47 protein-coding genes and 2 tRNA genes (2 of these 49 only partly in view) are annotated in these 57,671 nt (G+C 68.3%); 28 read left to right on the forward strand and 21 right to left on the reverse strand.

Annotated features, from left to right (window positions below; genetic code table 11):
• A protein-coding gene (locus R2707_16565; protein ID MEZ5246712.1) for a D-2-hydroxyacid dehydrogenase crosses the window boundary here: on the forward strand, positions 1–246 show its final stretch. It extends 783 nt beyond the left edge of the window; the window shows 246 of its 1,029 coding nt (coding positions 784–1,029); its start codon lies off the left edge, out of view; its stop codon occupies positions 244–246.
• A gap of 9 nt (positions 247–255) precedes the next feature.
• Here R2707_16565 and R2707_16570 read toward each other — a convergent pair whose 3' ends face one another.
• From R2707_16570 to R2707_16585, 4 genes are read right to left on the reverse strand one after another with little or no spacing between them, the layout of a single operon-like run.
• On the reverse strand, positions 256–1,005 hold the full coding sequence (locus tag R2707_16570; GenBank protein MEZ5246713.1) for a hypothetical protein: 750 nt from the start codon (positions 1,003–1,005) through the stop codon (positions 256–258).
• Positions 1,002–2,387: a fatty acid--CoA ligase family protein gene (locus R2707_16575; protein MEZ5246714.1), complete on the reverse strand. Its 1,386-nt coding sequence runs from the start codon at positions 2,385–2,387 to the stop codon at positions 1,002–1,004. Before R2707_16575 ends, R2707_16570 begins: the two co-directional genes overlap by 4 nt.
• Entirely contained in the window at positions 2,380–3,192 is an 813-nt protein-coding gene (locus R2707_16580; GenBank protein MEZ5246715.1) for an enoyl-CoA hydratase/isomerase family protein, read from the reverse strand. The genes R2707_16575 and R2707_16580 overlap by 8 nt, the downstream gene beginning before the upstream one ends.
• The gene (locus R2707_16585) at positions 3,189–4,415 is read right to left on the reverse strand and encodes an acyl-CoA dehydrogenase family protein (GenBank protein MEZ5246716.1); all 1,227 of its coding nucleotides are present in this window, start codon (positions 4,413–4,415) and stop codon (positions 3,189–3,191) included. The genes R2707_16580 and R2707_16585 overlap by 4 nt, the downstream gene beginning before the upstream one ends.
• Positions 4,416–4,460: 45 nt before the next feature.
• On the opposite strand from R2707_16585, the gene R2707_16590 reads away from it, so the two are divergent.
• From R2707_16590 to R2707_16615, 6 genes are all read left to right on the forward strand, one after another.
• Complete coding sequence (locus R2707_16590; GenBank protein MEZ5246717.1) at positions 4,461–5,747, forward strand: hypothetical protein; 1,287 nt, start codon at positions 4,461–4,463, stop codon at positions 5,745–5,747.
• Positions 5,744–7,273, forward strand: coding sequence for an AMP-binding protein (locus R2707_16595; GenBank protein ID MEZ5246718.1), 1,530 nt, complete (start codon positions 5,744–5,746; stop codon positions 7,271–7,273). The genes R2707_16590 and R2707_16595 overlap by 4 nt, the downstream gene beginning before the upstream one ends.
• Entirely contained in the window at positions 7,273–7,785 is a 513-nt protein-coding gene (locus tag R2707_16600; protein MEZ5246719.1) for a tRNA (cytidine(34)-2'-O)-methyltransferase, read from the forward strand. Before R2707_16595 ends, R2707_16600 begins: the two co-directional genes overlap by 1 nt.
• Positions 7,786–7,918: 133 nt before the next feature.
• A complete protein-coding gene (locus tag R2707_16605) occupies positions 7,919–8,197 on the forward strand; it encodes a helix-turn-helix transcriptional regulator (GenBank protein MEZ5246720.1) in 279 nt (92 codons plus the stop codon).
• A complete protein-coding gene (locus tag R2707_16610; protein MEZ5246721.1) occupies positions 8,194–9,507 on the forward strand; it encodes a type II toxin-antitoxin system HipA family toxin in 1,314 nt (437 codons plus the stop codon). Before R2707_16605 ends, R2707_16610 begins: the two co-directional genes overlap by 4 nt.
• Positions 9,508–9,564: 57 nt before the next feature.
• Positions 9,565–9,972 (forward strand): hypothetical protein, encoded by a 408-nt coding sequence (locus tag R2707_16615; protein ID MEZ5246722.1) that lies wholly within the window; start codon positions 9,565–9,567, stop codon positions 9,970–9,972.
• Here R2707_16615 and R2707_16620 read toward each other — a convergent pair whose 3' ends face one another.
• Positions 9,973–13,236, reverse strand: coding sequence for a CmcI family methyltransferase (locus R2707_16620; GenBank protein MEZ5246723.1), 3,264 nt, complete (start codon positions 13,234–13,236; stop codon positions 9,973–9,975).
• A gap of 108 nt (positions 13,237–13,344) precedes the next feature.
• On the opposite strand from R2707_16620, the gene R2707_16625 reads away from it, so the two are divergent.
• The 3 genes from R2707_16625 to R2707_16635 are packed head-to-tail and all read left to right on the forward strand — an operon-like array spanning position 13,345 to position 15,562.
• Positions 13,345–13,794: a hypothetical protein gene (locus R2707_16625; protein MEZ5246724.1), complete on the forward strand. Its 450-nt coding sequence runs from the start codon at positions 13,345–13,347 to the stop codon at positions 13,792–13,794.
• On the forward strand, positions 13,791–14,579 hold the full coding sequence (locus R2707_16630; GenBank protein ID MEZ5246725.1) for an ABC transporter ATP-binding protein: 789 nt from the start codon (positions 13,791–13,793) through the stop codon (positions 14,577–14,579). The genes R2707_16625 and R2707_16630 overlap by 4 nt, the downstream gene beginning before the upstream one ends.
• 5 nt (positions 14,580–14,584) lie before the next feature.
• Positions 14,585–15,562, forward strand: a complete 978-nt coding sequence (locus tag R2707_16635) for an ABC transporter permease (protein MEZ5246726.1) — start codon at positions 14,585–14,587, stop codon at positions 15,560–15,562.
• A gap of 7 nt (positions 15,563–15,569) precedes the next feature.
• Here R2707_16635 and R2707_16640 read toward each other — a convergent pair whose 3' ends face one another.
• The 5 genes from R2707_16640 to R2707_16660 form a co-directional block, all read right to left on the reverse strand.
• Positions 15,570–16,151, reverse strand: a complete 582-nt coding sequence (locus R2707_16640) for a sulfotransferase (GenBank protein ID MEZ5246727.1) — start codon at positions 16,149–16,151, stop codon at positions 15,570–15,572.
• The gene (locus tag R2707_16645; GenBank protein MEZ5246728.1) at positions 16,144–17,013 is read right to left on the reverse strand and encodes a sulfotransferase; all 870 of its coding nucleotides are present in this window, start codon (positions 17,011–17,013) and stop codon (positions 16,144–16,146) included. Before R2707_16645 ends, R2707_16640 begins: the two co-directional genes overlap by 8 nt.
• Positions 17,010–20,834 carry a glycosyltransferase gene (locus tag R2707_16650; GenBank protein MEZ5246729.1) on the reverse strand — a complete coding sequence of 1,275 codons (3,825 nt, stop codon included), beginning with the start codon at positions 20,832–20,834 and terminating at the stop codon, positions 17,010–17,012. The genes R2707_16645 and R2707_16650 overlap by 4 nt, the downstream gene beginning before the upstream one ends.
• Entirely contained in the window at positions 20,834–23,818 is a 2,985-nt protein-coding gene (locus R2707_16655) for a sulfotransferase (protein ID MEZ5246730.1), read from the reverse strand. The genes R2707_16650 and R2707_16655 overlap by 1 nt, the downstream gene beginning before the upstream one ends.
• 87 nt (positions 23,819–23,905) lie before the next feature.
• Positions 23,906–24,826, reverse strand: coding sequence for a glycosyltransferase family A protein (locus R2707_16660; protein MEZ5246731.1), 921 nt, complete (start codon positions 24,824–24,826; stop codon positions 23,906–23,908).
• A gap of 58 nt (positions 24,827–24,884) precedes the next feature.
• Between R2707_16660 and R2707_16665 the strand changes: the two genes are divergently transcribed.
• From R2707_16665 to R2707_16680, 4 genes are all read left to right on the forward strand, one after another.
• Positions 24,885–25,586, forward strand: a complete 702-nt coding sequence (locus R2707_16665; protein ID MEZ5246732.1) for a hypothetical protein — start codon at positions 24,885–24,887, stop codon at positions 25,584–25,586.
• Entirely contained in the window at positions 25,583–26,752 is a 1,170-nt protein-coding gene (rffA, locus tag R2707_16670; GenBank protein ID MEZ5246733.1) for a dTDP-4-amino-4,6-dideoxygalactose transaminase, read from the forward strand. The genes R2707_16665 and rffA overlap by 4 nt, the downstream gene beginning before the upstream one ends.
• A gap of 29 nt (positions 26,753–26,781) precedes the next feature.
• Positions 26,782–26,874 (forward strand) — tRNA-Ser (locus R2707_16675).
• A 61-nt stretch (positions 26,875–26,935) separates the two neighbouring features.
• Positions 26,936–27,012: transfer RNA gene (locus R2707_16680), tRNA-Arg, on the forward strand.
• A gap of 60 nt (positions 27,013–27,072) precedes the next feature.
• Here the strand turns inward: R2707_16680 and R2707_16685 are convergent.
• Both R2707_16685 and R2707_16690 read right to left on the reverse strand, forming a co-directional pair.
• A complete protein-coding gene (locus tag R2707_16685) occupies positions 27,073–28,002 on the reverse strand; it encodes a hypothetical protein (protein ID MEZ5246734.1) in 930 nt (309 codons plus the stop codon).
• Positions 28,003–28,008: 6 nt separating this feature from the next.
• The gene (locus R2707_16690; GenBank protein MEZ5246735.1) at positions 28,009–28,695 is read right to left on the reverse strand and encodes a hypothetical protein; all 687 of its coding nucleotides are present in this window, start codon (positions 28,693–28,695) and stop codon (positions 28,009–28,011) included.
• A gap of 108 nt (positions 28,696–28,803) precedes the next feature.
• On the opposite strand from R2707_16690, the gene R2707_16695 reads away from it, so the two are divergent.
• On the forward strand, positions 28,804–29,526 hold the full coding sequence (locus tag R2707_16695; protein MEZ5246736.1) for an FkbM family methyltransferase: 723 nt from the start codon (positions 28,804–28,806) through the stop codon (positions 29,524–29,526).
• Positions 29,527–29,529: 3 nt separating this feature from the next.
• Positions 29,530–30,570, forward strand: coding sequence for a glycosyltransferase family 4 protein (locus tag R2707_16700; protein ID MEZ5246737.1), 1,041 nt, complete (start codon positions 29,530–29,532; stop codon positions 30,568–30,570).
• Here R2707_16700 and R2707_16705 read toward each other — a convergent pair whose 3' ends face one another.
• Together R2707_16705 and R2707_16710 are read right to left on the reverse strand one after the other, a co-directional pair.
• Positions 30,571–31,596: a glycosyltransferase family 4 protein gene (locus tag R2707_16705; GenBank protein ID MEZ5246738.1), complete on the reverse strand. Its 1,026-nt coding sequence runs from the start codon at positions 31,594–31,596 to the stop codon at positions 30,571–30,573.
• On the reverse strand, positions 31,593–32,240 hold the full coding sequence (locus tag R2707_16710; protein ID MEZ5246739.1) for a hypothetical protein: 648 nt from the start codon (positions 32,238–32,240) through the stop codon (positions 31,593–31,595). Before R2707_16710 ends, R2707_16705 begins: the two co-directional genes overlap by 4 nt.
• 167 nt (positions 32,241–32,407) lie before the next feature.
• Between R2707_16710 and R2707_16715 the strand changes: the two genes are divergently transcribed.
• Entirely contained in the window at positions 32,408–35,638 is a 3,231-nt protein-coding gene (locus R2707_16715) for a CmcI family methyltransferase (GenBank protein MEZ5246740.1), read from the forward strand.
• The gene (locus tag R2707_16720) at positions 35,635–36,324 is read left to right on the forward strand and encodes a hypothetical protein (GenBank protein ID MEZ5246741.1); all 690 of its coding nucleotides are present in this window, start codon (positions 35,635–35,637) and stop codon (positions 36,322–36,324) included. Before R2707_16715 ends, R2707_16720 begins: the two co-directional genes overlap by 4 nt.
• A 4-nt stretch (positions 36,325–36,328) precedes the next feature.
• On the opposite strand, the gene R2707_16725 is transcribed toward R2707_16720, so the two are convergent.
• Together R2707_16725 and R2707_16730 are read right to left on the reverse strand one after the other, a co-directional pair.
• A complete protein-coding gene (locus tag R2707_16725) occupies positions 36,329–37,267 on the reverse strand; it encodes a phytanoyl-CoA dioxygenase family protein (GenBank protein ID MEZ5246742.1) in 939 nt (312 codons plus the stop codon).
• The gene (locus R2707_16730) at positions 37,264–38,250 is read right to left on the reverse strand and encodes a phytanoyl-CoA dioxygenase family protein (GenBank protein MEZ5246743.1); all 987 of its coding nucleotides are present in this window, start codon (positions 38,248–38,250) and stop codon (positions 37,264–37,266) included. Before R2707_16730 ends, R2707_16725 begins: the two co-directional genes overlap by 4 nt.
• A gap of 128 nt (positions 38,251–38,378) precedes the next feature.
• Here R2707_16730 and R2707_16735 point away from each other — a divergent pair, with 128 nt between their 5' ends.
• The 5 genes from R2707_16735 to R2707_16755 are packed head-to-tail and all read left to right on the forward strand — an operon-like array spanning position 38,379 to position 43,214.
• On the forward strand, positions 38,379–39,341 hold the full coding sequence (locus R2707_16735) for a 2OG-Fe(II) oxygenase family protein (GenBank protein ID MEZ5246744.1): 963 nt from the start codon (positions 38,379–38,381) through the stop codon (positions 39,339–39,341).
• Positions 39,338–40,816 carry a carboxylesterase family protein gene (locus tag R2707_16740; GenBank protein MEZ5246745.1) on the forward strand — a complete coding sequence of 493 codons (1,479 nt, stop codon included), beginning with the start codon at positions 39,338–39,340 and terminating at the stop codon, positions 40,814–40,816. The genes R2707_16735 and R2707_16740 overlap by 4 nt, the downstream gene beginning before the upstream one ends.
• Entirely contained in the window at positions 40,807–41,580 is a 774-nt protein-coding gene (locus tag R2707_16745; GenBank protein ID MEZ5246746.1) for a hypothetical protein, read from the forward strand. The genes R2707_16740 and R2707_16745 overlap by 10 nt, the downstream gene beginning before the upstream one ends.
• 51 nt (positions 41,581–41,631) lie before the next feature.
• Positions 41,632–42,264, forward strand: a complete 633-nt coding sequence (locus R2707_16750; GenBank protein MEZ5246747.1) for an EthD domain-containing protein — start codon at positions 41,632–41,634, stop codon at positions 42,262–42,264.
• On the forward strand, positions 42,261–43,214 hold the full coding sequence (locus R2707_16755) for an LLM class flavin-dependent oxidoreductase (GenBank protein ID MEZ5246748.1): 954 nt from the start codon (positions 42,261–42,263) through the stop codon (positions 43,212–43,214). The genes R2707_16750 and R2707_16755 overlap by 4 nt, the downstream gene beginning before the upstream one ends.
• A 3-nt stretch (positions 43,215–43,217) precedes the next feature.
• Here R2707_16755 and R2707_16760 read toward each other — a convergent pair whose 3' ends face one another.
• Together R2707_16760 and R2707_16765 are read right to left on the reverse strand one after the other, a co-directional pair.
• Entirely contained in the window at positions 43,218–44,870 is a 1,653-nt protein-coding gene (locus tag R2707_16760) for a glutamine--tRNA ligase/YqeY domain fusion protein (GenBank protein ID MEZ5246749.1), read from the reverse strand.
• Positions 44,867–45,886: a TIGR03617 family F420-dependent LLM class oxidoreductase gene (locus R2707_16765; protein MEZ5246750.1), complete on the reverse strand. Its 1,020-nt coding sequence runs from the start codon at positions 45,884–45,886 to the stop codon at positions 44,867–44,869. The genes R2707_16760 and R2707_16765 overlap by 4 nt, the downstream gene beginning before the upstream one ends.
• 25 nt (positions 45,887–45,911) lie before the next feature.
• Here R2707_16765 and R2707_16770 point away from each other — a divergent pair, with 25 nt between their 5' ends.
• The 5 genes from R2707_16770 to R2707_16790 are packed head-to-tail and all read left to right on the forward strand — an operon-like array spanning position 45,912 to position 49,908.
• Positions 45,912–47,108, forward strand: coding sequence for a CaiB/BaiF CoA-transferase family protein (locus tag R2707_16770; GenBank protein MEZ5246751.1), 1,197 nt, complete (start codon positions 45,912–45,914; stop codon positions 47,106–47,108).
• A 12-nt stretch (positions 47,109–47,120) separates the two neighbouring features.
• Positions 47,121–47,507, forward strand: coding sequence for a VOC family protein (locus tag R2707_16775; GenBank protein MEZ5246752.1), 387 nt, complete (start codon positions 47,121–47,123; stop codon positions 47,505–47,507).
• A 51-nt stretch (positions 47,508–47,558) separates the two neighbouring features.
• The gene (locus R2707_16780; GenBank protein MEZ5246753.1) at positions 47,559–48,224 is read left to right on the forward strand and encodes a DUF2975 domain-containing protein; all 666 of its coding nucleotides are present in this window, start codon (positions 47,559–47,561) and stop codon (positions 48,222–48,224) included.
• Positions 48,224–48,430 carry a helix-turn-helix transcriptional regulator gene (locus R2707_16785; protein MEZ5246754.1) on the forward strand — a complete coding sequence of 69 codons (207 nt, stop codon included), beginning with the start codon at positions 48,224–48,226 and terminating at the stop codon, positions 48,428–48,430. The genes R2707_16780 and R2707_16785 overlap by 1 nt, the downstream gene beginning before the upstream one ends.
• Positions 48,431–48,483: 53 nt before the next feature.
• Entirely contained in the window at positions 48,484–49,908 is a 1,425-nt protein-coding gene (locus R2707_16790; protein MEZ5246755.1) for a fused MFS/spermidine synthase, read from the forward strand.
• 55 nt (positions 49,909–49,963) lie between these two features.
• Here the strand turns inward: R2707_16790 and R2707_16795 are convergent, their stop codons facing one another.
• The 3 genes from R2707_16795 to R2707_16805 all read right to left on the reverse strand — a co-directional run.
• On the reverse strand, positions 49,964–52,468 hold the full coding sequence (locus tag R2707_16795; protein ID MEZ5246756.1) for a hypothetical protein: 2,505 nt from the start codon (positions 52,466–52,468) through the stop codon (positions 49,964–49,966).
• Positions 52,465–52,959, reverse strand: coding sequence for a sigma-70 family RNA polymerase sigma factor (locus tag R2707_16800; GenBank protein MEZ5246757.1), 495 nt, complete (start codon positions 52,957–52,959; stop codon positions 52,465–52,467). The genes R2707_16795 and R2707_16800 overlap by 4 nt, the downstream gene beginning before the upstream one ends.
• 96 nt (positions 52,960–53,055) lie before the next feature.
• Positions 53,056–57,671 carry the 3' portion of an isopeptide-forming domain-containing fimbrial protein gene (locus tag R2707_16805; protein MEZ5246758.1) on the reverse strand. It continues 2,947 nt past the right edge of the window, so the window shows 4,616 of its 7,563 coding nt (coding positions 2,948–7,563); the start codon falls outside the window, past its right edge; the stop codon is at positions 53,056–53,058.

Raw genomic sequence — 57,671 nt, forward strand, 5'->3', positions numbered from 1 at the left:
CTCGTCGACGAAGACGCCCTGGCCGACGCACTCACCACGGGGCACCTGCGCGCCGCAGCGATCGACGTCGCCCGGGTCGAGCCGCTCCCCGCCGATTCGCCACTCTGGCAGGCACCCAACCTCTACCTGTCGGCGCACTGCTCGACCGACCCCACGAAGCTCTTCGAGAACCTCCATCGGCTGTTCGAGGACAATGTCCGCCGTTTCATCGCCGGCGAGCCGTTGCGCAACGAGGTGGCCGGCTGACCCGAACGGTCAGAGTTCCTCCCAATCCACCCGGTCGTCGCGGTTGGGTTGGCGACCGGTGCGCAGCGGGCACAGCGGTGCCGCGGCGAGGAGGATCCGGTGCCAATCGGTGGAGGCCGGACGCACCGCCTCGCGCCAGGAGCGGAGGCCGTCGTCGCTCGACTGCACCGCCTCGGCCGCAGCCCACGCCTCGTAGCCCGGCAGCGCCCAGACCACGATCAACTCGTCGTCGTCGCGCATGGCCGTGGTCCATGCACCGACCATCGTCCAGCCGAACGGTTCGTAGGCCGGCATCGCATGGCTGCGGACGAGTTCCAAGGTGTCGACTGCGGTGCCGGGGCGAACCTTGATGATCTCGTGGGCGCAGACCTCGGCCCGCAGGCCGGAGGTGAGGGTGTCGGTGATCGTCGGCATCCACGGCGCCGGGAGCAGGATCCGATCGAACCCGCCCTTGCGGAACTCCGACGCCTTCTTCCACCACTTGGCGAGCTTCGGGTCCTGGAGGTCGGCGCCCACCGTCTCGCCGCCGAACGAACGGGCCAGCCCGTCGAGTCCCGGTTCCTCCCAGATGTTGCAGACCTGGGGCCACCGTCCGGTACTGCCGACCACACCCCAGACCCCGAAGCAGAGTTGGCCGCGGTCCTCCTGGGCGTTGGGACTCCAGTTGGCGGTCATGTGGTGCATGTAGTCACCCCGATGCACCCCCCGGATGTCGATGAACTCGTGGATGTAGGCCTTCTCGTTGACCGAGGTGTTCATTGCAGTTCCCTTCGCAGGAGCTTCCCGACATCGCTGCGGGGGAGTCGTTCGATTCGTTCGTACCGCACCGGCACCTTGTAGGGCGCGAGATGGGTTCGACACGCCGCTTCGAGGTCGGCATCGGGAGCGTCGCCGACCACGAACGCGACCGGAACCTCCCCGAGGCGGTCATCGGGCATGCCGACGACGGCGGCTTCACGGATGCCGACCACCGAGGCCAGCACCTCCTCGACCTCGTCGGGGAAGACCTTGTTGCCACCGCGATTGATCAGGTCACCGACGCGGCCCTCGATCCACACCCACCCGTCGTCGAGCCGAGCGAGGTCGCCGGTCCGCACGAATCCGTCGGCGCCGAGCCGGTCGCCGAGCGTCGCGACGACACCGTCAGCCGGCGGGGCCGGCGGCTTCACCGACAGCTCGCCGACGCCACGGTCGTCGGGTGCGTCGATCCGGACCTCGACCCCGGGGTGAGGCCGACCGACCGCACCGATCCGCTCGGGGTGGGCCTTGGCGTCGGCCGCCGTCCATCCGATCACCTCACCGAGTTCGGCCTGGCCGTAGCCGTTGAGTACGAACACGCCGAATCGTTCGGTGAAGCGGCGGGCCTGGAACGGCGACAGCGGCGCGGTGATCGAGCGCACATAGCGCAGGGGGCCGAGATCGCTGATCTCCGCATCGTCGTTGAGCATCGCGATCGACGCGGGCGGCAGCACGGTCGAGCGGATCTCGTGGCGGCGCACGAGCGTGGCGAACTCGGTGGTGGTGAAGCGGTCCATGAGCACCAGCGGCGCGCCGGCCCGCAGCCCGAACAGGGCGTTGTAGATCCCGGCGTTGAGCGCCATCGGTACCGGGATCAGGTTGGGCGAGGGGCGTTTCGCCGTGTCTCGCGCAGCCGAGAGCGGGCCCAGCACCCGATCGATGATCTCGAGATAGGCGTCGTGGTGATGCACGATCGCCTTGGGCTCACCCGTCGTGCCGCTGGTGAAGAGCACGAAGGCCGCGCCCGGTTCGTGCACGGCCGACCCCGACCGTCGTTCGACCGCGGTGCCGACGACGACCGCAGCGACACCGGTTCGTTCGAGCAGCGACTCGACGGCCGCGTCGGGCAGCCGGTCGTTGACCGGAACGAAGACGGCACCGTGCCGCCAGATCGCGGTCATGGCGATCACGGTCTCGCATCCGCCCGACCGCACCGCCACCGCCGCACCGACCGGTACCCCGGCGGCGGCCAGCTCGCTCCGCAGACGTTCCACTTCCGCTCGCGCCTCGCCCGCCGTCCACGACCGGGTCGATCCGTGCAGCAGCACCTCGTCGTCGCCGAACGGATGGTCGATCAGCAGCGACGAGAGGTCGACGTGCTCCGCCGACGACGGCTCACCCATCGGCGAGCGGCTGCCACTCCGGGTCACGCTTCTCGGCGAAGGCCCGCGGCCCCTCGTCCTGATCGGGGTGACCCCACATGCCGACGAGATGCTGCGCACCAGCCCGGCAGGCGTCGGTGAGTCCCAACTCGAGTGCGCCCCACAGGGCCTTCTTGGTGGCGGCCATCGCCGCCGGGGAGTTCCTGGCGATCGTCTCACCGATCTCCTGGGCCCGAGCCCGCAGCTGCTCGGGCGGATCGACGATCTCGGAGATCATCCCCAACTCGTAGGCCCGTTCGGCGCCCATGCGTTCGTACTTGCCCATGAAGGCCATCCGCATCACGGCTTCGACCGGCATCTTCTTCATCAGCCCGATCGCCTCGATGGCGACGACCTGCCCGACCGACACGTGGGGGTCGAAGAACTGGGCATCGCTCGCCGCGATCACGATGTCGGCGTCGGCCACCCAGTGGAACCCCCCGCCGCAACAGATGCCGTTGACCGCGGTGATCACGGGCTTCCACACCTCCTGGTGCCACGAGGTGAAGTGGACGTCGAAGTCCTCCATGGACTGGCGGTAGCGCTCCATGCCGATCCCGTCGGAGGCGAGCTCGCCCACGTCGACACCGGTCTGGAAGTCGCGGCCGTTGCCGGTGTGCACGATCACCCGAACCTCGGGGTCGGCGTCGAGCTCACGCCAGGAGACCGCGAACTCGTCACGCATGTCGCCGCTCATGGCGTTGCGCACGTCGGGTCGGTCGTTGACCAGCCAGCCGACGGGGCCGTCACGGAAGACCTCGAGATGATCGAACGACGAGTAGTTCACGAGCGGGGTACTTCCTGCCAGGGGGCGCCGTGCCAGGGGTCGGGCTCGCGGGGAAGCCCGAGCACCTGCTCGCCCAATACGTTCTTGTTGATCTCGGTGGTGCCGCCCTCGATCGAGTTGGCACGACTGCGGATCATGCCGCGGACCTGGTGGGGCATGTCGGGACCCTCCCACGCCATCGACGCGGCGCCAAGGCGATCCACCGCGGCGAGCTGCAACGCCTGGTTGAGCACGGCCTGGTGCACCTTGCCGATCGAGGCGGCCGGGCCCGGGGTACCGCCCGCCTTGACGGTGGCGCGCACCCGCTGGTTGGTCCAGTCGCGGATGCGTTCCTCGGCGTAGAGCCGCATCACACGATCGCGGGCCACCGGATCGAGGTGTCCCGGGGCGGCCAACAGCTCGTCGACGCCTCGCCCGCCGAGACGACCGATGCCACCTGAGCCGGCACCGGCCACCATCTGACGCTCGCTCGAGAGGGTCGCCCCGGCCACCCGCCAGCCGTCGCCGGCCTCGCCGACCCGCTGGAAGTCGGGCACCCGCACCTCGTCGAGCCACACCTCGTTGAAGTCGACCTCGCCACCCATGTGGCGCAGCTCGCGCACCTCGACCCCCGGGACCCGCAGATCGACGAGGAAGTAGGTGATGCCCTTGCGCTTCGGCTGTTCGGGATGGGTGCGGGCGAGACAGATCGCTAAGTCGGAGCGGTGCGCCCAGGTGCTCCACACCTTCTGGCCCGACAGCACCCATTCGTCGCCGTCGCGTTCGGCTCGCATGGACAGCGACGCGAGATCGGAGCCGGCGCCCGGTTCGGAGAAGAGCTGGCACCAGCGCTCCTCGTTTCGGACCATGGGCGGGAGGAAGCGGAGCCGCTGCTCCTCGGTGCCGAAGGCGAACAGGGCCGAGGCCGTGTTGTTCAACCCGAGCGGATTGAGCCGACCCAGGTTGTGCGGGGCGAGGACGGACTCGACGACACGGGCCTGGGCGTTGGTGAGATCGAGGCCGCCGTAGGGCACGGGCCACGTGGCGACGGCCAGACCGGCATCGGCGAACGTCGGATACCAGGCCTCGTAGTCGGCCCGGGGCCGCGCGGCACGCAGCGCGTCGGGGCCTTCGGCTGCGGCGCGGCGCCACGATTCGGGCACGTGCGCCTCGACCCAGTCGGTCACGACGGCCACGATCTCGTCGTCGGTTGCGCTGCGGTCCAGTGTCAGCCGCTCGCTCATCCGGACGTTCTCCCCCATCTCCGTGGCGGGTCTACATTACCGGCCATGACCGAACCGGCGATCACCGACGAAGGGCTGGCCCGTCTGCGAGCCCGCATCGGTGTCGCCCAACCCCATCCGCAACCGCCGTGGTACCGCGACCCGGGGATCGACGCGTTCCGCCATGTCGCCGAGGCGACCGGTGACGACAACCCGCTGTGGTGCGACCCCGACTACGCGACGTCGACCGTGTGGGGCGGCCCGATCGCCTCACCCAACCTCAACGGCGGCGACACCCTCATCGGCGAGAACGAGATCACGTCGCTCGAACCCGACACGAAAGCCCTGCTCAAGGGCGACCCGCTGAAGGGAGCCCACGCGTACTACGCCGGGAGCTTCCGCGAGTGGTGGGCACCGCTTCGGCCCGGCACCCGCGTCACGCGCCGCAACGCGCTGGTCGGTGTCCACGACAAGCCCAGCGAGTTCGCGGAACGGACCGTTCACGAGTGGACGGGCGAAGTGTTCGGTGCCCCCGACCACATGCTGTCGGCCCAGTACCGCCTCATGATCCGCACCGACCGCAAGAAGGTCGAGGCCAAGGGCGACAACACGAAGTACGCCGACACCGAGATCGCGCCCTACGGCGACGAGCAGCTCGCCGAGATCGACGCCGCCTACGCGGGAGAAGTCGACCGCCGACGTGGCGCCGAACCCCGCTGGTTCGAAGACGTCCGGGAGGGCGACGTCGTCACCCCCCTCGTGAAGGGTCCCCTGCGAGTCACCGACATGATCGTCTGGCACACCGGTATGGGCATGGGGCTCTACGGCGTGAAGGCGCTGCGGCTCGCGCATCAGCAGCGTCAGCGGGTCCCGGGCTTCTTCCGACCCGACGACCTCAACATCCCCGATGTCCACCAGCGCGTCCACTGGGATCCGGAATGGGCCAGGCGGGCCGGCAACCCGGCGATCTACGACTACGGGCGCATGCGCGAGACCTGGCTCGTGCACCTGTGCACCGACTGGATGGGCGACGACGCCTGGCTCTGGAAGCTCGACGTCGAGTTCCGCAAGTTCAACTATGTCGGCGACACGCACTGGATGCGGGGCGAGGTCGTCCGTACATACCTGGCCGAGGGTGACCGCCCCGCCGTCGACCTCGAGATCCGGGGCGAGAACCAGCGCGGCGAAGTGACCTGCCCCGGCCACGCAACCATCCTGCTGCCGAGCCGTGAACACGGCCCGGTCCGACTCCCCGAACCACCGGGAGGAGCAACGACGTGCGCGGGCACGCTCGACGCGCTGGTCGAGCGATTCGCGGCCGCGGAGAAACCGGCGAACGAGGACGAGCGATGAACGACCTGCCCCAGACCCTTCCCGGCCTCGTCGAGTACGCCGCCGACCGTTGGCCCGACGCCGTGATGCTCCGCTCCCGCCAGGGCGACACCGCGACGTTCGGTGGGTATCGGGAGCGAGTCGAGCGGATGGCTGCGGGCTTCGCCGACATGGGGATCCGGGCCGGCGACGTCGTCTCGTGGATCCTCCCCACCTGGGTCGACACCGTCGTACTCGCCGGCGCACTGTCACGGCTCGGCGCGGTCCAGAACCCGATCATCGCCATCTATCGCGACCGCGAGGTCGGCTTCTGCTGCCGTCAGAGCGGCGCTCGGCTCCTCGTCACGCCCGGCGAGTTCGGCGGTCACGACTTCGCAGCGATGGGGGCACGCGTGGCGGCCGACATCGACGGCCTCGACCACCTCGTGGTGGCGCCCGGAAGGTTCCCCGCCGGTGACCCCGCGACCCTGCCGCCCGCGGTCGACGACCCCGGCGGAGTGCGCTGGCTGACCTACACCTCCGGGACCACCGCCGATCCGAAGGGCGCCCGCCACACCGACCGCACCGTCGGCGCCTTCCCCCTCGCGATGGGCCGGCGTCTCGACGTGCAGGCGGGCGACCGCTACTCGCTGGTCTTCCCGTTCCCCCACATCGGCGGGATCGGGCTCCTCTACATGGCGCTCCAGACCGGGTGCACCCATCTCATGGACGAGACCGTCGACCCGGTCGCCACCGTCGATTTCCTGGCCGAACACGGCTGCACCCATGCCGGCACGGGCACGCCCTTCTACCTGATGTACCTGGCGGCACAAGAACGCCGGGCCGCAGCCGGCGACGGCGCCCTCTTTCCCGATCTCAAGGTCTGCCCCGGTGGCGGCGCACCGATTCCCCCGGCGATGCACCGCCGGGTGGTCGAGGAGTTGGGCGGTGTCGGCGTGGCGTCGGGATGGGGGCTCACCGAGTCACCCGTCCTCACCAACGGCGACGTGCACGACCCCGACGAGAAGCTCGCCACCACCGAGGGACGGGCGCTGCCCGGTGTCGACCTCATCGCCGTCGACGCCGACGAACGGGTGTGTCCCCCCGGCGTCGAGGGTGAACTCCGGGCGAAGGGGCCGCAGGTGATGCTCGGCTACGTCGACGCCGCGCTCGATGCGGATGCCTTCGATGCCAACGGCTACTTCCGCACCGGCGACCTCGGCGTCATCGACGCCGAGGGCTATGTGACCATCACGGGCCGGCTGAAGGACATCATCATCCGCAACGGCGAGAACATCTCGGCCAAGGAGGTCGAGGACCTCCTCTTCACGTCGCCGGAGGTCGTCGACGTCGCCGTGTTCGGGGTGCCCGACGACCGGACCGGCGAACGCGTCGTCGCGGCCATCGTCGCCGCGGAGGGGACCACCCCGACGGTCGAGTCGATCGGTGGCTTCCTGCGGGCCGCCGGGCTGCGCACCCAGGCCCTCCCCGAGCGCGTCGATCTGCTCCCTGCGCTCCCCCGCAGCCCGGCCGGCAAGGTCCTCAAGCGCGAGCTGCAGCGCGGCTGATGCACGTCGTGCTGGTGCACCCGGAGATCGCGCCCAACACCGGTGCCATCATCCGGCTCTGCGCCAACACCGGCGCCGAACTACACCTCGTGGAACCGCTCGGGTTCGTCCTGAGCGACTCACTGCTGAAGCGGGGCGGACTCGACTACCACGAGCACGCGACGATGCAGGTCCACCCCGACGTCGACACGGCCCTCGCCGGCCTTCCCGGACGCCGGTTCGGATTCTCGTCGAGGGGGGCACGGCGCTACACCGACATCACCTTCGCCCCCGACGACGTCCTCGTCTTCGGCGCCGAGCGAGCCGGGCTGGATGAGCACGCGATGTCGCGGATCCCCGACGACCACCTCCTCTCGATCCCGATGCGACCCGACAACCGGAGCCTGAACCTGGCGAACGCGGTGTCGATCGTGCTCTACGAAGCCTGGCGGCAACACGGTTTCGACGGGGCCGCTCCCCTCGGCGGCACCACCACTGCCGAGCGGCTCCATCTGGACCCATTCGATCGATGAACAAGAACTTGTTGTTCTACGGCCAAATGCGGCTCATATCATCAATTCTTTGTTGAATCTGCCGACCATCGTTTGACAAGTACCGGCAGATCACTAATCTTTTGATCATCCTGAGGATGGGAGCATTCGGACCGTGGTCGAACGTCGGACGTTGGTGGAGTGGGAGGAAGCGATGGGCCGCCAGGTCCGAGACCTCCGCACCCGCGATGGCCTCACCCAGGCCGAACTCGCCCGGCGCGCCAACGTCTCGGTCGGGACCATCCGCAACCTCGAGTCCGGAGCGGGATCGACCCTCTCGACCCTGATCGAGGTGGTGCGTGCGCTCGGACGCACGGAATGGCTCGAAGCCCTCACCCCACCCATCACGGTCTCCCCTCTCGAACTCCTCGACGAACGTCTGCGCCGGCCATGACCACCGATGTGTACACACCGGTCGAGGTCGTCGAGGTTCGGGCCTGGGGCCGCCGAGTCGGGGCCGTCGCTCCTGATCCCGCCGCGGGCGCCTACGTCTTCGAGTACGCCCCCGAGTGGATCTCGGGCCCCGTCGAGCTCGCGCCGCTCCACATGCCCAATCGGCGGGCGCCCTACGCGTTCCCCGATCTCGACGCCGTCACGTGGAAGCGCCTTCCGCCCCTGTTGGCCGATGCCCTCCCCGACGACTTCGGCAACACCCTGGTCGATGCGTGGATGGCCCGTCGAGGTATCGAGCGCGACCGGATCACTCCGCTCGACCGACTCGCCTACACCGGCGAACGGGGCATGGGCGCCCTCACCTTCCATCCCCCGCTCGCCGAGCGTCCCGACGAGCCGACGGCGATCGCACTGGCCGATCTGGTCACCTCCGCTCGCCAGGTCCTCGACGGCGAGTTCCCCGCCGCCGCTCCGGCGGAGGACACGCTGCGGCAGCTGATCCAGGTCGGCTCGTCCGCAGGCGGCGCGCGGGCCAAGGCGGTCGTCGCGTTCAACCCCGAAACAGCCCAGATCCGATCCGGCCAGTTCGACCCGCCACCCGGGTTCGGGCAGTGGCTCGTCAAGCTCGACGGCGTGACGACCGGTCAGGACCGTGGCGTCCGGATTCTCGACGGCGCCGGCTACGGGCGGATCGAGTTCGCCTACCACCTGATGGCGACCGCGGCGGGCATCGCCATGACCGAGTGCCGGTTGCTGCCCGAGGGGCCGCGGGCGCACTTCCTGACCCGGCGGTTCGACCGAACCGACGACGGTGGTCGACTCCACGTCCTGTCGTTGTGCGGCCTGGACCACCTCGACTTCCGCCGTCCCGGCGCACACAGCTACGAGCAACTCCTGCTCGTCGTCGAGTCGCTCGGCCTCGGGCCCGACGCCGCCGCGGAGGTGTTCCGCCGCTGTGTGTTCAACGTCGCCGCGGTCAACCGCGACGATCACACCAAGAACGTCGCGTTCTCGTGCACCCCCGACGGCGAGTGGTCGCTCGCTCCCGCGTTCGATCTGACCCACTCGTATCGCGTCGACAGCGTGTGGGTCGCCCGCCACCAGATGTCGGTCAACGGCAAGACCGAGGAGATCGCCCGAGCCGACCTCGAGACGATGGGTGACCGGTTCGCGGTGCCCGGGTACCGGTCGATCATCGACGAAGTCCTCGCCGCCGTCGCCGTCTGGGAGGACTTCGCCGACGACGCTGGCGTTCCCGACGATCGCATCGCCGCGATCCGCGCCGACATGGACGCGTTCGCCCCGAGATGACCTCAGGCCACGGCGCGCGCTGGGTCATCGGCGCGTCGGCCGGTACTCTCCCTTCACATGGAATACGTCATGGTGCCGGTGCCCGAAGAGCTCGTCGACCAGGTCACGACCTACATGGCGTGGAAGCTGTCGGGGCCGAAGATCGCCGAGAACCCCGACGCGGTGCGCCTCGTGTTCGACCAGATCGATAGCGACCTGCGCAACCTGATTCTGCACGTCGCCCAGGCCACCGTCGCCGGCAGCACCCCCACACTGCTCGAGGTGTCCGCCGCCATCGACATGCCGGCCCGACAGATCATCGGCTCGCTCAGCGAGCTCGCAGTCCGTCTGCAGGCCGCGGGCCGGGCCAACTTCCTCCTCCTCGCCCGGGCCGACCCGCGTGAGCGCCCCGAGGGTGTCGAGGAATGGGAGCACCGGGTGCTCGTGATGGCCGATGCCGACGCCGAGGTGGTGGTCGGGTTCTGATCAGCGAACCCGCCGCAGGAACCCGCCCGGGTTGAAGGTCAACGAGAACTTCTCCATCGATCGATCGGCGACGAATTCGCCCCGGTCGCCCAGGATCTGCTTCACGCCCTCGGCCGGTCCCGGTCCGAAGGCCGGCCACACCGGGTTGCCGTTGAGGATCGTCTCGGCGACCACGACAAAGGAGCCGACGGGGACGAAGCGTTCGAGCCGGGTGAACTCGCGATGCGTCGTCGCTCGGTCGGCCGCTCCTCCGAGGATGACGAGACCCCGCCCGTCGCCGACCAGCTCGGCGAGGTGTTCGTCGAGCGAGCCATCGCCGACGTCGCCGTCGACGTACACGAGGCGATCGTGCGTCGGACGGTCATTCGCATCAGCGCCGATGGCGACAACGCGGCCGTGCCCGACCATCTCGAGGATCGATGCGAGGAACAGGGACCGGCCACCGTCGGCCGCTCCCGTCTCGATGACGACATCGGGACGGATCCCGACGATCAGTTCCTGATAGGCGAGAAGGTCCGTCGGCGCGCTCGAAACCGCACGACCGAGCCAGGTGGTTTCCCGCCAGGGCAGGGTGTGCCACACCGCTTCGGTGAACGCGGTGGAGAGCTCCAGCGGCATCGGGGTCGGCGACGTCGGTTTGCCGTCGACGACCGCGTCCTCGATGAAGGCCCGCGGGGCGAGCCGGCGCGGCTTGCTCCGCCTCGCCGCGTCGTTGGGCATGCGTCCCACGTAGTGCAGCGGCTTGCCCGGTCCCTTGAAGGGCCGGCCCCGGAGCTCGGCGTACTTCTCGGCGTAGCCGAAGATGCGCGATCGACGCTCGACCGCGTCGGTCTGGTTGGTGGTCGTTCCACCGTGCATCTGGTGGAACGAGCCCTCACCGATCATCGTGCACACGTTGATCCCCGGTGCGTTGCCGAGACGCTCGTAGAGCTCGAGGTTGGCATAGCCCCCACCGGCGACGTCGAAGGACTCGTCGAACCCACCGATCTGCTGCAACTGGGCCCGCGACGCGAAGATGCAGTTGCTCTCCCACACGCCGTCGAACCAGTCGCGATCACCGACGAACGATCCGATCTCGAACAGGCGATAGCCGGCGTTCGGCCAGTCGATCCGCTCGAAGAGAGCGTCTTCGTAGGCGCGGTCGTAGCCCTGCTCCATCACATCGCCCTGCTGCCCCGGGCCGATGTACCACTGCTGGGTGACGACGACGGCGGGAGCGTGGTCGCGCATCGCCGACATGGCGAAGCGCAGCGCACCGGGAGTGACCACATGGGCGCCATCGATCATCAGCGCGAAGTTCTCGCCCTCACCGAGCTCGATGCCCCGGTTCAACGCGAACACCGGCGACGGCATCGCGTCGGCACCCATGTCGAGGAGACGGAACTCGGGCCCGAACTGCGACACGAAGGCCTCGTCGAGCCGCTGCTCGGGATCGGACCCGTTGTCGATGGCGATGACCTCGTACCGCAGGTCGTCGATCCCCTCCTGATACGACCGGGACAACGACCGCAACGTGCGTTCGGCCTCCCGTCGCATGTTGTAGAACACCACCACGACACTCAGGTCGAGCGTCCCCTGGGTCCTCGGGCGCAGGATGGGAGCGCCGCGGCCCGCCGGAGTCGCCGCGGATTCGGCGGCGGTACCGTCACCTGCGGACTTCACCCACGAGACGGTCGACTCGTCGATGCGCTCGAGTGGTGCCTGGATCCCGCGGCGGGCATGGAACGCCTCGACATCCTCCCGGGTCGAGTCGTGGGCCAACTCGTCGACGACCACCACCGCCCCGACCGACAACTTGTCGTAGAGCTGTTCGAGGATCGCTCCCGTCTTCGCTCCCGCCGTGTGACCGATGCGCAGCAGCGCGATCGAATCGATGGGAGCGTCGGCGAGCGAACTCTCGAGCGGGCCGACGAGGAACGACACCCGATCGTCGAGCAGGTCGAACCGGTCGAATCCCTCTCGCACCATGTTGAGGTCGGCCCGGAAGCCGGCGACGCCCCGCTTCGGCATCCGGGGTGCGTCGTCGCCGTCGTCGGCCGATCGGAACCGATCGGCGACCCAGACCCGCGGCTCCTTCAGCTCATGTCCCTCGAGATAGGCCCGCAGGAAGATGGCGCCACCACCACGGCCGGTGCCGCACTCCACGAAGTCGCCGGCGACGCCGCCGGTGCGGACGTGATCCGCACACGCCTCGAGATGCTCGAGACGCGAGCGGCCCATGGCGGTATAGGGGAGGAACGACGAGTTGGCGTGCGCATCCGGGCCCGCGACGCGAGAGCGCGACCGCTCCAGACGGTTCGCACGCTGCTTGTCGAATCGCATGGGGTCGCGCAGCGCCGCCGCATCGAGACGGGTGCCGTTCTGTGCCGCGTCGAACAGCTGCTCGATCCGTACCTCGTTCTCGATGTAGTGCTCGTCGAGCAGGGCCGACTTCACCACGCCGAGATAGCGGGCCGCCGCCCGGGCCTGGAACTCTTCGCGCTGGAAGAAGACGTTGTGCTGGAAGAGCATCGCCTTGATGCGGATGTCTTCGGCGACCTCGAGCATGTCGTAGCGGGCCTCGGCCGATTCGAGTCGATCGAACGCGGCAGCGAGCTCGGGCTCGGCCGCCAGCCGTTCCTCCTCGGCGATGATCGCGAGGCCGAAGTAGAACGGCAGCACGATCTGGCGGATCGGCTTCGGGTGTTCCTTGACGAAGTCGTCGAGGCCCGTCATCACGCCGTTGCGCTCGCCGCCCTCCTCGAGTGCGTTGGCCATCGTCGGATTGAGGCCGCCCCGCTTGGCCAGCTTCGACTGACCCGGACGCATGCCGAGGTAGTCGTAGGGCTGGCGGCGCTCCTCGGGGACGTTGCTGGGGTCGTAGTAGAGGTCACGACGTCCGTAGGGCCACGCCACGTCGTGGAGGATCATCACCGGCATGAACCGGCCGGCTGCCAGTGCGTTCTCGGCCAGGAGGCGACACTCGTTGTAGACCGTCCACCAGTTGTGGTCGCCGTCGATCAGCGCGGCGTCCATGGGTTCGAGATCGGGGAGGACGTCGAGGCTCAGCGCCTCGTGGAAGAAGTACCGCCCCGGGAACTGCCGCTCGTGCTCGGCGGGGTCGAAGTCGGGCACCGGGTCGATGACGTGGAGCTCGCCCTCCGGACCGAGATGGTCGAGGATCTGCACGGTGTTCTCTCCACGAAGGGCACCGATCTCGACGACCTTTCGGGCGCCGCAGGCGGACAGAACAGGCGCGATGGCTACATCCCAGAGGGGAAACATGGGGCCGACAGTACCGCACCGCGACGCCTTCGGATTCGGGTCGTTCGGGCCATTTATGGGCCCGCGAGGGCGCCGGTATACTCGCCGTTGCGACATCCAGGAGGACCCATGCCGTACGTGATGGTGCCAGTGCCCGAAGAGCACGTGGAAGAGGTGATGCAGTTCATGCTGCGATCCATGGCTCGCGCCTCGCAGGAGGAATGGGACCAGGACAGCGTCACCCGCATCTTCGGCCAGGTCGACGAACTCTCGAAGACGCTCCTGTCCCACGTCGCCCGCGCCACGGTCGCCGGCAAGGAAGTCGTCGAGGGCGACGCGGCCGCCGCGGTGCAGCTCAGCCAGCGCGAGACCTCGGCGATCGTCCGCGAGCTCAACGAGATCTCCCGCGAAGAGAACCGTCCTTCGCTGATCTACCGCCGTCCCACCATCGAGGTCCTCCCCAACGGGCGAACCGTCGACAAGTTCGCGATCGTCGTCGACGATGCGGTGGCGCCGCTGCTCATCGAGGCGGAGAAGGCCGATCTCGCGGCGAACCCGCTTCCCGGCACTGTCGGATGACCGACGCGCCGACGGTCGTCGAGGCGAAGCCCGCGATCGAGGTCGACCATCTCTCGATCGACTACCGGTTGCGACTCCCGGGCGGCAGCGCCGCCAAGGACGTGCTGGACCTGGTGACCCGGCGCCGCCCGCCCGAGCGGACCGTCAAGGCCGTGCGCGACGTCACCTTCGATGTGCCGAAGGGCGAGACGCTGGCGATCGTCGGACGCAACGGCGCCGGGAAGTCCACGCTGCTCCGAGCCCTCTCCGGCGCGCTGGCGCCGACCCACGGGCGCATCACCGTCCGCGGCCGGGTCTCACTGCTCGCCCTCGGCCTGGGCATGAACCCGAACCTGTCCGGCCGCGAGAACATCCTGCTGGGCGGGCTGGCCGTCGGCCTGACCCGCGCCCGTCTGCACGAGCTCTACGACGAGATCGCCGAGTTCGCCCAGCTGGGTGAGTACCTCGACTACCCCATGAACACCTACTCGGCGGGCATGCGGTCGCGCCTGGCCTTCGCCGTGGCGGTGCATCTCGATCCCGAGATCCTCCTCATCGACGAGGCCCTGGGCGGCGGCGACGCCGGATTCGGCGAACACGCCCGGGTGAAGATGGCCGAGCTGATGAGAGAGGGGCGCACCATCGTCCTGGTCACCCACGGGCTCACCTCGGTTCGTTCGATGGCGACCCAGGCCATCTGGCTGCATCAGGGAGCGATCGCGGCGTCTGGTGATCCGGAGGACATCATCGCCGCCTACATGCGGTACTGCCGTCTCGAAGACCTCGAACTCCCCGACGAGATGTGACGAAGATGTCCAACACCCCTCCCGACTTCGACGACGAACCCGACGTTCTCGGCACCAGTGAGACCGAGGCATTCACTCGGGATCGGCGCCGGGAGCTCAAAGCTCGCCGTCGGCAGGCCAAACGGGAGCACCGGGCAACGAGCCGCAGAGCGGTCGACGACGACATCCTCTTCGTCTACGAGTCCCATGTTCGCTTCGTTCCGCCCCTCCAGCCCTACCTTCGGGACCTCTGGGATCGTCGAGCCTTCGCCGTTGCCCTGGCGAAGTCGAAGGTCAAGGGATCGCGATCCAACACCGCGCTCGGCGGTGTGTGGGCGCTGATCGACCCGCTCTTCATGGTGGGCCTGTACTACTTCCTGTTCACGGTGCTGCGCGGCGGATCCCGCCCGTCGGCCTTCATCCCGATCATCATCTCGGGCATCCTCCACTTCCAGGTCGCCGGCGCAGCACTGACCGAGGGCGGCAACTCCGTGTCGGCCGCGTCGGGGTTGATGCTGAACTCGACGTTCCCCCGGATGCTCCTTCCGATCTCGGCGATCTACGGCGGCGTGTTGAAGTTCCTCCCATCGGTCCCGATCATCCTCGGTGCCGCGATCTTCCTCGATGCAACGGTGAGCCTGAAGATGCTCTGGTGGTTCGTGCTCTTCCCACTCCAGATCCTGATCGGAACGGGCCTGGCCCTGATGATCTCCACAGCGGTCGTGTTCTTCAAGGACGTGAAGAACATCCTCACCTACGTCAGTCGCATCATCTTCTTCACCAGTCCGGTCATCTATCCGGTCGATCTCCTGTCCGACGACATCCGGCGCTACGTCCAGTGGATGCCGTTCTTCGGTGTGTTCGGCAACTACCAGCACATCCTCGGGGGTCAGCCGATCAACTACGGATGGCTCGGCATCGCCTGCGCCTGGGCGGTCGGTGGTCTCTTGCTCGGCGGCTGGCTCTTCCTTCGCTACGAGCGGGAGTTCGCCACGAAGCTCTGACCGGCCGCTACTTGCCCTTGTTGGAGTGCGGGAACGCGATCTTCGGCTCGGCGACCCCGAGCAGCGTGCAGAACGGTGCCCAACCGGCACCGGCGGTGATGTCGACCTCGACGAAGTCGTCGCGACCGGCGAAGTACTCCCGCACGCCGGAGTAGTGGCGCTCGTACTGGCGCCGCCACTTGTCCTCCTCGACCACCAGGAAGTTGCCGTCGTACTCGCCACGGGCCTTGCGCGCCTGGTTGTTCTCGACATGGCGGCGGCGGCTGTCGAGCCACTTCTCGAGCGGGCGGACCGTCATCATGAAGCGACTGCCGGGGTACTGCCGATCGAGGAGCGCATAGTTCTTGGCCAGGACCTCGATGTCGGAGTAGCAGTCGATCGCCTGGTCCATATTGCTGAGCAGGGGTAGACCGGCGTCGCGCGCCGCCTCGATCTGCTCACGGATCGGCGGGCCGCCCCAGTGCAGACTCCTGAACCCGAGGAGGGTCATGGCGTCGTGGAACGACGTCGTGCCGGTCTTGTTGAGCCCGATGGCGAACACCCGGGGCCTATCGGGGGCGGTGCCTCCCGGCACCGGACCGTCAACCATCTCGCCACGTCTCCATGTCGGCCGCCGTGCCGTAACCGGCCCGGACCCAGGCGTCGGTCGCCACCGCGGCGAACACCTTGCGCCGCTTCTTGTCCCACGCAGACCAGTCGTCGTCGTCGGGTCTCGTCGGGTCGAGCTTGAAGCTCGAGCCGATGCGCTTCTTCGAAAAGAAGTTGCCCGGGCCAGGGTGATGGCGCAGATCGAGGAACTCGAGCACGGGGTCGAAGGCCTCAGGGCCACCGGCGGCGAGCTTCTCGTTCCACACGGTGAGACAGCGATCGGGATTCGCTTCTGCGAAATCGAACCCGGCGTGCACCCACGTCGCCCAGGTCTCGCAGGCCTTCTCGACGTCCTTGCTCCACTTCGGGATCTCGTTGGGCTTCGCGTTGGCGAGCAGCTCGTCGTCGAACTTGCGCTCGAAGTTCGACATCGAACGGACCACGTTGCGCCCGTCACGCACGATGTGGACGAACTTCGCACCCGGGAACATCTTCGCCAGGGTCGGCGCCATCGGCGTGTAGAGCGGCGTCTGGTCGATCCAGCGTTTGCCCTCGGCGCGCGACGAGAAGAGGGCGTTGAAGCCGAGGCCGATGAACGCCAACCACTCGTCCTTGTCGACCTGCTCGTGGTCGAGCCAGCACGGGGTCTGACGATCCTGCTGGTTCTCCCACACCCGTTCGGCCCGCTCCCCCTGGAACAGATCCGAGAGGATGTAGCTCTCCTTGCCGACCCACAGATCGGGGTGACGGTTGAGCGACTGTGCGGTGGCCGTGGTCCCCGAACGTGGCGAGCCGATCACGAAGATCGGATTCGGGCAGATGCCCTCGCCCGCGAGATACGGCGCGGCATGCTCGAGACTCACGACGACGGCACCTCGAACGAACCGTGGTAGTCGGAGTACTTGCGGTTGTAGTACGGCGGGGCCGCGAGGGGATCGACGCCGTGCTTCCAGCCGTACTTGTAGCGATGACCGAGCAGCAGCCAGTCGACGTTGGGGGTCGTGCTCGCGGTGGTGCGCCGGGCGTGCACGACCCGTGCCGCCGGCACCGGTTCGAGTGCGATGCCCAGCTGCCAGGCGCGGTGCCAGTAGTCGGTGTCCTCGCAGAACGCGGGATTGAACCATTCGTCGAAGACACCCACCTCTTCGTAGATCGCCTTCGTCATCATGAAGCACCAGCCTGCGGTGCCACCCTGGTCAGGGGTGGTGAACCCCTTCCCGTCGCAATGATCGGTATAGGGGAACGCGATGCGACGACCATCGTTGGCCGCCTCGAGCAACGCCTCGTCCCATCCCGGCTCCACCATGCAGTCGCTGTTCATCACGACGAACGTCGGAGCCGTCGACAGCCGGATCCCGGTGTTCCACCCCGTCGAGACACCCTTGTTCTCGGGATAGCGATACACCTTCGCCAACAGCTTCGACTCGAAGTCCGATCCGTTGTCGATCGCCACGACCTCGGTGGGAACCCGCGCCACCTCCCAGATCCGCTCGACGGTCTTCTCGACCATGCGGGCCAGCTTCTCGCTGCGGCTCCAGACCGGCAACGTGATGCTCAGCACCGGATCGTCGGAGGCCTCGGGAGGACTTCCGTCGTAGAGCAGGTCGGGATCGGTGTCCTCGAACGGTTGGACTGTGGTCGGTTGACGCGCCATGGCGTAGACCCCTCCGGTCGTCTCCGCGATCCCCTTTGCGTTGAGAATGCGGAACATCGTGCGATAGGACTCGTGGAGTTCGTCGAGATCCCGTGCGGACATCGCGTCGCCCTCGGTGCGACAACGCTCCTCGAGCCGGGCCACGGTCGTGCGCAACCCCTCCTCGGCGAAGCGGTGCTCGTCGTAGAACGCGCGGGCTTCGTCGAGCTTCAGCTGGGCACCGATCCCAGTACCCGGATGCAGCGACGCGATCACCGCGCTCGCCCTGCCCTTGGCCTGGGTGCGATCGCAGAACCCGGCGAAGTCGAGCGGACGGGCCATCACGCTCACCGCCGATGGGTCGTAGACGACCTTCAGCCCGTGCGGCATGAGCCGCCACCCCATCTCGATGTCGATCGAGTAGTCGAGGCGCTGGTCGTGCAGACCGTGACGCATGAGCAGCGACCGCTTGCAGGAGATCCGGCCCTCCCAGAAGCCACGCCAGTCGAGCTCCTGACCCTTCGAGAGGCTGGAGTAGGAGAACATGAGCCGGTCCACGTCGGTGATGAAGTGCATCAACGGGCTGATGTCGAGTTCGGGCGCCCAGTCGGTGTGGCCCAGGATCGCCACACCCTCGTGGGGTCGCGCCGTGTGCCCGTCGAGATGGCGTTCGAGATAGTCGGGGGTGACGCGGTCGTCGTCGTCGAAGAAGAGCACGATCGGGGCCTGAGCGAGGAGCACGCACAGGTTCTTGGCGCCGCTGCGACCCGAGTGCGCGGCGCACACCCCGAAGATCTGCAGACGATCGGCGAACTCCTCGACGATGGCGTCGATCTCCGAGTCGGGCGACCCGTCGTCGACCAGCACCACCTCGTAGCGGGACCGATCGATCGTCTGGTCACAGAACGAGAGCAGCGCCCGGCGCAGCAGCTCCGGTCGCTGGTAGGTCGAGATCAGCACGCTGATCTCGGGTGGCGACTCCGGAGCCGGACGGAGGTGGACGCGGGGGACCCCCTCGTCGTCGGCGATCCACACGCGGCGCACATGGGCGAACGAATCGCCGAGATCGTCGGCCTCGATCGAGCCGCGCAGACCGATCGTCACGTTGTCGCACAGGGTCACCGGCCCGTCGAGGGCGGCCCCCGCCCGCACCGACAGCACCGGCAGCGGCGTGACCGAGTCGACCTCGCGGGCGACGACTCCCCGGTGACGTTCCGTCATCGGGGGACCCGCCGCCGGTCCGCTGCTGTGCGCGGGCTGGATCCGATCGACGTCGAGGGTCTCCTGTGTGGCGATGAGCTCCTCGAGGAAGCCCGCCGGCAGCACCGCGTTGTCGTGGATGTAGACGACATGGTCGGCGCCCGTGTCGTCGACGGGCGACATCGCGTCGGGATCGTCGGCCGCCCTCCACACCTGGCGGACCGTCATCGCGTCTGTGCCCTTCAACTCCGACAGCAGATCGGGATGAGGGCCACTGCGACCGGCCGAATACGTCCCTGCGACGAAGACCGACACGGCCAGTGCCGGGGTGAGCGTGACCGCGGCATCGGCGGGCTCGAGATCGAAGATCGCCACCGTGTCGTCCTGGTAGAGCCGCCGTCCGTCGTTCTCGAGACGGTCGAAGAGCTCGGGGAACCGGCCGCGCCAGTCGAACGCCGCCCGCGGCACCACGAAGTAGCGCGCCCCGCGCTGTCGCTGGGCGTCGAGATGGTTGACCGCCGCACGACCGTCGACCGGATCGAAGCCACCCCATCCGCCCTCGCGACCCTCGGGGAAGTGCCAGCACGGCTGCGAGCCGAGATCGGTCAGGCTGTCGTCACCGAGTGAGACGACCAGCACCGGCTCGCCGGGCTCGGCGATCGCCTGGATCCGCCGGCGGATCTCCGCCGCGTCGACGTTGGCGGTCGGACGGCCGTCGCCGGCTTCGATGCGACGAGGACGGCGGGGCAGGGCCATGACCGATGCGATCAGCCGATCGAAGCACGGCCGGACGCGATCGAAGCCATGGCGCTCGTCGACATGGGCGGCACCGTGCTCGGCGAGACGATGCCAGAGGTCGTCGTCGGTGAGCACACGGGTCAAGGCGGCAGCCATGTCGGCGGCGTCGACCGAGACGAGGGCATGACGCCCCTGCACGATGTCGAGGCCTTCGGCACCGATCGGTGTGGTGACCACCGGCGTGTAGGCCATCATCGACTGCAGGACCTTGCGCTTGACGCCGGCGCCGTGCAGCAGCGGCACGACCGCCACTCGTGACCGCTCCACATAGGGCTCGACGGTGGGGACCCAACCGACGAGATTGAGACCGGGCATGTCGGGATCGACGGCGAGCTCGATCTGATCCAGATAGTTGCCGATCACGGTGAACGGATGGCGCCGGCGCAGATCCTCGTCGATGAGGGGCAGCACCTCGTTCGCGAGGTAGGCGACCGCATCGCGATTGGGGACGTGCCGGAAGTTCCCGACGAAGTATCCGCCCCTGCGTTCCGACAACGGCACCGTGGATCGCTCGATGTGTTCGGCCAGCGGAAGGGTGAACACGCGATCGTCGCCGACGAAGTCGGCCAGCAGCGTGCGTTCCTTGTCGGACACGGCGATCACCGCGTCGGCGGAGTGGTACACGTTGAGCTCGCGGGTGGCGGCATCGCCGAAGGTCGAGTCGACCGCGCCGGTCTGGCCGAATGCCTGGCGGGCATTGCGCAGGAAGTGGATGTCCATCGAGTTCACCACCACCCGGGTGTCGGGCGAGTACTCGTGGACGAGCGGGACGATCTCCTCCGCGACCTCGAAGAATGCGACCATCGCGAGGTCGAAGCGATAGGAACGCAGGAGCTTCGGGGCCCAGTCGAACCCCGCGAAGGTGGCGACGCCCATCTGGCGCAGACGCTCGGCGTGGCGGTGCTCGGCCTCGCCCTCGGGCTCGCGGGACAGGAAGGTGACGGTCCATCCGTCGTCGAGCAGCCACCGGATCGTGTTGTCGATGTCTTGTGAACCGCTGTCGCGGTCGAACGCCGGCATACGCGTGTGGACGACGAGGGCGGTGCGTGGCATCAGGCCTCGTTTCCGGACGCGAGAGAGCCGATGTCGTCGTTGGCGAGGAAGTAGCGCCACGACCCGTCGCCGAGCTCGGCGGGCCGCTGTGGACGAGACGCCAGCCATGTCGGCCAGGCCCCGCCGGCCGCCACCGGACGGTTCGACGCGCCACCGACGCGCACCACGGTCGCCGACGAGCGGTACGCGACGGTTCGACCCGACTTCCAGACCTGGCCGAACCACGCCACGGGATCGTCGGCATCGAACTCGGGCAACGCCTGCCAGACGGCCGACGATGCCGCGACGATCCCTCCGCCCCAGCAGGTCGGCCGATTGAACTCGTGCCACGGAGCCCGGACATCGAGGGTCCCCTCCGCGATCCCGGCAACCGACCCGTCGGCGAAGACCATCCCGCCGGCGGACTCGATTCGACCGTGATCGTCGAGGACCTTGGCCACCCAGACCGCCTCGGGGGTGGAACGAACCGCTGTCGTCATCGCATCGAGTGCGCCGGGAAGCGGCACCATGCCCGCTTCGAGCACCAACACGACCTCGGCGTCGACGGAACCGGGCTCGGTGTCGAAGCGGAGCTCCGCGCCGAACGCCTCGGCGCGGACCCGGACCGCGGCATCGATCTCCGGGGTCGAGGACGTGGCCACGATGGTCACCGATGCCGCCGCATCCGCGGGTTCGCCGACGAGATGGACCGTCTCGACACGCAGCTCCGTACCCACCCGGTCGCACACGACCACGGCCGACGACGCCACCCGCTTCGCCTCCTCGAGATCGTGGCGCCGACTCGTCACGACGATCTCGACGCTGCGATCGAAGTAGGGCAGACCGGCCGCCCCCACGTCGCTTGCGGGAACGAAGGTGGTGAACCCGGGAAGATCGCCGGCGAGGTCGAGTCCGGACCAGTCGAGGAGCGCCGGCGGCGACTGGCGGCCCCGGCTCAGATCCTTCACGGCCGCGAGAACTCCCGGCTGTTCGACGGACGACGCGGTGAGATCGAAGACCACGCCGGCCGCGTCACGATCAGCGAGGACCCGATGGCTGCGAGCGAGGTGATCGCGCAGCTCCGGATGACTCTGGAACCACGCACGGGCTCCTTCGGGCACCACGAGTCGCTGAGTGCCCCGCAACCGCAGGACCTCGAGGATCGCGATCAACGACACCGAATCGGCCGCCGGCGCCGATCCGTCGAACGACGGGAAGGCCACCCCGGTGCGGCCACCGACGGAGACGACGGTCGGCTTGCAGCCGGGCGTCACAACCGCCCACGAGCTGTCGGGATCGACGAACTCGTCGACCAGCCGCTCGAAACCCTTCTGCCACTTGAACGCGGCCGGACCCTTCGGGACCTGGGCGGCCCGACCGTCGTCGCGCGACGTGGGCCGAGGCGCCGGCGAGGCCTTCTTCGGCGCGTTCGCGGCATTGGGACGAGCCGCCGGTGCCGATCCCGAAACGGACCTGACCGCGCGCTTCACCGGAGCCGGGAGCCGACGGGCGACCCCGCGGGTCACCCGCTTGGCCTTCGGCACGGCACCGGATCGCCGGATGGCCGTCGAGCCCTTCCGCGCCGCTTTCTGCGCCGGCTCGGGAAGACGGTCGACGACTCGCGCCGTCCGCTCCTTGACCCGATTCCCGGCCTGGCCGTCGGCCACCGCCCGCCGCACGCGGTGGATGTTGTGACGAACGGGCTGGGGCAGATGCGCGGCGCCGGCCTTGACGGTCTGCTTGGCCGCCGCGGGGGCGCCCGTTCCCCGCATCCGGCGAACGAGCTTGCCCACCGCGCGGCGAAGCGGTCCCTGCCGCAGCGCCTTGTTGTTGTGCTGCACGGTCTGTTCGACGGCTCGGAGCTTGACGTGAACCGCATCGAGAACGTCGCCGATGTGGTTCGTGCGCTCGAGGGTCGACCGCTGCCGATCCTCGAGCCGGTGCACGGCCTCGCCGACGGTGTCTGCGTTGTCGATGAGCCGCAGGGTCTGCGCTTCGATCGCAGAGAGGTGGTTGCCGATGTCGGCGCGGAAGTGGTCGAGCTCCCGGGTGACCGCGGCGAGTTCGGCCCGACGGCTCTCCGACTCCCGTCGAGCCTGCGTCAGCTGCTCGCGCGCCTCCTTCTCGGCGGCCTGCGAGTCGGCGAGTCGCTGTTCGAGACGCTCGATGGCCTGCTGACGCTGCTCGGCATGGCGGGCCGCGACGGTGCCGTCGAGAACGAGCCGTCGGACCTGGCCCTCGTCGACCGCGGAGGGCCGGGGCACCGGTGCGCCGGCCTCCTCGCACAAGCGGGCGTAGAGATCCCGCAGTCCGGATCCGAGGTTGGCCTCGTCGAGACTCACCCCGACATCGTGGTGACGGAGATCGGTGCGCACGTTCAGCGGTGCGGCTTCGAGGCCGGCGAACGCGCAGACCCGATCGAGCTCGCCCACAGGGTCGAGAAAGTAGGTGTCGTAGTGCGTGACGATCCGCCGGTCGGGCGGCACCAGATCGAGCACCGACTCGTAGTAGCGCTCCCAGAGCGACAACCCGAGCGAGTAGGAGTTCTGGTTGCGCCGCTTGAGCGACAACGCGACCTCGAGTGGATTGCGCACGCAGATCACGAACCGGAGGTCAGGCTGGAGGTCGAGCCAGAACGCCGCGGTCAGACACGTGCGGGGATCCTTGAACCCCCACCGCTCGTTCTCGGCCAGACCGGCGAGCGCGACCGTCGCCGGTTCGACCACCGCCGCGAGTCGCGGATCGTCGACCGCCATCGGCAGCAACGCCGGAGGGTTGTCCCACGAGCCGCCCGCGGCTTCGAGCAGGTCGTCGTTGCAGGTGACGATCGCCTTGTTCTCCCAGAAACCCTCGGGGTTGTCGTCGGCGGCAGCGAGGAGCGCGTCGGCCTCACCGCCGAGCAGACGCAGACCCGACTCGTGCAGCCCGCGGGTGATCATCGACGTACCCGAGCGGTGCATGCCGGTGATCGCGATCGGATGTGGTGCCGCGGTGGCGTCGCTCATCGTCGTCTCTCGAGGGGGTGCAGGTCGGGTGAACGCAAGTGCCCCAGTGTGGCGCGTGTTGCGGCCGACTGAAAGACCGTTCGCCCACTATGAGTTGGATGGCCCCCACGGAACGTGGGTATTCGGGTTCCCCTCCAGCCAGTCGAGCGACCGGCGGAAGTGGGGAATGGCCGCGGCCGGCACCGACCCGAGATAGCGCGGCGCCAGCGCGGGCGGGGCGAACTCCCGACCACGGAGTCGGGCGTACTCCGCCCAGAGCTCCTCCCTCCGCGCCTGGCCTCCGGTCGCCGCTCCGCCGTGGAACTGGTGGAACGTGCCCTCTCCGAGCAGCACCACCAACTCGGCCCCGGGTCGTTCGCAGGCCCGTCGGAACAGGTCGTGGTTGACGAGCCCGCCGCCGGCCCGGTCGAAGATCTCGTCGAACCCGCCGAGGTCGGCCCAACGATCGGCCCGCATGAACAGGGCGTTGCTCTCCCCCATCGGGCCGAACCAGCCCCGCGCCGAGGAGCCCGCGAGCGTACTGATGGAGAACAGCTCGTAGCCGTCGCGCCGCCAATCGACCGTCTCGAGCAGCGCGTCCTCGACCGCCTGGTCATAGCCCTTCGCCGCAGCGATCATCTGCGACTCGGCCCCCAGATGGAACGCGAGCGTCACCGCGATCACGTCGGGGCCGAGCCGCATCGCGTCGGCCGCGCCCGCGAGCAGACCGGGACTCACCATCCGGGCCCCATCGATCATCACCCCGATGGTCGACCCCGCCGCGGCCTCGATCCCGACGTTGGCGGCACGCGCCGGCGACGAAGGCGCCGGGTCCAGCCGGATCAGACGTCCACCGGGAACGAGGTCGAGCAGGCGCGGATCGACCGGCACCGGCGAACCGTTGTCGACCACGATCACCTCGTAGTCGACGTCGCCGTGTTGTGCGTCGGCCGCCAGGGTGGCGAGTGTCCGCGGCAGCTCGCGGGCCATGTCCCACACCACCACGACCACGCTCACGTCAACGCCCACACCGGAACGGTAGCCCGACACTTCCCACCGCTGGTCGGTGGTGGTACAGATGGACGGAATGTCACAACGCATCGAGGCCCTCCCGTGGGACAGCGACTTCTTCGATCTGTCCATCGGCCAGGTCGACCTCAACGGCGCCGACCCGAATGTGCTCGACGAGATCGTCATCGAGGCCCGTGACCGCAAGTTCGACTGTGTCTACGGATCACACGAGCCGGCCGACACCTACACCTCGCTACATGCCCAGGACGCGGGATTCCGACTCGTCGAGATCAACCAGTTGATGAAGCGACCACCGGGACCATTCGCGACACCACCGACCCGCTCAGTCGTGCGAACCGCCACCGAGGACGACCTCCACCTGATCAGCGACTCGCTCGACACTCTCGCCCCCTGGAGTCGATTCGGCGCCGATCCCCGCTTCGGCACGACCGCGGCGCGACGGCTCCACAGCGCCTGGGTACACCGAGCGGTGACGGATCCCGAGCGCCTGGCCACGATCTCCGAGGACGAGGACGGCATCGATGGTGTGGGGACCCACGTGTGGGGGGAACAGCCCCGCATCGATCTGCTCGGGGTGATCCGCCCCGGGACCGGTGCTGCATGGCAGCACATCGCCAAGCTGATCGAATGGGCCGACGGCGGCGAGGTGCTCGGTGGGCCGTGCGCCGCCCGCAACATCGCTCCACTCCGCTTTCTGGAGCACTGCGGGTTCGCCCTCACCCGGGTCACCTACACGCACCACTGGTGGGCGACATGAGCGTGACCGACGATCCGTTCCCCGACGGCCTCATCCCGTTCAATCGACCGAGCGTCGAAGGGCACGAACTCGACTACATCAGGGAAGCCGTCGAGCACGGTCACACCTCCGCATCGGGTCCGTTCTCGAAGCTGGCCGTCGACGAGTTGACGGAGGCCACCGGCGCGGCCGACGTGCTGCTCACGACCTCGTGCACCGCGGCCCTCGAGATGAGCGCGATCCTGCTCGACATCCAGCCGGGCGACACGATCGTGGCACCGTCGTTCGGCTTCGTCACCACGGCACTCGCCTTCGTGCGGGCCGGTGCCAAGGTGCTCTTCTGCGACATCGAGCCCGACACGCTGGGCCTCGATGTCGACCGCCTCGCCGAGATCATGGACGACACCGTGCGGGCGGTCGTCCCGATCCACTACTCGGGCATCGGTGGTCGGATCGAGGAGATGTGCGACATCGTCGAGCGTTGGCCCAACGCCGACCTCGTCGAGGACAACGCCCACGGCCTGTTCGGCAGCTACCGGGGGGAGCCGCTGGGTTCGTTCGGACGCTTCTCCACGCTCAGCTTCCACGAGACGAAGAACTTCATCTGCGGCGAGGGCGGCGCGCTGGTCGTCAACGACCCCGCCGACATCGACCGCGCCCATGTGATCTACGACAAGGGCACCAACCGACGGGCGTTCCTCCACGGTCAGGTCGACAAGTACTCCTGGCAGGACGTCGGCTCGTCGTTCGGGATGTCCGACGTGCTCGCCGCCTATCTCTACGGCCAACTCGAACAGAAGGAATCGATCCTCGCGAAGCGCCGCCACGTCTTCGACCACTACCACGAAGCGCTGACGCCGATGGTCGCCTCCCATGGCATCCGCCTCCCCGTGGTGCCCGACGACTGCCGGCAGGCGTATCACATGTTCTACGTCCTGCTGCCCGACGGCGAGATGCGCAACCACGTGCTGAAGTCGATGAACGACGACGGCATCTACGCGACGTTCCACTATGTGCCGCTCCACAGCTCGCCCGGCGGTGTCGCCGTTGCCGCAAGGGAACTCGCGTGCCCGGCGACCGACGACATCAGCCGTCGTCTCCTTCGGCTTCCCTTCTTCACGAGCCTCGGGCAGCACGACCTCGATCGGGTGACGGAATCGTTCATTCACGCCGTCGAACATTTCTGACCGCCCGAGCGGTAACCTCACGCCCGTCGGGAGACGTGGCCGAGCCAGGTTGAAGGCGCTTCCCTGCTAAGGAAGTAACGTCGTCAAGGCGTTCGTGGGTTCAAATCCCACCGTCTCCGCCAATGTGTCAAAGAGAGAATCCGGTGGCGCCCGCAGCTCGCGGGCGTACACTGGCTCTCCGTTGCGCTCGTAGCTCAGCTGGATAGAGCATCTGACTACGGATCAGAAGGTCGGGGGTTCGAATCCCTCCGAGCGCGCCACATCACGACAGAACAGGGCCGCTCCTCGGAGCGGCCCTTTCTGCGTATCCCGGCACGGTGTCAGGGGATCAGCGCCAGGATCTCGCGGCGCACGAGTGCGAGCTTCGCGGCGACATCCGGGGCCAGTCCCGCCGGCACCTCGGGTGCCTCCCCGCCGTCAACGGCCGCCCGCAGCACCGCCGCGCTGAACTCTGCGACCTCGAGTCGTTCGGCGTTCCATGTCGTGCGATCGACCCGACCGAGGCGGGCCACGGCGCCGGCACCGTTGAGCTCCGGCGGCGAGAGATAGTGCGACATCCCGCCGATGTGCAGGAGATTCGGGTGCTCACGATGGCGCAGCTCGTATCCCGACAGCTGGAGAAACACGTTGACCAGCTTGCCGGTGTCGTAGAGCCAGTAGTCGTGACCGGCCTCGGCCAGGGCTGCGGATGCGGCCGCCGACAGGTCCGGTCCACCGGAGTCGAATCGCACACCCCAGCGGTCGAGCACGTCGTCGATCGCCGCTCGCCGATACATCGCGAAGTGCGGACTGCCGAAGAGGAAGCCTTCGCGAGAGTAGAAGTACTCGCCGTTGACACCAGGGTGCCCTTCCGGCACCACGTCAGTCGTCGACCACACGCCGCGGCCTGAGGTGACACCGGCTGCACCGGCCGCCAACTCCGCGGCGAAGTCGGCCACGAACGGACCCGAGGCGCGGATGTCACTGTCGATCAGGCAGAAGTACGCACCATCGTCTCGTGCGGCACGCACCCGTTCCAGGGCCGTCCCGTGCGGGACCATCTCGTCCGAAGAGACCTCGAACACCTCAACGACCTGCGGGTGGACATCGGCAAACTGCTCGAGCAACGCGAGCTCGCTCGCCGGGCAGGCATTGGCGACGAACCGGAACCGGGCATCGCTGTGCGCCATCTGGCTCTCCACGAAGAAGCGGAGATAGGGGAAGACCGTGCCGGCCCACACCACGTTGAAGACGACGTCGCGTTCGGACATGGCGGCTCAGACGACCTGCACGGCGGGGAGCGAGTCGATCAGCGCTGCGAACTCGCCGTAGATGACATCGAGCCGCTCCCGGATCTCCGGCGGTGTCGACGTCCAGTCGCTGGCTCGTGCCCGATAGGTGAGCCGCGGGTGCCCGTCGGGCAGCCCGACGAACGTCGCGAGTTCGTCCCACGCCTCGTCGATCAGATCGAACCGCACGAACATCACGGGGTAGCCCGACGGATGGTTGCGCCAGCCCTCGAAGTGCTCGGCCAGCGCGAAGTCGTCGACGCCGGCCGCGAGGAACGACTCGAGATCGGCCAGACGGTCCGGGGTCGGTGTGGCGGGATCGATCTGGTGGAGTCCCCGCCAGTGTCCGTCCTGGATCCCGCGACGAAAGACCGACAACACCGCATCTCGCGGATCTCCGACCGGGTACACCACCCTGAATCCGGCCGGCACTTCGTCGACCGTCGGCGGACAGCGCAGGTGCTTGTGGGGCCACTGGGCCGGGCCCGGCGGCAGGTCGAGTCCGGCCTCGGCGAAACTCCGGGTGAGCGCTGTCGTCCCCGAACCCCCGAACGAGGTGATCTGCACCTGGTGACGAATGGCGAAGGGATCACCCTTCGCGAGGAAGTCGGCGATGGCCTGGCGACCCAACGCGGCCGCGACGGCGAGGTCGATTTTCTCTGCGTCGCTGTCCACGGCCACAGGATGGTACCAGTCGGCAACCAGCCGGGCGCCAGTGGCCATTCGACTCATACCGACCCTTCCGGGCCCGGCCGTACACTCACTCCTCGGAGGACCGAGACGATGCTGCTGACGATCGAACCCGACGACGCCGATCCCTTCGAGTTCGAATGTGAGGACACGATCGCGTCGGCGTGGGTCTCCAAGGACATCCTCTCGAATCGGACCTATCCGGTGCTGCCGTTCGTCGACGACGTCAGGGTCGTGCTCGACGCAGGCGGCAACTGTGGCGCCGCCGCGGTGCACTTCGCCCGCCACTATCCGGACGCCACGATCCACACGTTCGAACCGGGCAGCCATCAACGGGCCTTCCTCGAACGCAACGCCGTCCACCATCGCGGCATCACGATCCATCCGATCGCCCTGCATCGAGACGACGGGGAGATGCCGCTCTACCAGGGCGACAGCGACTCCGGAATGTCGTCGCTCGAGGCCAGCGAGTGGGCCACGGGATCCCGCGAGATCGTGACCGTTCGCAGCGCGGGCGGTTGGGCGACCGAGCACGGGATCGACCGCATCGACGTGATGAAGCTCGACGTCGAGGGTTCCGAGGTCGACGTGCTCGAGAGCCTCGGACCATTGATGGCAACGGTCAAGGTCCTCTATGTGGAGTACGACTCCCGGAAGGCGCGACGCGACATCGATCGCATCCTCGAATCCACCCACGACCTCTACTCCGGAAAGGTCTTCCTCGATCAGGGAGAGCTGATCTACCTGTCGAAACACGAGGCGAACCGGCCGGAGGCCACCGATCACCTCCGCTCGATCTTCGTCGCCGACGCCTAGACGATGATCCTCACGTTCCTGGCCCCCAGCACCCGGCACCCGGTCGGAGGCAACACCTTGATCTACGAGTTCGCCACGGCGATGGCCGAGCGGGGTCACGACGTCCACCTGTATCACCACGAGATCTTCGGTGGCGACGCGATCACCAGCGTCGACGAGATCGGTTGGTACGAGTTCCGGGCCAACATCACCCACCACGTCGCCGGGATAGAGGGGTTCGACCCTCGAGAGGTCGTGTCGGGCGACATCTACTTCGGTTACACCCCGTTGATCGAGGACAACCCGCGCTACGGCCTGCCCGTTTGCTTCGTCCAGGGCCACCAGATGTATCCCGAGGCCCAGGAACGACAGACCTATCTCAACCCCTGTCCGAAGATCTGTGTCGCCAGTTGGCTCGTTCGCGTCGGACTCGAATACGGCGTTCCACCCGCCCAACTCGTCCACATCCCCAACGGGCTCAAGCAGGCCTGTCTCGACACCACCCGCGCCATCGAGGGGCGCAGACCGCGGGTGCTGTTCTGCTACAACTCTCACCTCAGCAAGGGCGCCCCGCTCGGGCTCGAGGTCCTGACGCGGCTCCACGATCGCCGACCCGACCTCGACATCGTCGCCTTCGGCGGTCTGGCTCCCGACACCGACTTCCCCGACTGGCTGACGTTCCACCACGACCCCGACCAGACGACGCTCATCGACGGCCTGTACAACACCAGCACCGTCTTCCTCTGGACCAGCAGGATCGAGGGTTTCGGGTTGCCCGCCCTCGAGGCGATGGCGGGCGGTGCCGCCCTCGTCACGACCGACAACGGCGGCTCCGAGGACTACGCGTTCCACGGTGAGACCGCACTCGTCGCCGACTACCCCGACGCCGACGCCCTGCTCGACAACGTCGAACGGCTGCTCGACGACGAGCGCCTGCGCCATCGCCTCGCTGCAGCAGGGCGACGGCTCGCGGCCGGCTTCACCTGGGAAGCCTCCGCCGATCGGCTCGAAGCCTTCGTCCACGAATATCGCGAAGACCCGCAGCGCTATGGACGACCGGCGTGATCAAGGATCGGCGGGCGGCTCGAGGAACGGTGCCGGATCCGCGACATAGGCGGCGAGGATCTCTGACAGACGGCGGCCGGAGCGATCCCAGTCGAACGTGAGGGCATGGGCCAGGCCCGCAGCGGCGTAGCGCAGCCGACGTTCCTCGTCGTCGAGCAAACGATCGACCGCGTCGGCCAAGGCCGCGGCGTCGCCCGCCGCCACGACATCGGCCGTGACGCCGGGGATTGCGTAGTCGCGTGATCCACCGCAATCCGTGGACACCAGTGCGGTACCACACGCCATCGCCTCGACCGGTGTGAGCCCGAATCCCTCGTTACGACTCGCCTGCACGAAGACCCGGGTGTCGGCGTAGATCTCCTCCGCCAGCCGACGGTGGTCCGGCGAGTCCACGATCTCGACCCCGTCGGGGATCCGATCGTCGAGCATCCGCCCGAAGGTCACGAGCCGGGCGTCGGGCCGACGGACGCGGAGCTCCGCGAGCATCGCCTGCGCGGTGGGCCAGTCCTTCTCCCGATGCGGATGATGCAGGACGGTCACGTCGATCGAGCGGTCCTCGAGCGGGGAGCTCTGCCGAAATCGCCCGTGATCGAGTCCGGGCGGGACGTGCAGCAACTGATGACGGGGCACCCCGTAGGTCTCACCCACGTCCTGCAACCACGACGCCACACAGATCTTCGGGCCCGGCGAGCGGAATGCATCGCGTTCCCACTCCTCCGACAGCATCCGGTACCCCTGGATGATCGTGGCCGGCAGACCGAGGCGGCGAGGCGCCGACGAGTTGAAGATCACGTCTCCAGAAGGCAACGCCGGGTCGTCGAGCCCGTCGAAGAGCACGTGCCGCACACCGTCACCGACCGCCGCCGAGGGCAACCGGTCGAGCGAGTCGATGCGGTTCGGCCATGCCGGCCCATGGAGGAAATTGACCGTGCACCCCGCGCGCGAGAGCGCCCGAGCCAGCTCGTAGAGCACGGTCTCCCCACCGGTGACGTTGCCGGTCGTCGGATAGACGAACTGCACGATCACTCGGGTGAACGCTCCACGACTCGCGCCGGCGCACCGACGGCAGTCGCACCGTCGGGCACATCGTCCATCACCACACTGTTGGCGCCGACCTTGACGTTGCGACCGAGCGTGATGCCGCCGAGCACCTTCGCGCCGGTGCCGATGCGTGAACCTGCACCGATCGTCGGCCCGACGAGATCCGGCGCCAACAGTCCGATGGTCACCCATGGCGAGAGCGTGACGTTCTTCTCGATGGTGGTGATCCCGTCGATCACGACCATGCCGTGGGGCAGACAGAGCCCCGGCTGGATGACCACGGGATCACCGATGGACACCTGCGCACTCGCCATGGCGATCCGATGGAACAGCCGCGGCAGCAGGGGTACGCGATGCTTCAGGCATGCGGTCTTCGCCCGGTAGGCCACCACGGCGATGAAGGCGTCGGTCACCACACAGAGTCGGACCACCTGGAGCCACCGATCGGCCGTCGACGTGAACTCGTGGCGGTCGCCGCGGTTCAGCGCGGTGATGCGGGCGTCGCCGGCGATCGCATCGGCGAAGCGCGGATAGCGACGCCGCAGATCGGCGTCGAACAACCGACGTTGCGCGGTGTCGGGCGTCGCCCGAACGTGCTCCCACCGTGCGCGCCATCGCGGTCCACCCATGCCCGCCGATGCTATCCGGCCGGGGATCCCGCAGTCATGGGCCGGTCGGCCCGCCGAGTGGTCCGGACGGCCCCAAAGCCGACGAAACTGGCGTGTTCTGTTGACCGTTCGCGCTGCCGACCTCCACACTTGGTCCGCGCGCTCACATCCCTGCCGGAAAGACCTCCATGTACCCATTCTGGGAACCCGTCATCGCTCCCCTCGTCCGCACCGCACAGGCGCGTCGAATCGTCGAAATCGGCGCGCTCCGGGGCGAGACGACGATCAAGATGCTCGAGGACCTCGGCCCCGACGCCGAGATCCACGTGATCGACCCCGTGCCCCAGTTCGACCCCGGCGAGCACGAGGCCCGGTTCCCGGGGCAGTACATCTTCCACCGTGACCTCAGCCTCAACGTCTTGCCCACCGCCGACGCTTTCGACTTCGCACTGATCGACGGGGACCACAACTGGTACACCGTCTACAACGAGTGCTCACTCCTGCGCGACGCATCACGACGGGCCGGGACGCACCTCCCGCTCATGGTCCTGCACGACGTCTGCTGGCCCTACGGGCGCCGCGATCTCTACTACGACCCGAGCAACATCCCCGAGGACCAGCAGCAACCGTGGGACACCCGCGGGATGACCCCGGGACGGCCCACGCTGCTCAAGCGTGGCGGCATGAACACGACGCTGGCGAACGCGATCGAGGAAGGTGGCCCGCGCAACGGGGTCCGCACCGGCCTCGACGACTTCATCGCCGAGCACGACACGCCGATCCGACAGGTGATCCTGCCCATCTACTACGGCCTGGCGATCGTCGCCGAAGAGGCGTACCTCGACGATCACCCTGCCGTCCGCGAGATGCTCGACCGGCTCGAGTCCATCACCGGTGTGCAGGAACTGCTCGAGCTCTCGGAATCGATCCGCCTCGACGAGGTCGTCTTCAGTCACAACATCGGGCGGATGAACGATGCCCGACTCGATCGGGCCGTCGGGCGACACCTCGACCTCCTCCGGGCAACGCTGCTCGACGAGCACTATGTCGAGAACGAGGTTCGCATCGACCAGCTGCTCGACGCGGTCGAGCGGCGCACCGACGCCGACCTCGAGATGCTGCGATCGCCACGCCAGCATCGACCACCGATCGTCCGCGAGTACGACCGCCTGCGCAAGGAGGGCGATCCGACAGGGGCGACCGGCGCGTTCGCCTACACCGACATCGGGCGGCAGCGCCTCGATGCGATCCACGAGGCGCTCGACACCGTGCGGCGCGACGGCATCGCCGGTGATCTCGTCGATGTCGGGTGCGGCCGCGGCGGCGTGGGGATCTATCTACGCGGCTACCTCGATGCCCACGAGGACGACCAGCGCCAGGTGTGGATCGCCGACGAGTTCCGCGCCGCGCCCGTCGGCGACCGGCGCCCGCTCGCCGACGGCGGCAAGGCGGATCTGTGGGCGGACCTCTCCGACGTCCGCAACGGATTCGAGCGATTCGGTCTGCTCGACGATCGGGTGCGGTTCGTACAGGGCTCCCCGACGGAGGCGCTCGCCGGCAGCCCGATCGGTTCGATCGCCCTGCTGCGCATCGGACGCGATGCCGCAGCCGATGCACCGGCCATCCTCGACGCCCTCGGCGACCGACTCAGCGACGGGGCCCTCGTCCTCGTCGACGATCTCGTCGGGCCGGAGGACGCCGACGCGACACTGCGTGCCCGCTCAGACCGCGGTGCGGTCGAACGGCTCGGATGGCGGGGACTCGCCTGGCGGCACTCCACCGACGGTGCTGCGGCGGCACCATCTCTCGGAGGGGGCCCGGTGCCACTGGCCGGGGCGGCGCCGACCGACTCGATCGACCTGTCCGTCGTCGTCATCTTCCACAACATGGCCCGCGAGGCCGAACGAACCCTGCACACGCTGTCGCGCCGCTACCAGAACGGACTCGACGACGTCCGCTACGAGGTGATCGCGATCGACAACGGATCGGATCCCGAGCAGCGACTCACCGACGAGTTCGTTCGCAGCTTCGGTGACGAGTTCCGCCTGGTCGCCCTCGGCGACGACGCCGACCCCTCGCCCAATGCCGCGCTCAACATGGGCATGCAGATGGCGAAGGGAACCAACCTCGCCTTCATGATCGACGGCGCCCACCTGCTGACGCCGGGGGTACTGCGCTACGGGCTCGACGGCCTCGGCGCCTACGGTCCCGCGATCGTCGCGACGCAGCAGTGGTATGTCGGACCCGGCCAACAACCCGAGTTCATCGGCGACCAGTACAACCAGGATGTCGAGGACGAGCTCTTCGCCAACATCGAATGGCCCTCCGACGGGTACCGGCTCTTCGAGATCAGCCACTTCATCGGAGAACGCGACTGGCTCGACGGCATCATCGAGAGCAACTGCCTGTTCACCAGCCGCAAGCTGCTGGAGCAGGTGGGCGGATTCGACGAACGCTTCTCGATGCCGGGGGGCGGCTACACCAACCTCGAGCTCTACGAACGACTCGGCGCGCACCCGGGGGTCAAGGTCGTCACGATCCTCGGCGAGGGCTCGTTCCACCAGGTGCACGGCGGCATCACCACCAACGACGGCTCTGTCGACGATCGCCGATCGAAGATCTTCGGCTACGGCGACCACTATCGCGACCTGCGGGGCCGCACGCTCGGCGGACCCGGCAAGCACCTCCACTACATTGGCAGCTTCTCGTCGCGTTCGGCGATGCGGACCCGTTCTCGACGGCTGAGCGCCATGGCCTTCGACCGCCCCGACTCGCGCGGTGAAGGGCCGGCCGAGCCGATCCGCATGGCCGACGAGGTCGCCGCATCGGTCATCGACCACGTCTGGAAGACGCTCGCCTGGCAGGAAACCACCTGGCTCGGCCAGCCGATCCGCAACGCGCCGACCGACCTGGTCATCTACCAGGAGCTGATCTCGTCGATCCGTCCGGACACGATCGTGGTCGTCGAGCGCGAAGGCAGTGGCACCGCCCGTTTCGCGGCGAGCATCTGCGAACTGCTCGGGCACGGCGAGGTCGTCTCGGTCGGAACGACCGATCCCGGCGCCGCCCCTCGGCTCCGGCACGTCAACGGCACCGCCCACACACCCGCCACCGTCGAGCGCGTGTCGTCACAGATCGGCGACGACGCCGCGGTCATGGTGATCCTCGGCGCGGGCGGCAAGGCCGGCATGTTGACCAAGGAGTTCGAGGGCTACGCGCCGCTGGTGAGCGTCGGCTCGTACCTGATCTTCGAGGACACGATCGTCAACGGCAACCCGGTCTGGCCCGGTTACGGGCCGGGACCGCTCGAAGCCATGCGCGGCCTGCTGCCGCACCACGGCGAGTTCGTGCAGGACAGGGGTGTCGAACGGTTCGGACTCACCTTCAACCAGGGTGGCTACCTGCGCCGGATGTCGTGACCCGGTACTTCTTCCTTCACCTCCACAAGACCGCGGGAACGGCGTTGTGGCGGCGGTTGCAGCGCCAGTTCGAACCGGCACAGCTCTACCCGGGCCCCCAGGACGATGCGGCACCCGACCGGACGTTGGTTCCCGAGTACCTGATCGAGCGCTACCGCGCCCGCCGCGACGAGATCGAGGTCGTCACCGGGCACTTCCCGCTGTGCACGACCGAGCTCCTCGGCGACGACTTCCGGACCTTCACCGTCCTGCGGCATCCCGTCGAGCGGACGATCTCCGTCTTGCAGCACCATCGCGACCTCACACCCGAGGATCACGACAAGTCCCTCGACGAGATCTACGACGACCCGCTGCGCCAGCTGCTCACCCGCAACCACATGATCAAGATGGTCGCGCTACGCCGGGAGGAGATGACCGACGGCGCGCTCACCGACATCGAGTTCGATCGGGCCCGCCTCGACCTCGCGAAGCAGCGCCTCGCGACGATCGACGTCGTCGGTGTCCAGACACGATTCGAGGAGTTCTGCACCGAGCTCGGCCTGCGTTTCGGGTGGGATCTCGGTCGTCCGGTCGAGGCCAACAAGTCGACCCCTGCGCCGGTGAGCGACGAGCTCCGGCACCGCATCGAGACCGACAACGCCCTCGACATCGAGTTCTACGAGTTCGCCGAACGGCACGCGATCTGAGCGCTCACACCACGATCGGGATCTGCCCCTCCGGGAACGTCGAGGGCGAGAAGAACCAGCTCTCGATCGCGTAGCGCTCGTGGGTCATCGCCTCGCTCAGCGCAGTGCGGTGCAGGAAGAGATGGTCGAACAGGAGCGCGTCGCCGGGTGCGAACACCGGACGGACGACACCGGCGTCGCCGGCGACCTCGTCGACCACCGCCTGGGCGACCGACCAGTCGAAGACCGCGTCGTGGGTGCCGGTGTCGACCACATGATCGATCCGGCGCGGCACCAGGTCGAGTCCCGGCGCGTCGACGCCACAATGCGAGAGCGAGAGCCACAGGTTGACCGAACGGGTCTCCTGGCCGAGGAACGCTCCGTCCTGGTGCCAGTTGGTGGGAATGCCCGTCGGGACCCGGCGGAGGTTGTATTTGTTCGCCGAGATCACGGGGCGCTCGCCGAGGATCGTCTCGACCAGCTCGAGCACGCCGATCCGTTGGTAGAGCGCGAGCACCTCGTCGAACATCCGCGGGGAGTCGACCGCCCACAGGCTCCCCGCGTCGCGCATGAACTTGCGGCGAATGCCGAGCTTGCCGTGTTCGGGACGGGGTGAGAACGGTGTGAACCACTCGGCCCGATCGGGCATCGCGTCCGGGTCGGAATCGAAGGCCTCGATGGCGCGATCGATGTGGCGGCGCAGCTCGGCGGCCCGCGCCTCGTCGATCAGTCCTCGCACGAGGACACATCCGTGATCGGCCATCAGGGTGCGATACCGGTCGGCGTCGAGATCGCCAGGGTCGATCTCGGGAATCTCGGGGCCCGACCACGGACCCGCGGTGATCCGCGGCGGGAGGGGATCGGGGGGCGACCATGTCGAATCGGCGAAGAAGCGATGCCGGAGATCGATCGCCGCGGCCGGGTCGAGCCCGGCAAGCGCCGCAGCGAGCGCGTCGACGCTCACGCGTCGCCGCCGCGCCACTGCCGGCGCACGCTCGAACGATGTTCCTGGCGCAGGTACTCGCCGATCATCTCCTCCGGCGAGGCGGCGGCGCGGACCGCGAACTCCTCGAAGGGGACGATCTCGAGGTCGAGATCACGCCAGTAGTACTGGAGCTCCTCGGAGTCCCAGCCCTCGTAGATGTCGTCCCAGCTGAGGGTGCCGAAGTGAGGCGACAGGCATCCCTCGGTCATCGGCTCCGTCTCGAGCTGCCAACGGAAGTCGATCGAGAGCCGCATCGCGTTGGTCGAGAGGTTGTGACGGGCGGCGTGAACGGTGAGCGAAGGGAAGACCAACACGTCGCCGAGGGAGAACTCGGTGGTCACCCAACGGCACTGTTCGAGCATGTCGAGCGGCAACCGGGCACACCGGTTGCCCGCACCGAGATGTGTCTCGAGTGGGAGGAGACCCCACTTGTGCGACCCCCGCAGCACGGCGATCCCCCCGAGGCTGACGGGCACATCGCTCAGCGGGATCCAGGTCGCCGTGAGGTGCTCACTGCCCTGGTTGTTGGGGAAGTCCTGATGGGGCGGCGTCGAGATCGCCTCGAACTCCGGGAAGATCAGCCGGCACACCTTGAGCGGGTGAGGGAACGCCGACGGGCCCAGTACCTGCTGCATCAGACCCGTCAACGCCGGATCGTGGGCGAACTCGTGGAAGACCTGCAGCTTCTGCACCCCGTGCAACGCGTCCCAGAAGTCGTCCTCCCCCTCGCGCACCGGGCTGCGAATGGCCCGCGCGTCGAGTTGCTCGTCGCCACCGGCGATCCAACCCGCGTCGGCGAGCACGCCCGTGATCTGCGTCCTCACCTCGAGCAGCTTCTCGCGGGGCAACACCTGCTCGAAGTAGAGATAGCCGTCGACGTCGAGTCGCTCACGCAGGCCGGCGGCATCGCCCATCAGCTCGTTGGAGCTCCGCATCGGCAGGAACGCCCAGTCGTAGGTCATCGCAGTACCCGGATCCACGTCTTGCTGGTCATCAAACCGCGGAGGGTACCACCGCGCTCTCGAGCCGAACAGGGTCGTCCGGTCACTTCGCGTGCCCTCCGGGTTCGCCGCGCCTACGGTGCAGCCGCATGGATCTGGTGCCCACCGTCGACATCCGCAATCCGTCGAGCGTGTCACTCGATGCCCTCGACGCAGCCTGTGCCGACCACGGATTCTTCCTGCTCGAAGGCCACGGGCTCGACGAGTTGATCGCGCACACCTGGACGGCCAGCACCGGGTTCTTCGCATCGGCGCCGGCCAACAAGGAGGCGATCCGCCGCAGCCCCGAAGCGATGCTCGGCTGGTACGACCGTGAACTGACGAAGCGCAAGCGCGACAACAAGGAGGTGTTCGACTTCATCGATCCGTCGATCCCCGATGATCGCAGCCCCAACCGCTGGCCCGCAGCCCCCGCCGACTTCCGATCGGCCATGGCGGACTTCTTCGACGGCTTCGCCGCGCTGGCCACCGACACGCTCGCCCTCGTGCACGCGACCCTCGGCCTCGATCCGACCGCCACGGCAACCCATCGCAACGAGCGGACGGCCAGCACCGTGCGCCTCAACCACTACCCCGTCGACGACCCTGTCCCGGCGGGCGAACGCGACGCCCTCAATCCGCTGGGCGACGTCGCCCTCGGCCACCACACCGACCCCGGCGTCTTGACCCTGCTCCTGCAGGACGACACCGGCGGGCTCCAGGCGGCGTCGCTCGAACACGGCTGGATCGACGTCGAACCGCGGCCCGGCACCATCGTCGTCAACCTCGGTGACACCATGCAGGTCTGGACCAACGACCGCTACCGGGCGGCCGTCCACCGCGTCGTGCCGATGACCGAGCGCAGCCGCTACTCGATCCCGTTCTTCTCCAACCCACCACGTGATTGTGTGATCGAGCCCATCGCGGCGCTCGCCGCGACCGGGCCGCGCTACCGGGCCTTCACCTGGAAGGAGTTCATCCGGGGCCGGGCCGAGGACAACTTCGCCGACTACGGCGTCGACGACATCCAGATCAGCCACTTCGCCCTCGACCCGACCGGAGCGCCACAGTGACCACCGTCCACACCGAACTCGGGACGATCCGGGGCCGAGAGCGCAACGGCGTCCACCAGTTCCTCGGCATCCGCTACGCGGAGCCGCCGACCGGCGCCCGCCGCTTCGCCGCGCCGGTTCCGGTCGAGGGATGGGACGGGGTCTACGACGCGACGCGGTTCGGGACCGCAGCACCCCAGGTGGCGCGAGCGGCGGGGAGTCCGTTGCCCGGGCGTGACATCCGATGGGACGAGGACTGTCTGTTCCTCAACGTGTTCACCCCCGCACCCGACGACGGCGGTCGGCCCGTCCTGTTCTGGATCCACGGCGGCTCCTACACCGGCGGGTCCGGCAACGCCTACGACGGTGGTTCGTTCGCGACACGGGGCGACATCGTGGTCGTCACCGTCAACTACCGGCTCGGCGTGTTCGGCTTCATGGAGCTGGGCCATCTCGATCCCGCGCTGGCGGGATCGCAGAACAACGGCATCCGCGACCAGATCACCGCGTTGCAGTGGGTCCACGACCACATCGAGCGCTTCGGCGGCGACCCGAACCAGGTGACCATCTGCGGCGAGTCGGCCGGAGCCGGATCCGTCGCTGCGATCCTCGGCTCACCGGCAGCCGATCACCTCTACCACCGGGCGATCGCCCAGAGCCCACCGGTCTCGTTCCCCCGCACGACGACCGACCACAGCGACCTCGTCGTCGACGAGGTCGGCGGCGGCATCGAGGGTCTCCGCGCCGCTCACCCCCAGCAGCTGCTCGACGCCCAGGTCGCCGTCGGCGAGGCCCAGATGCAGGGCCGCGAACCGTTCCTGCTCGGCGAAGGACGAGGCGGCCTCCGACCGGCGCTCGACGACCACACGATCACCCGGCATCCCGATGACGCCGTCCGTGCACTCGGGCCGGCGGCGAAGCCGCTGCTCGTCGGCACCAACAGCGACGAGGGCACGCTCTTCGGGTTCTACCTGACCGGCGAGGTGAGCGACCACCAGCTCCAGGTGGCCGTCGCCGAACACGACGACGATCCCGATGCGGTGATCGGGGCGTTCCGTCGCGAGTACCCGGGCGAGAGCAACCGCCGACTGATGGTACGGATGCTGAACGACACGATGTTTCGCACCGGCGCCCTCCGGCTGGCCGACGCCCAGAGCGACGCCGGCGGCGAGGTCTACGTCTACCTGTTCACCTGGGCCAGCCGCGGCTTCGGTGGCCGGCTCGGGGCCATGCACGCTCTCGAGATCCCGTTCGTCTGGAACGGCGACATCGACGCCTGGGCCGGCGTGATGGGCGAGGGCCGACCCTGGCCCGACGACCTCGCCGACCGGATGCATCGGGCGTGGATCGGGTTCATCCGTCACGGCGACCCGAGTCACGACGGGATCGGCGAATGGCCGCCCTACGACACCGGTCGACGCCCGACCATGGAGTTCGGCGAGACCAGCGGGATCCTCCACGATCCGGTCGGGACGCTCCGCGCGGTGTGGTCCTGACCATGGCCCACATCAACCTCGGCACGATCGTCCTCGAACCGAACCGCTGGTTCGGTGTCACCAACGATCGGTGGGCGACCACGCGGATCAGTGAGTGGCTCGACCCCATCGAGGCGGCCGGTTTCGACGGGATCGAGCTCTGGGAGGCGCACTTCCGCGACGCCGACGAGGCCGAACGCCGAGCCATCGTCGACCATCCGCTGCCCGTCGCCGTCTACAACACGTATGTGTCGTTCGACGAGGATGACGACACCGAGCGGCTCGCAGCGGCCGAGCTGATCCTGCGCACCGGAGCCCCGAAGGTGAAGTGGAACACCGGCCCCGAACGCGACGACGCGTCGCTCGACGCCTACGCGGCCCGCCTCGAACGCTGGGCTGCGGCGCTGCCGGGGATCGAGCTCGTGTGTGAATGCCACGACGGTTCGGCCATGGACGACCCGGCCGCCGCGGCACGGGTGTTGTCGGCCGGCAGCAATGCGCTGTTCCACACCCACGACGACGTCGAGGTGATCCGGGCCAAGTTCGACGCCTACGGCGACCGGATCACCCACGTCCACGTCAACCATCTGTTCACCGGGTCGCCCGCTCTCGCCGACATCCGCGACGAGCTCGTGGAGAAGGTGTCGCTGGTCCGCGACCTCGGCTTCGACGGCACGTGGACCCTCGAGTTCGTCCACGGCACCGGCGGCGACGACGACCGACCCGAGCCCATGTTCGCGCACGCCGTCGACGACCTCGCCGTCCTGCGCGACCTCCTCCCCTGACCCGCCACAGCGGTGTCAGACACCCGCCACACCCACTGCCGAGGACGGCCCATGCGCCAACGACTCATCCTCCATCTCGTCGCCCGTGACGGCGCCGACCTCGGTCCGGCGCTGGCCGCGGTCGCAGAGGAACTCACGACCATGACCCGGGACCCGGCGTGCTTCATGGGGGCGGCTTCGCCGTTCACCGCCGCGGTGGAGACCACCGCCGGACATCGCGACACACTCGCGGACCTTGCCACGGCGCTCGGCGACCGCGTCGACCGGCGCCGCTCGATGGCGCTCGTGGGCACCGACCGGGTGTTCATCGAGCCGGCCTCACCGACGCCGGTCCGTTACCAGTACCTCATGCGCCGGCGCCACGACTTCACCCACGACGACTATCTCGCCCGCTACGAATCGATCCACTCCGGCTTCGGTCTGCGCACCCCTCACATCGAGGGCTACGTCCAGCTCCACGTCGACCTCGAGGCCTCACGTGGGCTCGGAGAGGCGACCGGCTTGCAGGCCGAACCCTGCGATTCCATGTCGGAGCTTCACCTGCGGTCGGTCGAGCACTTCCTCGAGGGGATCATCGACGACCCCGAGATCGGCCGCCTCGCCACCGAGGACGAGGAGCGCTTCGTCGACCGGCCGCGTTCGTTCGGCTTCGCCCATCGCGTCGTGCAAGGCTCTCGGCCATGATCATTCTGCGCTTCGACTTCCGACTCGGTCCCCAGTCCACGGCCACGATGTCGGATCTCTACGCCACCTCGCTCGAGATGCTCGAATGGGGTGAAGCCAACGGGGCGACCGGCGTGTTCTCCGAGCACCACACGTCGAGCGACGGCTACCTCCCGTCACCCATCGTGATGGCCGCCGCCGCGGCCGCTCGCACCTCCACCCTCACGATCAACGTCGCCGCGCTGCTCGCTCTCATGTACGACCCGGTGAAGCTCGCCGAGGACATGGTCGTGCTCGACCATCTCAGCCAAGGTCGGGTCAGCTACACGATCGGGCTCGGCTACCGCGACGAGGAGTTCTCGATGTTCGGCATCGACCCGTCCCGGCGCGGCGCCATCATGGACGAGCGGCTCTCCGTGCTCCGCCGGGCCCTCGACGGGGATCGATTCGAGTGGGAGGGCCGCACGGTCGAGGTGACCCCTCGGCCGTTCACCGAAGGCGGACCGATGCTGATGTACGGCGGCGGCACTCCCGCCGCGGCCCGCCGAGCGGCCCGCCTCGGGATGATGCTCCTCCCCCAGCACTCCGACCCGGCGCTGGCCGCGGCCTACGACGAGGCTGCGATCGAGGCCGGCAACCCACCCGGCATGTGCCTTTCGCCGGGTGCAGGATCACCCACCTCGCTGTTCATCGCCGACGACCCCGACGCGGGCTGGGCCGAGATCGGCGAACACCTGCTCCACGACGCCCGGATGTATGGCGAATGGCTCGGATCGACCACCGCCGCCTCGGGATCGCAGGCCACGACGGTCGAGGAGTTGCGGGCCGAGAACGGCGCGTACCGGATCGTCACTCCCGACGAGGCCCGCACGCTACGCGACCAGTACGGCGCGCTCTCACTCCAGCCCCTCTGCGGTGGGATACCACCCGAGATCGCCTGGCGTTATCTCGAGCCGTTCGCCGACCTGTAGGGATCAGCCCTGGCGCTTTTGGATGTTGGCCCATTCGTCGCGCAGGCCGACGGTGCGATGGAAGACCATGGGTTCGTCGAGATCGTGGGCGAAGTAGCCGAGCCGCTCGAACTGCACCACCTCGCCCAGCGGGGTGTCGGCCAGCGCCGGCTCGAGCTTGCAACCGAGCCGGACCTCGCGTGAATTCGGGTTGAGTGACGTCAACGGATCGACGCCATCGGCCCCGGGGTGCTCGTCGGTGAAGAGGCGGTCGTAGAGCATCACGGTCGCGTCGACCGCATGGTCGGCCGACACCCAGTGGATGGTGGCCTTCACCTTGCGTCCGTCGGGAGCCTGACCGCCCGCCGTCTCGGGATCGTAGGTGCACAGCAGCCGGGTCACCTCGCCGTCGGGGCCGGTCTCCACCTCGTTGCAGGTGATGAAGTAGCCGGCCCGAAGCCTCACCTCGGTACCGGGCGAGAGCCGGTAGAACTTCTTCGGCGGATCGATCATGAAGTCGTCGCGCTCGATGAAGAGGCGGCCGCTGAACGGCACCTCGCGGGTACCGGCCGACTCGTCCTCGGGGTTGTTGATCGCCTCCCGCATGTCGTCCTGACCGGTGGGCCAGTTGGTGAGGACGACCTCGATCGGGTCGAGGACAGCCATGCGACGCAGCGCGTGCGCGTTGTGGTGGGTCCGCACGAACGATTCGAGCAGCTCGATCTCGTGGGTCCCGTTGACCCGGGCGATGCCGATGTGGGCGGCGAAGGCCCGGATGGCCTCGGCCGGGTAGCCGCGTCGACGCAACCCACGGATCGTCGGCATGCGGGGATCGTCCCACCCGTCGACATGGCGCTCCTCCACCAGCTGCAGGAGCTTGCGCTTCGACAGCACCGTGTGGGTCAGGTTGAGACGGGCGAACTCGGTCTGGCGGGGATGATCGCCCGGCAGCTCGAGCTGCTCCATGAACCAGTCGTAGAGCGGACGGTGGGTGTCGAACTCGAGCGTGCACAGCGAGTGGGTGGTCCCCTCGATCGCGTCGCTCTGGCCGTGGGCCCAGTCGTAGGTGGGATAGATCTTCCACTGGTCGCCGGTGCGGAAATGATGGCTGTCGCGAATGCGGTACATCACGGGATCACGCATCTGCATGTTCTCGTGGTTCATGTCGATCTTCGCCCGCAGCACCCGTGACCCTTCGGCGAAGTCGCCGTTCTTCATGCCCTCGAACAACTCGAGGTTCTCCTCGATGCTGCGGTTGCGCCACGGACTGTCGACGCCGGGCTCGGTGAAGCCGCCCCGGTTCTTCGAGATCGTCTCGGCGTCCTGATCGTCGACGTAGGCCAGGCCCTTCTCGATCAGCAGGACGGCCCAGTGGTGGAGCTGACGGAAGTAGTCGGATGCGAACGCCGGCTCACCGGTGTCGAAGCCGAGCCATTCGATGTCGTCCTGGATCGCCTCGACGAAGCGGCTGTCCTCGGTGTCGGGGTTGGTGTCGTCGAAGCGCAGGACGCACGTGCCACCGAACTCCTCGGCCACACCGAAGTTGAGCGTGATCGACTTCGCGTGGCCGATGTGGAGGAATCCGTTGGGCTCCGGCGGGAACCGCGTCTGCACCCGACCGCCGTAGGGCCCGTCGGAAACGTCGGCGGCGATCTTCTCGCGGATGAAGTCGGTCACGCAGTCATCGTATGCAGCCCGGCCACGACCTCCGCGAAGTGGCGCGGGTCGGGCGCCCGGTTGTTGACCAGGCTGACGTGATCGCTGATCCCGGCGAGTCGGGCCCGGATCCGCGGCGCGATCTCGTGGGGCTCGCCGACCACCGCGATCGTCTCGATGAGTTCGTTGTCGATGAGCAACGGCATCTCGTCCCACCGGTTCTCCCTCGCCATCCGGTTGAGGACCGGGTGGAGATCGCCGTAGCCGTGCAGCTCGAAGACAGGTGCGTACGCCGGCGTCGTCGCGTAGAAGGCCAGCTGACCCCGGACCGCCTCCAACGAGCGGCTGAACTCCTCCTCGGTGCGACCGGTGACCACGATGGTGACGCAGACGACCTCGATGTCGGCCGCATCGCGACCGGCTCTCGCCGCCCCATCGGCGATCGCGGGCAGGGTCACCTCCTGCAGCGAACGACGTGTGTTGACGGGGTGCACGAGGAACCCGTCGGCCACCTCACCGGCGACACGGGTCGAGAGCGGGCCGAACCCGGCGGTGAAGATCGGCGGCGGACCGTAGGGGTTCGGGCCCGGGTCGAACGCCGGGATCATCCGGGTGTGGGTGTAGAAGTCGCCCTCGAAGCGGAGACGTTCGCCGGTCTCCCACGCGTGCCAGATCGCCCGGATCGCCTGGACCATCTCCCGCATGCGGGCGGCCGGCTTCGACCACGGCATCGAGTAGCGCTCCTCGATGTGGGGCTTCACCTGCGAGCCGAGGCCGAGGACGAATCGGCCGCCGGTGGTGGCCTGGAGATCCCATCCGGTGTTGGCCAGCGTCATGGGCGTGCGGGCGAACGCGATGGCGATCGCGGTGCCGAGTTCGATGCGCTCGGTGTGTTCACCGGCGATGGCGAGCGGCACGAACGGATCGTGCTTCGCCTCGAAGGAGAACGCCCGGTCGTAGCCGATGCGCTCGAGCGCGGGATAGACCTCGCGAGCGAGCCGCGGATCTTCGGTCGGGACCGTGATGCTCACATGCACCGTCAAACTCTGCCAGATTGCGAAGGTGACCAGACCGCTCCCCCTCGCCGGCACCCGTGTGATCGACTTCTCCCGCGTCCTGGCCGGACCACTGATCACGCAGAACCTCGCCGATCTCGGCGCCGAAGTGATCAAGATCGAGCGGCCGGGGCACGGTGACGACACACGCATCTGGGGCCCGCCGTGGCATCCCGGCGCCGACGGCGGGCAGCACTCGACCTACTACGAATCGCTCAACCGAGGGAAGCGCTCGATCGTGCTCGACCTGTTCGACGACGACGATCTCGCCGTGGCCCGGTCGCTGGCGGCGAGCGGCGACGTGGTGGTCGACAACTTCCGGCCCGGGTTCATGGCGGCCCGGGGGCTCGACCGGGCGACGCTCGCCATCGACAACCCCGCCGTGGTGACCTGCACCGTCACCGCGTTCGGCGAAGACGGACCGGCGTCGACCCTGCCGGGCTACGACCTCGTCGCCCAGGCCATGGGCGGGCTGATGCACATGACCGGCGAGGGCGACGGTCGGGCCAATCGGGTCGGTGTCCCGATCGTCGACATGACCACGGGGCTCTACGGCACGATCGGCCTCCTGGCCGCGCTGACCGACGCGGTACGGACCGGTGAGGGACGACATGTCGCCGTGAGCCTGTTCGACACCGCGCTCGCCGCGCTCGGGAACCACGGCACCGCGGTGACGATGGCCGGGGCCGACCCGCGCCGCGACGGCAACCGCCATCCGTCGATCGCGCCCTATGAGTCGTACTCGGCCGCCGATGGTGATCTCATCATCGCGGCGGCCAACCAGAAGCTCTTCGCCGGCGTGTGCGCGGCCCTCGACCGTCCCGACCTGCTCGAGGATCCACGCTTCGTCGACAACCCGACCCGCAGGGCCCACATCGACGAGCTGGCCGAGGAACTCGAACGCACGCTGGCGACCGACACGCGCGATGCGTGGGTCGAGAAGCTGCGGGCCCACCAGGTGCCGACCGGACCGATCAACTCGATCCCCGAGGCACTGGCATGGGCGGCCGAGATGGACATCGATGCAACCGTGCAGGCCGACGGCTACGTCGGCATCCGCTCCCCCATCGTCATCGACGGCGCACGCCTCGACACGTCCCTCCCCCCGCCCAAGCTCGATGAACACGGCCCCCAGATCCGAGCCGTCACGCCGGTGTCAGACACCCGCCACAGCGGTGTCAGACACCCGCTACAGGAGGACTGAGGCGATGTGCTGATGACGCACCGGCACATCGCGGCGTTCTCGCTCCTCGTACCCGACTACGACGAAGCGATCGCCTTCTTCGTCGACGTGTGCGGGTTCGAGCTCACCGAGGACCGCGACGAGGGTCGCAAGCGGTGGGTCACGGTGCGGCCGCCGGGGGCGGAGACGCACATCGTGCTGGCCCGGGCCGACACGGAGACGCAACGCGCCGCGCTGGGCAACCAGCTCGGCGGCCGGGTCGGATTCTTCCTCCACACCGACGACTTCGACCGCGACCACACCCGGATGGTGGCAGCCGGCGTCATCTTTCATGAGGAGCCCCGCCACGAGTCCTACGGCATCGTCGCCGTGTGGGAGGACCCCTGGGGCAACGCCTGGGACCTGCTGCAACCCTCCTGAGCTGCAGTTCTTATTGACAAACGATATGGTCCTGGTTTATCGTTTTTCGATATGACAACTCGCCTCCGGGTGGCCCCTCTGCGAATCCTCGACGTCATCCTTCGAGTCGCGAGGGCACTGCTCCTCCTTGCGACGATCCTCTTCGTCGCGCTGACCGTGGTCGGCCTGTTCGTCACGACGAGCGTCAGCCTCGAAGGCAGCACCGACGAACCCGAACTCACCTACACCGACAATGCGGGCAACGCGATCACGATCGACGGCGCCACGCAGACGATTTCGTCCAACGATCGGACATCCGCTGACGAAATCCCTCGTTTCGGCGCCACCGAGGTCACGATCGACCTCGAGCGACGAACACCGCGCACCGCAGCGATGGCGTTTGCGGGAGCCTGGTTCGTTCTCGCCTGGGTCGCAGTGACGAACGTTCAGGGCATCACACGGACCACGCTCATCGGCGACGCCTTCAGCCACGAGAACGCCCGCCGCCTCGGCCGAATCGGCGGGGCGACACTGATCTACGCGGTACTCGGCACCGCCATGCCCCGCGTCATGGATGCGCTGCTCGACGACGCAACGCTGCCCGTCGATGGCTTCCACACCCGTTCGCAGATCAGTGACCCGTGGGCATGGGTGGTCGTCGGGTTGCTCCTCCTCACGATCGGCCGGGCGTTCGAGCGGGGTGTCGAGCTCGAGGCACTCGACGCCGCAACCATCTGATGCCGGTCGTCGTCCGCCTCGACGAGGTCCTCGAAGCCCGGGGCATGACGCTCACCGATCTCTCCAACGAGATCGGGATCACGCTCGCGAACCTGTCGATCCTCAAGACCGGAAAGGCCAAGGCAATCCGGTTCTCGACACTCCAGGCCTTGTGCGAGGTGTTGGACTGCCAGCCGGGTGATCTGCTCGCGTATGCCGAGGACTGACCTGTAGCGGGTGTCTGACACCGGTGTGGCGGGGGGCCGTTAGCCTCGCCGACGTGTCCGAGTTCCATGCCCGCATCCTGGTCTTCACCACGTCGGCCGCGGTGCTCGTGCTCGAGATCCTGGCCGGACGGCTGATGGCGCCCTACGTGGGCGTGTCGCTGGAGACGTTCACCGCCATCATCGGCACGATCCTGGCGGGAATTGCCCTCGGCAGCGCCATCGGCGGACGGTTGGCCGACCGCTACGACCCGGCCATGCTCATCGGCCCGGCGCTGGCCATCGGTGGCGCGCTGGCCTGGTGGTCACTGTGGATCGTCGGCGTGCTCGGCCCCGAACTCGGCAGCGAACCCGCCGCGATCGTGTTGCTCGCGACCGTGTCGTTCTTCGCTCCGGCCACGGTGCTCACGGCGATCAGTCCGATGGTGGCCAAGCTGCGGCTCAACTCGCTGGAAGACACCGGCAAGGTCGTCGGTGGTCTCTCGGCCGTCGGCACCGCGGGGGCCCTGTTCGGCACATTCGTCACCGGTTTCGTCCTCGTCGCCGCGGCACCGACCCGGCCGATCGTCATGGTCGTGGGCGCGTTGTTGGTCGCGTGGGGCGTCTTCGAGACAGTGCGCATCACCCGGAAGGCGCCGAGCGCCGCGCTCGTCGTCGTGCTGCTGGCGTCGTTCGGGATCGGTGCAACCGCCGATTCGCCGTGCGAGTTCGAGTCGGCCTACTTCTGTGGATGGGTGGCCGTCGACGAGGACGACGCATCCGTGCGCTACCTCCATCTCGACACCCTGCGCCATGCCGCCGTCGACCTCGACGACCCGACCAACCTGAAGTTCCGCTACATCCGGCTCATCACCGACGTGATCAACTCCACGTCCGAGGGTGCGATCGACACGCTCCACGTCGGCGGCGGCGGCTTCTCCGTGCCGATGTACCTCGAGGCGACCCGGCCGGGCTCCTACAACCACGTGTTGGAGATCGACGACCTCCTCCTCGACGTCGCCCGCGACGAGCTCGGCTTCGTGACGGGCCCCGACATGGAGGTCTCGATCGGCGACGCCCGGCTGTCGATCGGTGAGTTCGCCGACGACTCGTTCGACGTCGTGATCGGCGACGCGTTCGGCGGCCAATCCGTCCCCTGGCACCTGACCACGACGGAGTTCATCGCCGAGATCGACCGGGTCCTGCGCGACGACGGCATCTACGTGATGAACCTGATCGACGGCGACGAGAACCGGTTCGCTGAATGGGAAGCAGCGACCCTCCGAGCCAACTTCGACCACGTCGAGTGGATCATCCATCCCGACGGCATCGACCGCCGGGCCCGCAACCAGATCCTCGTCGCGTCGGACCGGCCGCTCCCGCCGCTGGTGTTCGACCCGGCCGACGGCGTGCTGGTCGACGACGTCGAGGCCTTCATCGACGGCGGCGAGGTCCTCCGCGACGACTTCGCCCCCGTCGAGCAACTCGCCGCCAACCCCTGAGCCCCCACCCCCGCCGTTCTGTGAGCTTGAACGCCGCCAAGAGCGGCACTGAAGCTCACAGAACGGGGACGGTGACCGTGCCCCAGAACTGGGGGTGCTCGATGAACACGAAAGTGTACTCCCCCGGCGGCGTGTCGCTTTGGATGACGAGGCTCGCCTCGCCGGTCGCGTCCCAACGATCGGTGACGATCGGGGCCGGCGCCCCCGTCGTCGGCGAGTCGGTGAACACGCCGCCGATCTGGATCTGGACCGACGGGTCGTCGACCGATTGGAGCATCACGTCGTCGCCCATCGTGGTCGCGCCGCCGAGCCCGGCCGGATCGAAGGCCACGGTGAGCGGCGTGTCGACGGAGATGACCGCCATGTCGGACGACAACCGAATGGTCGGGCCGACGAGCGGCACGATGTCGCGATCGCCGATCGGGGCTGCGAGGGTGATCTCGAACCGATCGGGTTCGAAGCACGGAAGAATCGACGGTCCGAACCGGGGCAGGAGCGGGACGGCGATCTCGACGCGGTCATCCGACTCGACGACCTGGGGCGGCAGCAGCCGCTCCTCGTAGATCACTCCGCACTGGGCGGCGTTGACCACGGTGAATACGGTGTCGTCGGGGCCGTCAATGGTGGACTCGTCGACCGTCCACTCCAGCGTGCCCGGCGGTGCGGTGAACGCGCCGACCGGCGGCAGGAGGAAGAAGCAGATGTCGTCGGGTTCGGCCCGATCGGCGAGGAAGTCGATCGTCGGCTGGTAGCGGCGATACAGGCCGATCTGGAGGCGGCCGCCGTTGATGCTCGAGCCCGAGTAGAACATCGTCGCGTCGGTGAGTCCGTCGGCGTTGAGACGGATGCGAAGGGCCTCGAGCTCAGCCGAACGTTGCGGTGTGGTCGCCGCCGGGTCGAGGGTCGCCGGACAGTCGGGGAACACCATGTCGGTGGCCTCGACGTGGACGTCGCTGACGTCGCCGTCGGCCACCGGGCCTGCGACGGCGGGTTGGGGATGGGTTCCGAACGTCTCGCAGCCCTGGCCCCTCGGCGGCAACGGTGCCTCACCGATCTCGAAGACGAACGACGGACTCGGCACCCACTCGGCGACTGCGTCGACCACCCGGAGCGCGGTCAGCCGGCGGCTGAACCGCTCGTCGTCGATCGGCGCGTCCCACTGATCGTACAGGTCCCCGTCGGGGTTGCACGTGAACACGTGGTCACCATCGACGGGTACGGACACCAGGTCGCCTCGGGGGTCTTCCAGGGGCGCCACTCCGTCGAGGAACGTCAGGAAAACCTGGCCGTTGCGGCCGTCGACGACATCGTCGGCTCCGTCGCCGTCGAGGTCCGGAATCAGCCAGCCCCATTCCGGACCCATGGACGACTCGCCGTCGCCGTCGCCCTCGTCGACCGGACCGGTGACCTCAAGGGTGCCGTTGAGCTCGGGGTTGGCGACGAGGCGGGCGAAGTACGTCCCCGCGGGGACGCCCTCGGGGACCACGATCGTGCCGGCGCCGGTCACGGGCCACTGGTCGGTGGCGACCTCGCCGACGGTGCCGGCCACCGGCGTGGTGCTGAAGACGTCGGAGACCTGGAACTGCACGGTCGGATCGTCGGCGTGCTGGAAGATCACGTCGTCGCCCATCGTCGACTCCGACGCCACGTTGACCGGATCGAAGGTGAAGTCGGCCGTGGTCCCGATGCCGACCGGGTCATCGAAGAAGAGCGTCCCCGGCTCGGCCGCGATCTCCGGATCACCCGCGCCTGCTGCGTCGAACTCGTAGGTCGTCGGTGCCGGACAGTCGTCGGTGAACTCGGTCTGGCCCCGACCCACCGCGATACCCAGCGCTGCGGTGTCGTCGTCCTGCCGGATGAACGGCTCCACCCACTCGCCCTTCGGCTCACACCCGACGGCGCGAACGACCACCCGACCGTCGACGAGTTCGACCTCGACCTCGGCCAACTCGGGCGGCAGGTTGCGCAGACCGAACGCCGGGAACTCCAGGCACACGTCGGCGGGGTCGACCCGGTCGGCGAGCCACCGCAGCGTCGGTTCGTAGCGCGACGAGAGCCCGACCGACGGCACCCCCCAGATCGACTGCGGTCCGCCCGAACTGCCGACGAAGGGCTGGTCGTGGAGTCCGGCGTCGCGCAGGTTCTCGATGACCGCCTCCAGCTCGGCCGCCCGCTCGCCCGTCGGTGGCCCGGGCTCGCCGTTCACCCCACACTCGACGAAACCGAACGTCTCGGTCGTCTCCACGTGGAAGTCGCTCATCGTTGCGGTCACACCGTCGGCGCCGACCGGGTCCTCGACCGCCGGGACGAGTTCAACCGGAGCATCCGGGACGGACGAGGTCGTGGACGGCGGGTCGTCGACCGCTTCCACGTCGGGTTCGTCGTCGCCGGTCAGGGCCACGGCCGCGCCGACGCCGATGACGGCCACGAGCGCCACCGCAGCGGCACCCACCGCTCGACGGCGACGACGACGCCGGGCCACACGGTCAGCCACATCGGCCGCGTCGAAGGACGCGGTCGCGGCCACGGAAGACGCAATTCGGTCGTCGAAGTCGTTCATGCTCCCGGCCTTTCATCGGCGGACAGATCGTCGATGAACCCCTGCGACCGAAGCCGGTCGAGGGCCTGGCTGGTGGCCGCCTTGACCGTGCCTTCGGCGCAGCCGAGGTGCTCGGCCGCCTCGGCCACCGAGAGGCCCAGGTAGAAGCGGGCCACCAACGTCGCCCGCTGGCGCTCCGGCAGCGCCGAGACCGCATCACGGATGGCGACACCCTCGGCCGGGTCGACGACGACTGGTGCGGCCGACTGCCGCGCCCGCCGCTCGATCGCCCGTCGGCGCCACCGCGACACGGCCAGGTTACGGGCCGTGCGGAACGTCCAACCCTCCGGTGACGCCATCGAACCGACGGTGTCCCACCGCTCCCACGCCCGGGCCAGCGCCTCCTGCGCGAGCTCCTCGGCGAGGTGGCGGTCGCCGGTGTAGAGCACGAGCGCGGCGACGAGCCGCCCTCGCACGTCTGCACAGAACTCGGCCGGGTCAACGGGATTCATCGCCACATGAACGCTTTCCCCCACCGATCGGTTTAGTCGCCGCTGTAGCGGGTGTCTGACACCGCTGTAGCGGGTGTCTGACACCGGTGTGGCGGGTCAGGGGGTGGTGAGCGGGGGGCCGGCGGACCGGCGGCGGCGGGCCTCGAACACGAGGGCGCAGCCGAGCAGGATGAGGATCAGGGCCCAGCCGACGAAGCGGAGGACGTCGGAGCCGGTGATCGCGAGGATCGACTGGGCCGGTGTTTCGCTTCGTCGCGTGATGCCGGTGTCGGACGCCGTGATCTCATCGATCACCTCGCTCGGGATCGGGGTGCCGCCGACGGTGTTGCCACCCTCGACGATGCCGACGTTGACGATCGACTGCCCCTCGGGTCCGGTCACCGCCGTCGTGAGGACGATGGTGCTCGACGCATCAACGGCCAGCACGACATCGGTCGTGCAGGTCACCAGCTGACCGGCGGCGGCGCAGTCGAAGTCGTCGCTCTGCGCACTCACGTAGGCGAGCCCGGCGGGTAGGTCATCGGTGACGGTGATCGTGTCGTTGGTCGGCGAGGGACCGAAGTTGGTCACCTCGAGGGTCCAGTCGACGGTCTCACCGGTGACGAGCTCGCCACCGAGCGTCTTCTCGATCCCCAACAGAGCCAGCGGGATCTCGACCTCGTCGGTGTCGGTGTCGTTCTCGGGGACGGTGTCGGGAAGGCCGCCGGTCACCTCGACCGCCGCCGTGTTGACCACCCCGGGCGCCGCCTCGGCACCGACGGCGACGGTGACCTCGAGCGTCGACGTCGCCCCGACGGCCAACGGACCGGCGGTCAGGTCACAGGTGATCGACTGACCGGCGACGACGCACGACCAGTCGTCGGCGGCGATCGCGGTCGGGGTGAGCCCGGCCGGGATGTCGTCGGTGACGGTGATGACGCCCTCGGACACCGCGGGACCGTTGTTGGTGACCGTCAGCGTCCAGACGGCATCGCTGCCGACGGCGAAGACGCCGCTCGACGTCTTCGCGATGGCGATGTCGGCCTCGCGGCGTTCACCGAAGTCGACATCGTCGCGGTTCTCGCCGGCCCCGAGAACGACCTGGGTGGTGCGGTCACGTCCGCCGTCGAGGTCGTGGGTGGCGGCCACACCGGCCGGCAACGTGGTCGGGTCGATCGAGACCGTGTAGATGCCCGGGGCCAGGTTGCCGACCCCGTAGAGGCCGCCGCCGGCCGTCGTGGTGAGGTACTCGACATCGTCGAGCGACTCGTCGACGCCCACGGTCGCCGGGTCGTCGCCGAGCACTCCGTCGAAGCCGGCGAACTGCACGATCACGTCGACGCCGTCGAGCGGGGTCTCTCCGCCGTCCTGGACGCCATCGCCGTTGTCGTCGAGCCAGACGTAGTCACCGATGCTCCCGGTGCCGGTGTAGCCGAAGTCGACGTCGAGATAGCTCGGGTTCGCTCCCGTCAGCGTGATCGAGGTGACGATGCCGTCCATCACGCCGGGCTCGGCATTGTTGGCCTGCGTGTCGGTGATGTCGGGGGTGTCGACCAGCTCGAAGGTCTGCGAGAGCCCCGCGGGCAGGTCGGCCGTGTCGACGGTGACCGTGAGGGCGATGTCCTGGGGAAGACCGGTGAAGGAGTACTCCCCGTCGGCGTTGGTGGTGGTCGTGAGGGTGATCGTGGAGCCGTCGCCCGGGTCGAGCCACGACACGGTCACGTCGATGCCGGCGATGCCCGGTTCCCCGGCGTCCTGCACACCGTCGTTGTCGACGTCGAACCAGATGCGGTTGCCGAGGTCGGCGTTGGTCGGCGTGAGGCTGGCCGAGTCGTTGTCGTCCTCGTCGGGACCCACGCCGTCGTCGTGGTTGCCCGGCGTGGAATCGATGTCCCACTGGCTCGCCGACTCGACCTCGGCGATGTTGAGGATCGTCGTCGAGGCGTTGATCCGCACGACGATGTCGAGCGTGGCCGAAGCGCCCGGGGCCAGCGGCGACGCGAGCGTCCATGCGTCGGTGGTGTCGTCATAGGCGCCGTTGGCCGAGATGGCCGAGTCGAACACGACCCCCGCGGGGAGCACGTCGGTCACGACGACATCGGTCGCGGTGTCGACCGCGACACCGCTGTCGTCGTTGGTGACCGTGACCCGGTAGGTCACGAAATCGCCGAAGAAGTAGGGCGCCGATTCGACGATCGACTTGTCGATGGTCAGATCGATCCGGCGAATCCGTGCCGTTGCGTCGTCGGAACCGTGGACGCCGTCGGGCGCGCCGTTGTCGTCTCCGTACCCCCCGGTCTCGTTGGCCGACTCGCCGGTCGCGTCGTCGCCGGCAACACCGGAGTCGTTGACATGGTCGAAGGTGCCGGTCGTTCCCAGCGTCAGCAGCGATGCCTGCGGCTGGACGTCGAACTCGATCACGAACGAGTCACCCGCATCGAGCTGGGCGACGACGTCGGTCCACAGCAGGGGACCGACGGGACCGCCGGTGGGATCGGCCAGCGCGCCGAGCCCGCCACCGGTGTCGATCTGCGCGGAACCGGCCTGATACAGCCAGCCGGTGGGGAGCACGTCGTCGACGTCGATGTCGAAGGCCGACACCGGGCCGTCGTTGAAGACCTCGAGGCGCCAGCGGAAGTCCTCGCCCACCCGCGCGTCGGTCGCATCCATGCCGGCGGCCGGGGTCTTCTGGATCACGAGATCGGGGAACCCGACGGTCAACGTGTTGGTGTCGGCCGTCACCGGGTTGCGGGCGCCGCCGTATTCCGGCACGTCGGTGCCATCGGGAACCGCCGCCCGGTCGGCCGTGGAGAGGCCCCAGTAGCTGGTGACATCGGCCGTGTTGACCAGGTCCTGATCGTCGGCGAGATCGGCGGACGGGCCGATGACGACGTCGTAGGTGAAGGTCACGGATCCACCGGACGCGGCGACCGGTCCGGTCACCGTCCAGGTGAGGGTGCGGGGTCCGGCGCCGTCGAAGACCGGCGCGGGTGACCCGGTGACGTTGAACGGCACGCCGGCGCCTTCGGCCGGCAACGTGTCGACCACGGTGAGATCGTGCGCGTCGCCGTCGCCGTTGTTGGTGACGGTCACCGTGAAGCGGTGGGTGGCACCCACCTCGGTGTCGCACGCATCGGCGTCGAGGGCCGCCTCACAGGTCGTCGGACCCGGGTCGAGCACCTGCACGTCCTTGTCGATCACCAGCAGCGGCTCGATGACGTCGATGGTCTCCGCTTCGGGGCCGACCGTCTCGTCCCACACCTCACCGTCGAGATCCGACACGTCGTCGGGGTCGACGGCGATCTCGTCGGTCTCGTGCCACACCACGGTGGCTGCGTTGTCGCCCGTCGACGCAGTCGTGGCCGCGAGGTCGACATGGGTCGAGTACGGCAGCGTGATCCGGCATTCGGTGCCGTTGGCGAACACGTCGCCGAGATACCAGCCGGCGGTCTGGCCGTCGGGGGTGAGGGCGACGACATCGCCGGCGACGAGTGCACCACCGCCGACCCGCTCGCACTCGGGCCCGCTGATGACCGCCGTGCCGTAGCTGTCGAACTCGAGGAACGCGGGCAGCGTGTCGAACGCGGTCATGTCGAAGGCCCGGTTGTCGGGCGGGACAGCCACGGTGATCTCGAAGTCGACCGCCTCGCCGACGGCGTAGGTGGTCGTGTCGGTGTCGGTCAGGTCGAACGGGTCGCTGTCGAACGGAGCGACGTCCTTGGCCAGCGCGGCGAGCGGGAGCTCGACGGTGTCGGTGTCGGAGTCGGAGTAGGTCGTGCGTTCGTTCGCGGCAGGGCCGTCGTCGGCCCGGCTCTCGGCTGTGACCGTGCTCGTGTTGGTGAGCTGGGTGCTCGCCACCGCCGGACTGTCGATCGTCACCGTGTAGCTGATCGTCAGCGAGTCGCCGACCTCGAGCGCAGCGAGAGCCGGCACTTCCACCTGGGTCCAGGTGATGGTCCCCTCGGCGCTGGCCGGCACGCCGGCAGCGAACACTCCGCCGTCGGGGTTGTCGGCGGGAACGCCGGGTGCGAACGACACGCCATCGGGAAGCACGTCGGTAACGACCAGGTCGTAGGCCGCTGAGTTGCGTCCGGCACCGGCATCGGGATTGCTGATCTCCAGCGTGTAGGTGACCGTGTCGCCCGGTGCGACATTGCTGAGGCCGTCGGCGGGGGCATCAGTGTCGGTGCCGTCGTCGGACTTGGCGATCTGCGGGTTCGGTTCGAGAACGTTGGTCGTGATCCGGGGCGAGGAGGCCGTCGGGACCGGGTCGCCCGATGCCGTGTTCCAGTCGGCGTCGACCGTGTTGCGGATCGTGTCGCCCGCATCGACGCCGGGTGCGTCGTTGACGTCCACCGTGAAGGTCAGCGAGACCAGGTCATCGAGGCTGCCCACGGCGTTGCTCCACGCGGCCGGGAAGGTGACGGTGACGTCGTCGGCGGCTACTGCCACCACGAGGTCGCCCGCGTTCTGGCTGACGGAGCCGTCGACGTCGAAGTAGCCGGCGGTCGCCGACGTGATGGTCAGCGGGATGGTGGTGGCGCCGTCGTCGAGACTCAGCCCACCGGCGTCGAAGCTCACGAAGTCGATCTCGGTGTCGAGATCATCAGTGATCACTGCGTCGTACAAGTCCACACCTTCGGGAATGGTGACGTCGAAGGTGTAGGTGATGAGTTCGCCGATGGTGGCGCTCTGCGTCACTGCGGACGCCGGCGTGTTGGAGCTGTTGGTGC

Source organism: Acidimicrobiales bacterium (genome assembly GCA_041394245.1).
Lineage (GTDB): Bacteria > Actinomycetota > Acidimicrobiia > Acidimicrobiales > Aldehydirespiratoraceae > JAJRXC01.

Bases quoted from the DNA above. Each gene is read 5' to 3' on its own strand.
- R2707_16570 (MEZ5246713.1), bottom strand. From the start codon at position 1,005: ATGAACACCTCGGTCAACGAGAAGGCCTACATCCACGAGTTCATCGAC.
- R2707_16575 (MEZ5246714.1), bottom strand. From the start codon at position 2,387: ATGGGTGAGCCGTCGTCGGCGGAGCACGTCGACCTCTCGTCGCTGCTG.
- R2707_16585 (MEZ5246716.1), bottom strand. From the start codon at position 4,415: ATGAGCGAGCGGCTGACACTGGACCGCAGCGCAACCGACGACGAGATC.
- R2707_16590 (MEZ5246717.1), top strand. From the start codon at position 4,461: ATGACCGAACCGGCGATCACCGACGAAGGGCTGGCCCGTCTGCGAGCC.
- R2707_16595 (MEZ5246718.1), top strand. From the start codon at position 5,744: ATGAACGACCTGCCCCAGACCCTTCCCGGCCTCGTCGAGTACGCCGCC.
- R2707_16600 (MEZ5246719.1), top strand. From the start codon at position 7,273: ATGCACGTCGTGCTGGTGCACCCGGAGATCGCGCCCAACACCGGTGCC.
- R2707_16610 (MEZ5246721.1), top strand. From the start codon at position 8,194: ATGACCACCGATGTGTACACACCGGTCGAGGTCGTCGAGGTTCGGGCC.
- R2707_16615 (MEZ5246722.1), top strand. From the start codon at position 9,565: ATGGAATACGTCATGGTGCCGGTGCCCGAAGAGCTCGTCGACCAGGTC.
- R2707_16620 (MEZ5246723.1), bottom strand. From the start codon at position 13,236: ATGTTTCCCCTCTGGGATGTAGCCATCGCGCCTGTTCTGTCCGCCTGC.
- R2707_16625 (MEZ5246724.1), top strand. From the start codon at position 13,345: ATGCCGTACGTGATGGTGCCAGTGCCCGAAGAGCACGTGGAAGAGGTG.
- R2707_16630 (MEZ5246725.1), top strand. From the start codon at position 13,791: ATGACCGACGCGCCGACGGTCGTCGAGGCGAAGCCCGCGATCGAGGTC.
- R2707_16635 (MEZ5246726.1), top strand. From the start codon at position 14,585: ATGTCCAACACCCCTCCCGACTTCGACGACGAACCCGACGTTCTCGGC.
- R2707_16640 (MEZ5246727.1), bottom strand. From the start codon at position 16,151: ATGGTTGACGGTCCGGTGCCGGGAGGCACCGCCCCCGATAGGCCCCGG.
- R2707_16650 (MEZ5246729.1), bottom strand. From the start codon at position 20,834: ATGCCACGCACCGCCCTCGTCGTCCACACGCGTATGCCGGCGTTCGAC.
- R2707_16655 (MEZ5246730.1), bottom strand. From the start codon at position 23,818: ATGAGCGACGCCACCGCGGCACCACATCCGATCGCGATCACCGGCATG.
- R2707_16665 (MEZ5246732.1), top strand. From the start codon at position 24,885: ATGTCACAACGCATCGAGGCCCTCCCGTGGGACAGCGACTTCTTCGAT.
- rffA (MEZ5246733.1), top strand. From the start codon at position 25,583: ATGAGCGTGACCGACGATCCGTTCCCCGACGGCCTCATCCCGTTCAAT.
- R2707_16685 (MEZ5246734.1), bottom strand. From the start codon at position 28,002: ATGTCCGAACGCGACGTCGTCTTCAACGTGGTGTGGGCCGGCACGGTC.
- R2707_16695 (MEZ5246736.1), top strand. From the start codon at position 28,804: ATGCTGCTGACGATCGAACCCGACGACGCCGATCCCTTCGAGTTCGAA.
- R2707_16700 (MEZ5246737.1), top strand. From the start codon at position 29,530: ATGATCCTCACGTTCCTGGCCCCCAGCACCCGGCACCCGGTCGGAGGC.
- R2707_16710 (MEZ5246739.1), bottom strand. From the start codon at position 32,240: ATGGGTGGACCGCGATGGCGCGCACGGTGGGAGCACGTTCGGGCGACG.
- R2707_16715 (MEZ5246740.1), top strand. From the start codon at position 32,408: ATGTACCCATTCTGGGAACCCGTCATCGCTCCCCTCGTCCGCACCGCA.
- R2707_16730 (MEZ5246743.1), bottom strand. From the start codon at position 38,250: ATGACCTACGACTGGGCGTTCCTGCCGATGCGGAGCTCCAACGAGCTG.
- R2707_16735 (MEZ5246744.1), top strand. From the start codon at position 38,379: ATGGATCTGGTGCCCACCGTCGACATCCGCAATCCGTCGAGCGTGTCA.
- R2707_16750 (MEZ5246747.1), top strand. From the start codon at position 41,632: ATGCGCCAACGACTCATCCTCCATCTCGTCGCCCGTGACGGCGCCGAC.
- R2707_16755 (MEZ5246748.1), top strand. From the start codon at position 42,261: ATGATCATTCTGCGCTTCGACTTCCGACTCGGTCCCCAGTCCACGGCC.
- R2707_16775 (MEZ5246752.1), top strand. From the start codon at position 47,121: ATGACGCACCGGCACATCGCGGCGTTCTCGCTCCTCGTACCCGACTAC.
- R2707_16780 (MEZ5246753.1), top strand. From the start codon at position 47,559: ATGACAACTCGCCTCCGGGTGGCCCCTCTGCGAATCCTCGACGTCATC.
- R2707_16785 (MEZ5246754.1), top strand. From the start codon at position 48,224: ATGCCGGTCGTCGTCCGCCTCGACGAGGTCCTCGAAGCCCGGGGCATG.
- R2707_16795 (MEZ5246756.1), bottom strand. From the start codon at position 52,468: ATGAACGACTTCGACGACCGAATTGCGTCTTCCGTGGCCGCGACCGCG.
- R2707_16800 (MEZ5246757.1), bottom strand. From the start codon at position 52,959: ATGAATCCCGTTGACCCGGCCGAGTTCTGTGCAGACGTGCGAGGGCGG.